The sequence below is a fragment of the Nonomuraea sp. B208 genome (assembly GCF_057536035.1).
The window spans coordinates 57,672-113,029 of the sequence record NZ_BAAJOU010000008.1 but is presented as its reverse complement, the minus strand read 5'-3'; the positions used below and the strand labels follow the sequence as shown (position 1 = coordinate 113,029).

Genomic DNA, 55,358 nt, shown 5'->3' with positions numbered 1-55,358 from the left:
CCGGCTGCCCGGCACGATCGTGGTCAGCGTCAGCCACCGCTCGACCGTCGACCGGCACCACGCCCAGGAGCTCCGGCTGCTCGGCGACGGCGAGTGGCACGTCACGCCGGTGAGCGCCGACGACGGCGACTCCCTCGGCCGGCCCTCCAGCCCGGCACACCCGTGATCACGCAGGGAGGAATGTCCGAAATCTGCAAGTGGTGAGGTCTGCTTCGGGAAAGACGGCGTCGGCCCCTCCGGGATTCACTTCCGGGAAACACGCCACGAAAGGGGCCGTTCACATGCCCGACATGCCCACCGGTGAGTTCTGGAAGGACCTCAGGCCGATCGAGAACTCCTTCCGGCCCGACGCCCTCCCCGAGGTCTACCTGTCCGACGTCGCCACCGACGACGACCGCTACTACGTGCCGTTCACCGACACCGTCGGCTCCCGGCCGCTGTGGATCAACGTCAAGGACAACAGCTGGGCCGACATCCTGCGGGCCAAGGAGGCGGGGCTGGTCAACCGGCACTACCACCCGCACGAGGTGTTCGCGTACACGATCTCCGGCAAGTGGGGCTACCTGGAGCGGCCCTGGACGGCCACCGCGGGCGACTTCGTCTACGAGGCCCCGGGCGAGGGCCACACGCTGGTCGCCTACGACAGCGGCGAGCCGATGAAGACGTTCTTCATCGTCAAGGGCCCGCTCATCTGGCTGGACGAGAACGGCGAGCCCGACGGGTTCTTCGACGTCCACGACTACATCAAGATGTGCCGCGAGCACTACGAGAAGGTCGGGATCGGCGCCGACTACGTCAACTCCCTGTTCCGCTGAGCCCCCGGCGCACACCCCCTAAGTGAGATCGTCATGACCGACACCACCGTCGCGGCCGGCTCCCGAGCGGCCGACCGGTACGAGAACCGCCTCCTCGTCATCCTCTTCCTGTCGTTCGGGTTCGTCTTCTTCGATCGTCAGGCGCTGTCGTTCCTGGCGCCGTACATGGACGCGGAGTTCGGCCTGTCCAACTCCCAGCTCGGCACGCTGTCCGGCGTGCTCGCGCTCACCTGGGCGCTGGCCGGCATGTTCGCCGGCCGCCTGTCGGACGCGCTCGGCCGGCGCAAGCCGATCCTGGTCGCGGCCGTGGTGCTGTTCTCGCTGTTCTCCGCCTCGTCCGGGCTGATGGGCGGCTTCGCCGGGCTGCTCGCGGCGCGGGCGCTCATGGGCACGGCCGAGGGCGCGGTGCTGCCGATGGCGCAGTCGCTCATGGTCGAGGCGTCGAGGGAGAGCCGCCGGGGCTTCAACATGGGCCTGCTCCAGGGCTCGTCGGCGGGGCTGCTCGGCGGCATCGTGGCGCCGCTGGTCGTGGTGTGGATCGCGGAGACCTGGAACTGGCGGGTCGCGTTCTACGTCACGATCATCCCCGGCCTGGTCGTCGCCGCGCTCATCTGGCGGTTCGTCCGCGAGAAGTCGCCGCGTACGCTCGCCGAGGCTCCTCAGGAGCAGCGGGCGGCGGCGGTCAAGGTGCCGCTGCGCGAGGTGCTCAGGCTGCGCAACATCGTCGTCTGCATGCTCATCGCCTGCTGCTACCTCACCTGGTTCGTCACCATCATCACCTTCACCCCGACGTACCTGACCGAGGTCAAGGGCTTCGACCCCGGCACCATGAGCGGCGTCATGACCTGCCTCGGCGTGGCGTGGGTGCTGTGGGGGTTCGCGACCCCGGCCATCTCCGACCGGATCGGGCGCAAGCCGGCGCTCATCGGGTTCACGGTGCTGGCGGTGTGCTGCCCGCTCGCCGTGGTCTACGTCGAGAGCCCCGTGCTGCTCGGCGCGATCATGGTGGTCACCTACACCGGGCTGGGCTGCTTCACGCTGTTCATGGCCACGATCCCGGCCGAGACGGTGCCGCGCGCGGCGCTGGCCACGGCGCTGGGCGTGATCATGGGCGTGGGCGAGCTGGCCGGCGGGTTCCTCGGGCCGATGGTCGCGGGCTGGGCCTCCGACCAGTGGGGGCTGCAGGCCGCGATGTTCATCGCGGCGGGCGGCGCCGTGGCCGTGGTGGCGCTCTGCTTCGCGCTGAAGGAGACCGCTCCCGCCGTGCTGCGCCGCCGCGCCGCCGCCGTGCCGGACGGGAGCGCGGCATGAGGGCGGCCGTCTGGCACGGGGCCGGGGACGTCCGCGTCGAGGACGTCCCGGTCCGGCCGCCCGGCCCCGGCGAGGTGACGATCGAGGTGGCCTACTGCGGGATCTGCGGCAGCGACCTGCACGAGTACGCCGACGGCCCGCACGCCGTCCCCGTCGGCGACCCGCACCCGGAGTCCGGCGTGGCCGCGCCGCTCGTCCTCGGCCACGAGTTCTGCGGGACCGTCAGCGAGACCGGCGACGGCGTCACCGGCCTCGCCCCCGGCGACCGGGTGGCGGTGGAGCCGCACTACCGGTGCGGACGCTGCCCGCGCTGCCGGGCGGGGGAGTACAACATCTGCCGGCACTTCGGGTTCGCCGGGCTCATGGGGCACGGCGGGCTGGCCGAGCGGGCCACCGTGCCGGCGTACATGCTGCACCGGCTGCCCGAGGAGGTCTCCCTGGAGCAGGCGGCGGTGTTCGAGCCGGCCGCCGTCGCCCTGCACGCGGTGCGCCGGGCCGCGATCCGGCCCGGCGAGAGCGTCGCCGTGCTCGGGCTCGGCCCGATCGGGTTGCTCGTCACCAGGTTCGCGGCCCGGAACGCGGCCCGTCACGGGGGCCGCGTGGTCGCCGCCGACCGGTCCGCGGCCCGCCGTGAGCTGGCCCTCCGCCTGGGCGCCTCCGCGACCGGCCCCGACCTCGCCGGCCTGGTGGGCGACGAGGGCGCGGACGTGACGTTCGAGGCGGTCGGCTCGCCGGACACCCTGCGGGCCTCCCTGGCGGCCACCCGGCGCGGCGGGCGGGTGATGTTCCTCGGGCTGACCGGCGCCGTCACGCTGGACGCCTTCGCCCTGGTGAACGACGAGCAGACGATCATGACCAGCGTGGGATACCGCGACGTCTATCCGGAGCTGATCCGGATGGTCGCCGAGGAGGGCGAGGACCTGAGCGCCGTCGTCACCTCCGTCATCCCCCTGGAACACGTGGTCAGGGACGGATTCGAGGCGCTGCTGCGCGGACCGGAGCAGGAGGTCAAGGTGCTGGTACGACCGGGGGAGCGGCCATGAGCGGGGAGTTCGCGGGCAGGCGGGCGTTCGTGACCGGCGGCACGTCCGGCATCGGCGCGGCCACGGCCGTGCTCCTCGCCGAGCTGGGCGCCGAGGTGACCGCGCTCGGCCTGCCGCCCGCCGACCCCGCCGACCTGCCGGACCACCCCCGCGTCCGCGTCGTCGAGCACGACGTCCTGGACCGGGCGGGGCTGGCCGATCTGCTGTCGGCGGGGGAGCCGCTGGCCGCCCTGGTCAACTGCGCGGGCGTCAGCCACGACCGTGAGGAGTACGACCTCGCGCGCTGGCAGCGGGTCATCGAGATCAACCTGACCGCGACCATGGTCGCCTGCCAGGCCGCCCGCCCGGCCCTGGCCGAGAACGGCGGCGCCGTCGTCAACGTCTCGTCCATGTTCGCCTTCTCCGGCAGCAGGGACCGGCCCGCCTACAGCGCCAGCAAGGGCGGCGTCTCGCAGCTCACGAAGTCGCTGGCGGCCGAGTACGCCGCCGACGGCATCAGGGTCAACGCCGTCGCGCCCGGTTTCGTGGTCACGCCGCTCGCGCGGGGCGTCCTCGACGACCCCGAGGCCAAGGCCCAGGTGCTGGCCCGCATCCCGGCCGGGCGGCTCGGCCGGCCGCGCGAGGTCGCCACGGTGGTGGCGTTCCTGTGCTCGGCGGCGGCGTCGTACGTCACCGGCGCGGTCGTCCCCGTCGACGGAGGCTACCTGGCCGGATGACGTTCGCCTAAGCTGAAGCCCCCCTGACATGCACGAACATCAGGAGGTCGCATGTCCGCCCTCTCCGTGATCTCCCAGGCCACCACCGAGCATCTCGAACCCGCCGAGCGCATCGGTTACTGGGAGGACTACAACCGCAAGGCGCTGGTCGGCCTGTCCTGCACCTCGTACTCGGAGCAGGGCCTGCTGGCCAGGCAGACCAACATCGAGCTGGGCGGGCTGCGGCTCGCCGACATCACCGGCAACGCCCACGCGATCGAGCGCAGCCCGCAGACCGTCAGGTCGGCGCCCAAGGACTCGGTGTTCGCGACCCTGCTGCTCAAGGGCGAGGCGGTGTTCCTGCACGAGAACGGCTGCCTCTCGGCCACGGCGGGCGAGCTCGTCGTCTACGACACGCGCCGGCCCTACCTGTTCGGGTTCTCCTCCTCGATGCGGCAGATCCTCGTGGACGTGCCGCGCGAGCTGTTCGCGCGGACGTGCGTGGGCGGCGGGCTGCCGGGGCCGATGCTGTTCGGGCGCGGCACGGCGCGGGAGGGCGCGCTCGTGGCCGCGCTCGGCTCCCTGCTCGGCGGGCTGACCGCGCTGCGCGGCGACCACGACCCCACGGGCGCCGAGCGGACCGTGCTCGACCTGCTCAGGCAGCTCGCCGAGGAGCGCACCGGCGGGCGGCCCCGGCCCGACTCCTACCGTTCGCAGCTCATCGTCGCCGAGGACTACATCGAACGCCACCTGCACGACCCCTGCCTCGGGGCCGCGCAGGTGGCGGGGGTCATGGGCATCTCCGTACGGCACCTGGCGCGCATCTTCGAGCCGACCGGGCGCACCCCGGCCCGGCACATCACGGAGCGGCGCCTGGCCAGGGCGCACCAGGAGCTCACCGGGCCCGGGGCGCGGGAGACGACGATCGCCGACGTCGCGCACCGGTGGGGGTTCTCCAGCCAGGCGCACTTCGCCCGGCTCTTCCGGTCCCGCTTCGGCCTCACCCCGAGCGAGGCCCGTGCGGAGGCGACCCGCTAGCCCAGCCCGCCCATGTCGATGATCTTCCACGGGGCGGCGTCCGACTGCCTGCCGAGGAGGAAGGTGTACGGGTAGTGCGGGTCGTCGTTCGGCGGCTCCTCGTTGCAGCGGCGGACGTCGACGGTCACGAAGACCCGCCGCACCTGCCGATAGCCGCCGGGCCCGTACGTGTCGGGAGCCGGCGCGCCGACCTCGGACACCCGCACGTCGATCCAGCTCCTGATCGGGTCACTCCAGTAGTCGTGGTAGCGCTGGTGGAAGAACGGCGCGGTCACGGCCCGGACCACCTCGGCGTCGCGTGCCCTGATGCCCGCCAGGTAGGCCCGGACCACGGCGTCGGCGGGCGCGCCGGCCGCCGGCGGGCTCACGGGCGGGCCCTTGACGACGGTGCACGCGGCGCAGCCGGTCGCGGCGACGGCGTTCGCCGCGAGCAGGGCGACGGCCAGGATGGCGGATGATCTTCGCCTCATGCGCCGTAGCCTCTCACGGAAGAGCGCCGGCCGGGGCGGGACGGCGTCGCGCCCCGGCCGGTCGCCTCACGAGGCGTAGGTCTCGAACTCGGCGACCTTCGGGGTGCCGGACGCGCCGGTGATCCTGAAGGTGATCTTGGTGAGCGAGGTCGCGGTGAAGGTGATCGTGCCCGCGCCGCTGCCCGACTTCAGCACCGCGCCGGTGCCGGCGTCGAGGAGCTGCCAGGAGCCGATGGCGCCCGAGGAGCCGGCCGCCTCACGGATGACGACCCTGGAGACCGTCGTGGCCGAGCCCCACTTGATCGAGATGTCGCCGGTCGAGCCGGACGGCGACCAGTACGTGCTCAGGTCGCCGTCGCGCACGTTGCCGTAGCTCGTGCCGCTCGCCTTGCTGGAGCCGTCGGAGCCGGCCCCGATGCTGAGGTTGGTCCCGCCGGGCGACGTGGTCGGGGTCGTCGTGGGGTTGGACGTCGGGGACGACGTGGGCGAGGACGTGGGTGAGGCCGTGGGGGACTGGGGCGTGCAGCTGCCGTTCGACACCTGCAGGCCCTTGCCGGCCCCCGCCGTCCGCCGCACGACGTCCGGCACGCAGCTCGCCGGGTCCAGGCCGTAGGAGTAGGGGACGCTGACGGAGGTGTTGGACTGCACGTTCGGCCCGGCCGGGTTGTTCTCGCTGCCGGGGCTCGACCAGGTCACGTTGTCGAAGATGTTGCCCGCGACCTGCCAGTAGCCGGCCTCGCTGGTGTAGAAGGTGCCGAGGACGTCCTTGGAGTCCTCGAAGTAGTTGTTCTCCACCTTGGCGCGGGCCCCGGCGCGGGAGTTGATGCCGGACTCGTGCAGGCTCACGTAGTGGTTGTTGTAGATGTGGGCGATGCCGCCGCGCAGCAGCGGGGTGCGGGAGTCAATGTTCTCGTACAGGTTGTGGTGGAAGGTGACGTAGCCGTTGGAGCGGTCGCTCTCGCTGGAGCCGATGAGCCCGCCGCGGCCGGAGTTGCGCAGGGTGCTGTACGACAGCGTCACGTACTGGACGTTGTCCTTCATGTCGAACAGGCCGTCGAAGCCCTCCGCCTCGCCGCCCGACGCCTCCAGCGTGACGTGGTCGACCCACACGTTGCGGACGTCGCTCTCCATGCCGATGGCGTCGCCGCCGTTGGAGGTGGGGGAGCCGGACTTCTTGACGTTCCTGACGGTCACGTTCTGGATGATGATGTTGCTGGCCTCGCGGATGTGGATGCCCAGCTGGTCGAAGACGGCACCGCCGCCGACCCCGACGATCGTGACGTTGCTGATCTGCTTGAGCTCGATCACGCCGGCGGCGGTGTTGCAGCTTCCGCCCGACACCTTGGCGGTGTTGCCGTGGTTGATGGTCCCCTCGACCTGGATGGTGATCGGGGTGCTGCTGCTGGCCCGGTTGCACAGGGCCTGGTGGATCGCGGTGCCCGTGGTGGCGCGCACCGTCTGCCCGCCCGCGCCGCCGGTGGTGCCGCCGTTGACGGCGGCGTAGCCGGTGACGGTGCCGGTCGCCGCCGACGCCTGGAGGCCCGGCAGGGCCGCGCCGACGGCGGCCGCGGCGGTCACCGCGGCCAGCGCGGCCGCGAGCCGTGCCACGACCGCCCGTCTCGTCCTCGGTCCACGGCCGGCCACGGCCCTCTCGAACTTGCTCATCACAGCCGAACTCCTTGCTGGTCCGGCAGGCCCGTCGGGCCTGCGTCCGGGTCCCCCCAGCGCGTGCGCATCGCCCCCACACGGTAGGAAAGCGCTTTCCTAGGTGTCAATGCGCCCTGAAACTTTCATCACGCTCCTCGCGTACGATCGGTGATGCAGCTGTGACCTGCGGAAACGCCTGTGATCGTCAACGGGCGAACAGGGCAAGGACCCCAACTCTGCTCATATGAGCAATCTTCGGCTCAAGTGTTGCACTGAGGTTAATTCACGACTTACGGTGCGTTACCTACGTCACATACGGAGGCCCCTATGAGTAAGTTTCGGCTGCTCACAATCCCTGCTCTCCTCCTGGTCACCGCGCTGAGCGCCTGCTCGGTGTCCTCGAACCCCGGCGGGTCCGCCGAAGCGGGCGACCAGAAGTCCGCCGGCCCCGTCGCCATCGGCTTCAGCCAGGCGACCCAGCAGTCCCCCTTCTACGTGCAGCTGCGCGAGGGGGCGGAGGCCGCCGCCAAGGAGGCGGGCGCCACGCTCTACTTCGCCGACGCGGGCGGCGACGTGACCAAGCAGAACAACGACATCCAGGACCTGATCACCCGCCAGGTCGACGTGCTGCTCGTCAACCCGGTCGACCCCCAGGGCGTGCAGCCGGGCATCGCCGCGGCCAAGGCGGCCGGCGTGCAGGTCGTGACCGTGGACCGGCCGGTCCCCGAAGGCGCGGTCGCCCACGTCGGGCGCGACAACAAGGCGATGGGCGCGCTCGTCGGCAAGCGCCTGAGCGAGGCGCTCGGCGACAAGGGCGGCAAGGTCATCGAGATCCGCGGCGACGCGGGCGGCGCGGTCGCGCGCGACCGCAGCGCCGGCTTCCACGAGGCCGTCGCGGGCAACGACAAGATCAAGATCGTCGAGGGCCCGTACTCGGACTACGTCCGCTCCAAGGCGGTCACCGCGATGCAGGACCTGCTCCAGGTGCACCCCGACGTCGCCGCCGTGTACGCGCACAACGACGACATGGCGCTCGGCGCGCTGCAGGTCCTCAAGGAGAACGGCAAGGACGACGTCCTGGTCTCCGGCGTCGACGGCCTCATGGAGGCGGTCAAGCAGATCCCGGACGGCCAGTACGTCGCCACCGCGCTCAACGACCCCATCTCCCTGGGCGCGAAGGCCATCGAGACCGTGCTCAAGGTCCAGAAGGGCGAGCAGGTCGAGGCCTCCATCGACGCGGGCACCGAGCTGATCGACAAGGCCAACGCGGCCGGGTTCGTCGGCGAGGGCGAGTTCGCCCAGGCATCCACGAAGTAGGGGTCCCGAGGCGCCCGCGACCCGGGCGCCCAGGACCCAGGCAATCGAAAGTAGGAAGGCGAGACGGTTGTTCCAGACGGCGGAAACCATGCAGGCGGCGGTGCTCCACGCCCCGGGCGACATCAGGGTCGAGCAGGTGCCCGTCCCCGAGCCCGGCCCGGACGAGGCGCTCGTGCGGGTGGCGGCCTGCGGGGTGTGCGGATCGGACATCGCACGCATGCTGCACCCGGGAGTGGCCTACCACTTCCCGATCATCTGCGGCCACGAGTTCTCGGGACACGTCGTCCGGCTCGGCGACCGTCTGGCCGCCAAGGGCCGGGTACGCGAGGGCGACCTCGTCACGGTCCCCCCGCTGATCCCCTGCAAGGTCTGTGAGCCGTGCAGCCAGGGCCACTTCAGCCTGTGCAAGAACTACGGCTACTTCGGCAGCCGCCGCGACGGCGCGTACGCCCAGTACGTCACCGTCCCCGACGAGAATCTCATGGTCCTGCCGGCCGACCTCGACCCCCGGGCCGCGGCCATGCTGGACCCGGCGGCGATCGCCCTGCACGCCCTCTGGCGGACGAAGATGCGCGGCGGCCGCCGGGTGGCGGTGGTGGGCGCGGGCCCGATCGGGCTGTTCGCCGTCCAGTGGGCGAGGCTCGCCGGCGCCTCCGACGTGCTGGTCGTCGAGCTGAACGAGCAGAAGGCCGCCATGGCGGTGGAGGCGGGCGCGACCCGCACCGCGACCGCCGCCGAGGCCGCCGACGAGGTGGCCGGCGACGGCTACGACATCGTGATCGAGTCGGCCGGCGTGCCCGCCACGGTGGACCAGGCGGTGGCGCTGACGGCCCGGCACGGCGAGGCGGTGTTCATCGGCATCCCGCACGACCCCGTGGTGCTGCCGAAGGCCACGTTCAGCTCGTTCCTGCGCCGCGAGGTGACCCTGCACGGCGCCTGGAACTCCTTCTCCGCGCCGTTCCCCGGCGAGGAGTGGCGGGTCGCGGCCCGCGCGCTGGCCTCGGGCGAGCTGGCGTGGAAGTTCATGATCACGCACGAGCTGGGGCTGGACGCCCTGCCCGAGACCATGGCGGCTCTCGGGGAACGTTCCATTTTCAGCTCCAAGGTTCTCTTCCTGCCGAACGAGGAGTGAGCATGGCTGGCTTCCTCGCCCTCGATCTGGGGACCGAAGGCGCCCGCGCGGCGGTCTACGGCGCAGACGGGGCGCTGCTGGGGTCGGGCGCCGAGCGGTACCCGACCCGCTTCCCCAGGCCGGGCTGGGCCGAACAGGACCCGGACGACTGGTGGCGGGCGAGCGTGTCCGCCGCCAGGCAGGCGCTCGCCGAGGCCGGCGGCCCGCGGATCGAGGGCGTCGCCGTGGCGACCACCGCCTCGACGGTGGCCGTGCTCGACGAGCGGGGCCGCCCGCTGCGCCCGGCGCTGCTGTGGATGGACGGCCGGGCCGGCGAGGAGTCGGAGCTGACCGCGCGGACCGGCCACCCGGTCCTCCGCTACGCGGGCGGCAGCGACGCCGTCGAGTGGCTGGTGCCCAAGGCGATGTGGCTGGCCAGGCACGAGCCGGAGACCTACCGGGCGGCCGCGCGGATCGTCGAGGCCGTCGACTACATGGTGTGGCGGCTCACCGGCCGCTGGGCCGGCTCGCGCATGAACGCGGTCTGCAAGAGCAACTACGACCCGCGCGGCGCCGGCTTCCCGCACGACCTGTACGAGCGGCTCGGCGTCGCCGACCTGGCCGCCAAGCTCCCCGACGAGATCGTGCCCGTCGGCGACCCCGTCGGGCCGCTCGCCGCGGCCGCCCGCGAGGAGCTGGGCGTCACCGGCCCGGCCACGGTGGTGTCCGGCGGGATCGACGCCCACCTGTCGCTGCTGGCGATCGGCGGCGGCCACGAGGGCCAGGTGTCGATCGTCTGCGGCACCTCCAATGCCTTCGTCACCGAGATCACCGAGCCGGTCTTCCCGCCCACGGTGTGGGGGCCGTACCCGGACGCGCTGCGCACCGGGCGCTGGCTGGTCGAGGGCGGGCAGGTGAGCGCCGGCTCGGTCCTCGCCTGGACCGGCGAGAAACTCATCGGCCGCCCGCGCGCCGAGATCGGCGGGCTCATCAAGGCGGCGGCGGAAGTGCCGCCGGTCGAGCACGGCCTGATCGTGCTCGACTACTTCATGGGCAACAGGACCCCGCTGCGTGACCCGCGGCTGAGGGGCGCGGTGCTGGGCCTCACCCTGGCCAGCACCCCCGAGCAGGTCTACCGGGCGGCCGTGGAGGGCGTCGCGTACGGCACCCGCCAGGTCATCGACTCCTTCACCGCCGGCGGCGTCCCCGTGGAGGAGATCTTCGTCTCGGGCGGCATCCAGCACAACGAGCTGTGGCTGCGGACCACCGCCGACGTGCTCGGCCGCCCGGTCCACCTGGTCACCGGCGACAACCTGACGCTGCGGGCCTGCTCGGTGCTGGCCGCCGCGGGCACCGGGCGGCACGCCTCCCTGGCGGAGGCGGCGGCCGCGTACGCGCCCAAGTGCCGCACCGTCGAACCGGACGCCGCGCACGCGCAGGCGTACCGGGCCGGCTACGCCGACTACCTGGAGGCCACGGCCGCGACGACGGGCATCTCCCACAAGCTGAGCGGAGCCCGCCATGAGCGATGACGAGCAGCTCTACCAGGTGGCCGTGCGCTACTACGAGGACGGCGAGACCCAGGAGCAGATCGCGCACGCCCTGCACCTGACCCGCTGGAAGGTGGGCCGGATGCTGGCCGAGGCGCGCGAGGCCGGCATCGTGCGCATCGAGGTGCTGCACCCGCGCTCCCGGGTGCGCTCGCTGGAGCAGGCGATCAAGGAGCGGTACGGGCTCCGCGACGCCGTCGTGGTCTCGGTGGACGGCGACCCCGAGCAGATCCGCGACCGGGTGGGCGCGGCCGGCGCCGACCACCTCATGGAGATGCGGCCCGCGCCCCGCCTGATCGGCGTGTCGTGGGGCCGCACCCTGGACCGGCTGGCCGAGGCGCTGACCCGCGGCTGGGCCAACGGCGTCCACGTGGTGCAGATCAACGGCGCGCTCAGCCGTTCGCGGCAGCCGACCAGCGCGCACAGCATGGCCAGCACGATCGCCCACCGCGGCGGCGGCACCGCCACGCTGCTGGCCGCGCCGGCGATCCTGCAGCAGCAGAGCACCCGCGCGGTCCTGGAGAGCGACCGGGCCGTCGCCGACGTGCTGGCCCTCGCCACCCGGGCCGACCTGTTCCTCTACAGCCCCGGCGGCATGGGCAGCGACTCGGTGCTGGTGGACTCCGGCCAGATCGACGCGGGCGACCTGGCCCGGCTCGCGCGGGCCGGCGCGGTGGGCGACGTGCTCGGCCGCTTCATCGACGCGCGCGGGCAGATCGTCGACCCCGACCTCGACGGCCGCACCCTCGGCCTGTCCCTGGACGTGCTGCGCTCGGCCACCACCTCGGTGGCGCTGGTCAGCGGCACGGCCAAGCGGGCGGTGTGCCGGGCGGTGGTGTCGAGCGGGCTGTGCGACGTGCTCATCACCGACGACCAGAACGCCCGACACCTGCTGGAGGCGGCATGACGGCCACCACGGAACGCCTGCGCATGACGGGGATCGTCAAACGGTTCCCCGGCACCGTCGCCCTCGACGGCGTCGAGCTGAGCGTGCGGCCCGGCGAGGTGCACTGCCTGCTCGGCGAGAACGGCGCGGGCAAGAGCACGCTCATGAAGATCCTCGCGGGGTCGTACCGGCCTGACGAGGGCACGATCCTGCTGGACGGGCAGCCGTACGCGCCGGCCACCCCGCACGCCGGGCTGGCGGCCGGCATCGCCGTGATCTACCAGGAGCTCGACCTGCTGCCCGACCTCACCGTGGCGCAGAACCTGCTGCTGGGCCGGGCGCCCGCGCTCGGCCCGTTCGTCCGGCGGGGGCAGCGCGCCAAGCTGGCCCGCGCGGCGCTCGACCGGGTGGGCGCGACCTTCCCGGTGACCGCCCGCGTCGGCGACCTGCCGATCGCCTCGCAGCAGCTCACCGCCATCGCCAAGGCGCTGACGGCCGACGCCCGCGTGATTGTCATGGACGAGCCGTCGGCGACGCTCGGCGAGAGCGAGCTGCTGGCCGTGTTCGAGGTCATCAGGTCGCTCACCGCCGAGGGCCGGTCGGTGATCTTCATCTCGCACCGCATGGACGAGGTCATGGAGATCGGCGACCGGGCCACGGTGCTGCGGGACGGCCGCGCGGTCGGCGTCTACGACCTGGCCTCGACCGGCCCGGACGAGCTCGTCGCCGCGATGATCGGCGAGGCCGGTGAGCTCGTGGGCGCCACCGACCGGCCCGCACCCCAGGGCGAGCCGCTGCTCCGCGTCGCACGGGCGCACGTGCCGGGGCTGCTCGACGTACGCGACCTCGACGTACGGCCCGGCGAGGTCGTCGGGCTGGCCGGGCTCGGCGGCGCGGGCCGCACCACCCTGCTGCGCGCCCTGTTCGGCGACCTCAAGGCCCAGGTGGACGCCCGGCTGGACGGCCGCCCGCTCAAGGCCACCAGCCCGGCCGCCGCCGTCCGCGCCGGCCTCGCCCTGGTGCCCGAGAGCCGCAAGGAACAGGGCCTCATGCTGGGCCTGTCCGTGAGCCGCAACGCCGCCATCGGCGCGCTCGGCAGGCCGCCGTGGCTGCTGCCCGGCAGGACCGGCCGCCGGCTGACCGCGCCGTCGCTCGCCGATCTCGGCGTCAAGGCGTCCGGCCCGGGCCAGCTCGTCGGCCAGCTCTCCGGCGGCAACCAGCAGAAGGTCGTGCTCGCCAAGTGGATCACCCGCGGCGGGATCAGGGTCCTGCTGCTGGACGAGCCCACCCGCGGCCTCGACGTCGGCGCCAAGGCCGACCTCTACCGCCAGGTGCGCCACCTGGCCGACCAGGGCGTGGCCGTCCTGCTCGCCAGCAGCGAGCTGAACGAGCTGACCGCCAACGCCGACCGGATCGAGGTCCTGTACGAGGGCCGCAACGTCGCGCACTTCGACCCCCGGGTCAGCCCCGAGAACGTCATCGCGCACACCGTCATCACAGGAGCCGCACCATGACAGCTTCCACCGTGGCCGACACCGCCACCCAGGAAGGCCGCCCCCGCGCCCGCCGTGGCGCCGACCTGATCGTCAAGTCCAACCTGCTGCTGGTCTTCCTCGGCCTGTGCGTGGTCGCCTCGCTGCTCGCGCCGCAGTTCCTGACCGGCCGCAACATCGCCAACCTGCTCCAGCAGTCCTCGCTCACCGGGATCGTGGCCATCGGCATGACCATGGTCGTGCTCACGGCCGGCATCGACCTGTCCGTGGGCAGCGTGGCCGCCTTCGGCGGCATGACGATCGCGCTGCTCATGGGGTCGGGCGTGCCCGTGCTGCCGGCCATCCTCATCAGCGTGGCGGCCGGCGCGGCGTTCGGCGCGTTCATGGGCGGGCTGTCGGCGTACCTGACGCTGCCGTCGTTCATGACGACGCTGGCGGGGCTGACGGCGGTGCGCGGGCTCACGTACCTGCTGACCGACGGCAAGCCCGCCGAGGCGGGCGGCTCGGAGGGGTTCCAGCTCCTCGGCGGCGGGTTCATCGGCTACGTGCCGATCGTCGGCGTCATCTTCGTGGTGATCACCGTGCTCGCCGCCGTGGTGCTGCGCGGCACCACCTTCGGCGAGTACGTCTACGCCGTCGGCAGCAACAAGGAGGCCGCCCGGCTGTCCGGCCTGCCCGTACGCGGCGTCATCACGACCGTGTTCGCCGTGTCGGGCGGCCTGGCCGCGCTGGCCGGCGTGCTGCTCACCTCCCGGCTGACCGTGGGCCAGCCCACCGCGTTCAACGGGCTGGAGCTGGACGCGATCGCGGCCGTCGTGCTCGGCGGCACGAACCTGTTCGGCGGCCGGGGCGGGGTGTTCGGCACGTTCGTCGCGGTGCTGCTGCTGTCGGTGCTGCGCAACCTGTGCAACCTGCTCGGCCTCGGCTCCTTCTTCCAGATGGTGGTGACCGGCCTCATCCTGCTGGTCGCCCTCGTACTCAACCTGCTCATCGAGAGGCGTGGCGCTCGTGCCTGACACCATCCCCGGCTCGTTGCGGGCCTATCTGCACGGACTGCCGGGCGTCGACGAGGTCGGCGTCCAGCGGCGGGCCGCCGGCCTGGCCACCCGGTCGATCAAGACCACGGCCAAGCGGCAGGCCATCGACCTCGCCATCCGCATGGTCGACCTCACCACGCTCGAAGGGTCCGACACCCCCGGCAAGGTACGCGCGCTGGCCGCCAAGGCCGTCCGCCCCGACCCGGCCGACCCGAGCGTGCCGTCGGTCGCCGCGCTCTGCGTCTACCCCGACATGATCCCGACGGCGGCGCGGGCGCTGGCCGGCACCAAGGTCGAGCTCGCCTCGGTCGCCACCGGCTTCCCCGCCGGGCGCACGTCGCTGGAGGTCAAGCTGAGCGACACGGCCTCCGCGGTCGCGGCGGGGGCGAGCGAGATCGACATGGTCATCGACCGTGGAGCGTTCCTGGCGGGCGACTACGCCAAGGTCTTCGACGAGATCGTCGCCGTCAAGGAGCAGTGCGGCGAGGCGCACCTGAAGGTCATCCTGGAGACCGGCGAGCTGGTCACCTACGACAACGTGCGCCGCGCGTCGTGGCTGGCGCTGCACGCCGGGGCCGACTTCATCAAGACCTCGACCGGCAAGGTCGCCCCCGCCGCCACCCTGCCGGTCACGCTGGTGATGCTGGAGGCCGTCCGCGACTACCGGGCCGCCACCGGCCGGCAGGCCGGCGTGAAGCCGGCCGGCGGCATCCGCACCACCAAGGACGCCATCCGCTACCTCGTGCTGGTCAAGGAGATCGCCGGGGACGACTGGCTGGACCCCGCGTGGTTCCGGCTGGGCGCCTCGACGCTGCTGAACGACCTGCTCATGCAGCGGACCAAGCTCGGCACCGGCCAGTACTCCGGGCCCGACTACTACACCATCGACTAGGGAGAGGCGTGGAGATCTTCGAGTACGCGCCCGCGCCGGAGTCACGAGCCATCGTGTCCATCCGGCCGTCGTACGACCTGTTCATCGACGGCGAGTTCGTCGCGGCCGAGAGCGACGCGCGCATCGTCACCGTCAACCCGGCCGACGAGGAGCCGCTGTCGGAGGTGGCCGCCGCCGGCGACGCCGACGTGGACCGCGCCTTCGCCGCCGCCCGCCGCGCCTTCGACCGGGTGTGGTCGGGGCTGCCGGGCGCCGAACGCGGCAAGTACCTGTTCCGCATCGCGCGCATCATCCAGGAACGCGCCCGCGAGCTGGCCGTGCTGGAGTCGCTCGACAACGGCAAACCGATCAAGGAGACCCGCGACGTCGACCTGCCGCTCGTCGCGCAGCACTTCTTCTACTACGCCGGCTGGGCCGACAAGCTCGCGCACACCGGCCTCGGCACCAGGCCGCTCGGCGTGGCCGCGCAGGTCATCCCGTGGAACTTCCCGCTGCTCATGCTCGCGTGGAAGGTCGCGCCCGCCCTCGCCGCCGGCAACACGGTCGTGCTCAAGCCGGCCGAGACCACGCCGCTGACGGCGCTCGCGTTCGCCGAGATCTGCCAGGAGGCCGGCCTGCCGCCCGGCGTCGTGAACATCGTGACCGGCGCCGGCGACACCGGCCGCGCCGTCGTCTCCCACCCCGAGGCCGACAAGGTGGCCTTCACCGGCTCGACCGAGGTGGGCCGGCAGATCGCCCGCGCCGTCGCGGGCACCCGCAAGCGGCTCACGCTGGAGCTCGGCGGCAAGGGCGCCAACATCGTCTACGACGACGCGGCCATCGACCAGGCCGTCGAGGGCATCGTGTCCGGCATCTTCTTCAACCAGGGCCACGTCTGCTGCGCCGGCTCGCGGCTGCTGGTGCAGGAGTCGATCGCCGAGGAGCTGCTGCCGCGGCTGCGCGCCCGCATCGAGCTGCTGCGCCTGGGCGACCCCCTGGACAAGAACACCGACATCGGGGCCATCAACTCGGCCGCGCAGCTCGCCAGGATCCGCGAGCTGGCCGCCGCCGGCGAGGCCGAGGGCGCCACGGGCTGGTCGCCGTCCTGCCCGCTGCCCGAGCGCGGCTACTGGTTCCGTCCCACCGTGTTCACCGGGGTCACGCAGGCGCACCGGATCGCCCGCGAGGAGATCTTCGGACCGGTCCTGTCGGTGCTCACCTTCCGCACGCCGGAGGAGGCCGTCGCCAAGGCGAACAACACGCCGTACGGGCTGTCGGCCGGCGTCTGGACGGAGAAGGGCTCCCTCATGCTCTGGACCGCGAGCCGGCTGCGCGCCGGCGTCGTGTGGTCCAACACCTTCAACGTGTTCGATCCCGCCAGTCCCTTCGGCGGCTACAAGGAGTCCGGGTACGGCCGCGAGGGCGGGCTGCTCGGCTTGGAGGCCTACCTTGGCTGAGACCCCGCCGCGCATCGCGGTGCGCAGGACGTACAAGCTCTATGTCGGCGGCGCGTTCCCGCGCTCGGAATCAGGGAGGTCCTACCCCGTGACGTCGGCGGACGGATCCCACCTCGCCAACGCCGCGCTGGCCTCGCGCAAGGACGTGCGCGACGCCGTGGTGGCGGCGCGCAAGGCGTTCCCCGGCTGGTCGGGCCGCACCGCCTACAACCGGGGCCAGATCCTCTACCGCGTCGCCGAGATGATGGAGGGGCGGCGCGAGCAGTTCGCCGCCGAGGTCGCCGCGGCCGACGGCGTGAGCGCGGCACGGGCCCAGGAGCTGGTGTCGGCCGCCGTGGACCGGTGGGTCTACTACGCCGGCTGGGCCGACAAGATCAGCCAGGTGGTGGGCGGCGCGAACCCGGTGGCGGGCCCGTTCTTCAACCTCTCCGAGCCGGAGCCGACCGGCGTCGTGGGCGTGCTCGCGCCCGCCGGCTCCTCGCTGCTCGGGCTGGTCTCCGTGCTCGCCCCGGTGATCACGTCGGGGAACACGGCGGTGCTGGTCGCCGACGAGCGCGCCCCGCTGCCCGCGGTCACGCTCGCCGAGGCGCTCGCCACCTCCGACCTGCCGGGCGGTGTGGCCAACATCCTGACCGGCCGCCTCGCCGAGCTGGCCCCGCCGCTCGCCGGGCACGCCGACGTGAACGCGCTGGACCTCGCGGGCGCGGGCGGCCTCGCGGGCGAGCTGGAGGAGCTGGCGGCGACCACGCTCAAGCGCGTCCTGCGGCCCGGGCCCGAGGACGACTGGACGGACGCCGACCCCGGGCTCGCCCGCGTCCGCCCCTTCCTGGAGATCAAGACCGTCTGGCACCCGATCGGCCGCTGACCTCACTCAACGCCACCCCCCGTGCCTCGGGGGGTGGCGGCGGGGGTCATGAGCGGTGGATCGCCTGGGACGGCACGGACGCGGCCGGGTGGACCGGGACCGGTGACGAGGCCAGGCGCCTCCGCCTCGGGCCTACGCGCCGTCCCGCCGGCGCACCATCTCCTCGATCCAGACGGGCGCGTACGGGGACGTGCACCCCGGCGAGACCGGGTAGTCCTTCAGCACCTCCAGGCGCTCGCCGATGCCGACGGCGCGGGCGCGGTGCTCGGGGTGCTCGATGCCGATCTGCGCCAGGCAGTGGTTCATCGCCCACTGCAGGCGGTCGGGCGCGCCCTTCATCTCGGCCTCGATGACGTCGAGCAGCCCCGCGAGGTCGAGACCGGCGGGCTTCTTCGCCACGCGCTCGGTGGTCAGCGCCCATCCGGCGCTCGCGACCACCGGGTCCGGGTCGGCGAGCCAGGCTTGCCGCAGCTCCTCGGCGTGCGGGCTCTTCTTCACCACGTAGTTGACGAGCCAGTCGTGCACCTTGGGCGCGCCCGCCTCGCGCACCATGGCGTCCAGCGCGTCGCGCTCGAACGCCTTGGGGCGGCAGATCAGCAGCGCCAGCAGCCGGGCCGCGGTGTCACCGGTCTCCCAGAGCCGGCGCGCGAGCTCCTGCTGCGTCTTCAGCCGCTTGGCGAGGGCACGCAACGCGCCGAGGTTGACGCCGTGATCGTCGCCGTGCCGCGCGTTGACCGCGCGGATCTTCGGGTCCTCCAGCGCGGCCAGCTCGGCCATCACCTCGGCCACCGTCACTTCGGCCACCGTCATGCCGGTCTCCTGTCGTTTCGGCGCGAAATCCCGGGCTGTTCACAACAAATGCGCGGTGGTTCTCGATGATGCCCCTCGCCGGGACCGGGGTGTCACGGCGAGGGCGCGGAAGCTGATACAGGAGTGGCCGGCAAATGCGGTCACTTCCTAATGCGCGGCCTCGTACTGCTTGATCAGCGTCGCGGCAATCCGGCCCCGCTCGCTCACGGGCAGGCCCTGCGCCTTGGCCCACTTGCGGATCTCCGTGGCCTTCTCCCTGCCCATCTCACGGGCCGAACCGGCGCCTCCGCGACGGCCGCGCTCCTTGCCCGCGCGGACGGCGCGCGCCTTGGTGATGAAGGGCGCCAGAGCCTTCTCCAATTTCTCTCTGTTCTCGCCGGACAGGTCGATCTCGTAGGCGGTGCCGTCGAGAGCGAACCGCGTGGTGCCCTCCGCTTCACTGCCGTCGAGGTCGTCGAGAAAAGATTCCACGATGCGCTTCGCCATAAGGTGCTCCAAACCCCGATGTTGCTTGCGGATACTGTAGTCCCCTTCAGAGACACACGCATCCTCACAAATGCCATGTCGCGAATAGTGGGCCGGGCTCGCGCGGCCCGCCGGACCGCGTCAAAGCGCGGGCCGCCCTTGTCCCTTGATCTTCCGAGTCGCGCGAGTCGCGGTCCGTCCGCCGCGTTGATCCGCCTTTCCCCGGCGTTCACGTACGGCCGGAGCCGCGGTCCGCCCGGGTCCGGAAGAACCGCCGTGACCAGGCGAAAGACGGGATCGGCCGGGCGTCTCCGCCCGCGCGGGCCCGGCGCCCGGGCAACACCTGTCCGGGGTATCAGGGAATACGGGCATGTCGCGGGCCGCCCACCCGTACGGATCCAGGAAGGCCGGCTGTTTCGGGCGTCGAGGCGCGCGGGCGGCAATCCCGTCCTGTTTCCGCCGAATCCGGAATTGAATCCGACTTCAAGACCCTCCTTGTCGTCCCTTCTTGTTCTCCCGGATCAGGAAGACCGCGGACGACACCAGCGCCCAGGCGCCCAGCACGAGGAACGGCGCCGGCCGTTGATGCCCGCCGAAGTAGACGGCGGTGTGCTGGGCGTTGACCGAGGCGCCGGGCGGCAGCCAGCGTCCGATCACGCCCAGCGGCGACGGCAGCAGCGGCCAGGACACCGCCCCGCCCGACGAGGGGTTGCCGAGCAGCACCATCAGCCCCCACGTGGGCACCATCGCCCAGCGCCCCACGAGCGTGCGGAACATCGAGAACACCATCCCGGACGCGAACATGGTCAGCGCCAGGATGAACCAGGACTCCGGCAGCGGCAGCCGGAGCGCGCCGAGCACCCAGTCGACGGCGGCCACGATGGCGAGCGCCCCCAGCGCCGCGTACGCCCCCGTGAAGGCGATGCGCTCCCACGGGGCGAGCTCGCCCGCGTTCGCGTTGAGCTGGACGGCCCCGACGAACCCGATGACCACGGCCGCGAGCGTGATGTAGAACAGCGCCAGCCCGCGCGGGTCGCCCCGCTGCAGCGGTTTCAGGTCCCGCACGGTCAGCCGCAGGCCGACCTGCCGGGCGACCTTGGGTGCGGCCTCGGTGAGCAGTTGCGCCACCGACGCGCCGGAGGCGCTCGACACGTAGAAGGTGGCGTCGTCCCCGCGCACCACGACGACGCCGAAGACCTGCTGCTCCTCGACCGCCTGCCGGGCCCGCTCGAAAGTGGGCTCGAAGGACAGCGCGAGCGAGGCGTTCAGCCGCTGTTCCAGGCCGGCGGCGAAGGCCTTGCCGCGTACGGTCTGGTGACTGATCCCCACCACCGCGACCGGCACGCGGTGCGGGGCGGGGGCGGCCATGGCGTAGGTGTAGGACCCGGCGAACAGCCCCGCCGCGGCGGCGACGATCAGCACGAGCACGGTCGCGGGGAGGAACGGTGATTCCCTGAAGTCCGCCCACCGCCGGCCCGTCCGGTCACGCATGCGCTCACGCTAAGCGCGCGACGGCCGCCGCCCGCCCGCCGACACGCCGTACCCTGCGCCTTTCAGATTTCCCGGCAAAACCAGTAGGGAATATTGACTTATCGGGAGCGTCGGCCTAGCGTCTGACGTATGAGGCAGGGTCTTCTCCTGACCAGGCGCTCCCACGTGGACTTCTGCCACGTCGCCAGCGCCCAGTGTCGCTGATCACGGTCGTCGGCGGGCCGGTACGAGCCCGCCCCGTCTTCATGTTCCCGGCGTGGCCGCCGCAGCCCACGCCGCCGATCCAGGTCAACGCCGCGCCTCCCGGACGAGCCCGGGAAAGGCGCGAGCATGCCGTTCGTCGTGAGGATCTCTCGTGATCAACTCTTCAGTCAGCTCCCCCCAGCCCCGCGTACGGACGGGGGTGGCGGCATGACCGCGGCCCCGTCCGAGCTCGCCGTCACCCCGGACCTGTTCCGCCGCGCCCTCGCCGTGCACGCCAGCGGCGTCGTCGTCATCACCGCCCAGCACGAAGGCCGGCCCTCCGGACTGACCGCCACCTCCTTCTCCTCCGTCAGCCTCGAACCGCCCCTCGTCTCCTTCTACGTGGACCGTTCCTCCACCACGTGGCCGTCGCTGCGCGCCGCCGACCACTTCGCCGTCAACGTGCTGGCGCACGACCAGGCCGAGCTGGCCTCCCGCTTCGCCAGCAGGGGCGTGGACCGCTTCGCCGAGCCCACCCGCTGGCGGCCGGGCCCCCTGGGCGCGCCGCTGCTCCAGGACGTCTCGGCGCACCTGGTGTGCCTGCCGTACGAGACCGCCGAGGTCGGCGACCACATCCTCGTCGTCGGGCTGGTCGTCGAGGCCGACCTGCGGGGCCCCGGCCGCCCGCTGCTCTACCACCAGGGCCGCTTCGGCCGTTTCCTGGCCCACCCCGAATCCTGACCTGGAGCCTCACCGTGACCACCATCAGCACCAGGCAGCCGGTGTACGCGAGCCCCGTCGACCACGTCGCCTACGGCCACTACGGCTCCGGCCGCCTGCACCTGTCCCCGGACTGGAACCGCCCCCTCTACCCCTTCCAGGGCCGCGTCACCGCCGACGGCTCCAGCGGCTTCCGCGCCGAGCCCGGCCGCTACCACCTCTACGCCGCCTGGGTCTGCCCGTACGCCCACCGCGCCGCGATCGTCCGCAAGCTCAAGGGCCTGGAGGACGTCGTCTCCCTGTCGTACGTGGACGACGAGCGCGACGGCCGCGGCTGGGCCTTCCGCGAACGGCGCGGCCCCGACCCGGTCAACGGCTTCACCCTGCTGGAGCAGGCGTACGACGCCACCGAGAAGGGGTACGGCGGCCACATCTCCGTCCCCGTCCTGTGGGACAGGGAGAGCGGCCGCATCGTCAGCAACCACTTCCCCGACATCACCCTCGACCTGGCCACCCAGTTCGAGCGGTGGGCCACATCCGAGATCGACCTCTACCCGGAGGCCCTGCGCCCCGAGATCAACACGCTGAACGCCTGGATCTACCACGACGTCAACGCCGGCGTCACCCGCGTGGCCCGCGCGGCCACCGAGGACGAGCGCGAGCGGGAGCGCCACCGCGTCGTGGCCGCGCTGGAACGCCTCGACGAGCGCCTGGCCGAGCACCGCTACCTCACCGGCGACCCGATCACCGAGGCCGATGTGCGGCTGTGGGTGACGCTGGCCAGGTTCGACGCCGAGCACAACCGCGGCCACCTGATCAGCGAGCGCGAACTGCCCGACTTCGAGCACCTGTGGCCGTACGCCCGCGACCTCTACCGGCTGCCCGCCTTCCGCGAGACGACCGAGGGCCTGCCCGCGTCCTGGGACACGCCGCCGGGGTGGCGGCGATGAGCCGCAGGCGCGTGCACCTGGCCGCGCACTTCCCCGGCGTCAACAACACCACCGTCTGGGCCGACCCCCGCTCCGGCAGCCAGATCGACTTCGCCTCCTTCGTCCACCTGGCGAAGACCGCCGAGCGCGGCACGTTCGACTTCTTCTTCCTGGCCGAAGGGCTGCGGCTGCGCGAACTCAAGGGCCGCATCCACGACCTCGACGTGGCCGGGCGGCCGGAGTCGCTCACCGTGCTCAGCGCGCTGGCCGCGGTGACCGGGCGGCTCGGCCTCGCCGGCACGGTCAACGCCACCTTCAACGAGCCGTACGAGCTGGCCCGCCGCCTGGCCACGCTCGACCACCTCAGCGACGGCCGGGCCGCCTGGAACGTGGTCACCACCTCCGACGCCTTCACCGGCGAGAACTTCCGCCGCGGCGGCTACCTCGACCGGGCCGACCGCTACCGGCGGGCCGCCGAGTTCGTCCGGCTCGCGGGCGAGCTGTGGGACTCCTGGGCGCCGGACGCGGTCACGGCGGACCGCGCGTCGGGCCGGTTCCTGCGCGACGCGGACGCCGTGGGCGAGGTGCGCTTCCACGGCGAGCACTTCGACGTCGAGGGCCGCTCCACCGTGCCGCGCTCCCCGCAGGGCCGGCCGGTGATCATCCAGGCGGGCGACTCGGACGAGGGCAGGGAGTTCGCGGCCGCCCACGCCGACGTGATCTTCACCCCGCACGGCTCGCTGGAGGACGGCCGCCGCTTCTACGCCGACGTCAAACGCCGCCTCTCCCGCTACGGCCGCCGGCCCGACCAGCTCAAGATCATGCCGGGCGCGACGTTCGCGCTGGGCGACACCGAGGAGGAGGCCGCCGCGAACGCCGCCGCCATCCGCCGCGCCCAGGTCGGGCCGCAGACCGCGATCGCGTTCCTGGAGCAGGTGTGGGGGCGGGACATGTCGGCGTACGACCCGGAGGGCCCGCTGCCGGACGTCGAGCCCGACCTGTCCGGGGGCGTCTCCCAGGGCCGGGTGGCGATCAAGGACCGCGCCGCCGTGGCCGCGAAGTGGCGGGCGCTCGCCGAGGAGAAGCACCTGTCGATCCGCGAGCTGGTCATCGAGGTCACCGGGCGGCAGACGTTCGTCGGCACGCCGGAGTCGGTGGCCCGGCAGATCGACGAGCACGTGCAGGCCGAGGCGGCCGACGGGTTCATCCTCGTGCCGCACCTGACACCCGGCGGCCTGGACGACTTCGTGGACCGGGTGGTGCCGATCCTGCGCGAACGCGGCGCGTTCCGTACCCACTACACCGGCTCCACCCTGCGCGAACACCTGGAGCTCACGTGACCACGCACCACGCCGCACTGCACCTCGCCGTGGCCCTGGACGGCGCCGGCTGGCACCCCGCCGCCTGGCGCGAGTCCGCGGCCGACGTCTTCTCCGCCCGCTACTGGGCGGGCCTGGTCGCCGAGGCCGAGCGCGGCCTGCTCGACTTCGTCACCATCGAGGACGCCCTCGGCCTCCAGTCCACCCTGACCGACGGCGCCGACGAGCGTACCGACCAGGTGCGCGGCCGGTTCGACGCGGTGCTGCTGGCCGCCCGGCTGGCCCCGCTCACCAGCCGCATCGGGCTGGTGCCCACCGCCACCACCACCCACACCGAGCCGTTCCACGTCGCCATCGGCATCGCCACGCTCGACCACGTCAGCGGGGGACGGGCCGGCTGGCGGCCGCAGGTCTCGGCCCGCTCCTTCGAGGCGCGGCACTTCGGCCGCCGCGCCTTCCCGCCCCTGGAGGAGGTGCTGAACCGGCCGGGCGGCGCGGACCTGTCCGCCCACCCGCACGTACGCGAGCTGTTCGCCGAGGCCGCCGACGCCGTGGAGGTGGCGCGGCGGCTCTGGGACAGCTGGGAGGACGACGCCGAGATCCGCGACGTCCCCACCGGCCGCTTCCTCGACCGCGACAAGCTCCACTACGCCGACTTCACCGGGCCGTTCTTCTCGGTCAAGGGCCCGTCGATCACGCCGCGCCCGCCGCAGGGACAGCCCGTGGTGACCGCGCTCGCCCACTCCCGGCTGCCCTACGAGTTCGCCGCCGCCTCGGCGGACGTGGTCTACGTGACGCCGCAATCCGCCGAGCACGCCCGCGAGGTCGTCGAGGAGGTCAGGGGGCTGTCGGCGGACCTCAGGATCTTCGCCGACCTGGTCGTCTTCCTGGGGGCGGACGCGGCCCGGCGCAAGGCGCGCCTCGACGAGCTGAACGGGGCCGAGCTCGTCTCCGACGCCGCGATCTTCACCGGCACCCCGGCCGAGCTGGCGGACGTGCTGCTGGAGTGGCGGCGCGCGGGCGTCGAGGGGTTCCGGCTGCGGCCGGGGGCGCTGCCGTACGACCTGGAGCAGATCGCCCGGGGGCTCACGGCCGAGCTGCGCGGGCGCGGGGCCTTCCGGCACGCCTACGAGGCCGCGACGCTGCGCGGGCTGCTCGGCCTGCCGCGTCCCGCCAACCGCTACGCGGAGGTGTCATGAAATTTCTGCTCATCACGCTGATCGTGCACAACGACGACCGCTCACCCACCGAACGCTTCCGCGAGGTCGTCGGCAACGCGGTCCTCGCCGAGGAGCTGGGCTTCGACGGGTTCGGGGTGGGGGAGCGGCACGAGCGGCCGTTCATCTCCTCCTCGCCGCCCGTCGTGCTCAGCCACATCGCGGCGCTGACGTCCAGGATCCGGCTGTTCACCGCGGTGACCACGCTGAGCCTGCTCGACCCGGTACGCGCCTACGAGGACTACGCCACGCTCGACCACCTGTCCGGCGGCCGGCTGGAGCTGATCATCGGCAAGGGCAACGGCGCCGCCCAGGCCGAGCTGTTCCACGTCACCGCCGAGAACCAGTGGGAGCGCAACCGGGAGGGCTACGAGCTGTTCCGCCGCCTGTGGCGGGAGGACAAGGTCACCTGGCAGGGCCGCTTCCGCCCCTCGCTCACCGAGGCCGAGACCTGGCCCCGCCCGCTGCAGCGGCCGATCAGGGTCTGGCACGGCAGCGCCACCAGCAAGGAGTCGGTCGACCTGGCCGCCAGGTACGGCGACCCGCTGTTCTCGGCCAACGTCACCCACCCCATCGACCCGTACGCCGAGCTGATCGACCACTACCGCGAACGCTGGGCCTTCTACGGCCACGACCCCGCCGACGCGTTGGTGGGGGCCGGCAGCGCCGGCTACTACGCGGCCCCCACCTCGCAGGAGGCCATCGCCACCTACCGGCCGGTCTTCGACGCCCGCGTCGAGTTCCAGCGGAAGCTGGGCCTGCCGGTGGTCTTCCCCACCCTGGAGGACGCCATCGAACGCAGCTCCATCCTGGTCGGCAGCCCGCAGCAGATCGTCGACAAGGTGCTGCGCTACCACAAGCGTTTCGGCCACGAGGTGATGCACCTGCACGCCGACGCCGACGGGCTCACCCAGGCGCAGCACCGGCGGGCGCTGGAGCTGTTCCAGGCCGAGATCGCGCCCGTGCTGCGCGCGGAGATCCCCAGCCGGCCGTTCCCCGCCGTCCCAGCCGCCGCTCCGGCCGCCGCTCCGTCCGCCGTCCCTGCCGCCGCTCCCGCCGCCGTTCCCGCGGCTCCGGTCGCCGTCTCCTCCGGGGGTGCCGCATGACGCTGTCCATTCTCGACCTCGCCCCCGTCGTGTCGGGCGGCACCGTCGCGCGGGCGCTGCGCGACACCCTCGACCTGGCCAGGCGCGCCGAAGGGTTCGGCTACCGCCGCTACTGGCTGGCCGAGCACCACTTCGCGCCCGGCGTGGCCAGCTCCGCCCCGGCCGTGCTCATCGCCCTCGTGGCCGCGGCCACCAGCACGATCCGCGTCGGGTCGGGGGCCGTGCAGCTCGGGCACCAGACGCCGCTGTCGGTGGTCGAGCAGTTCGGCCTCATCGACGCGCTGCACCCCGGCCGGATCGACCTCGGCATCGGCCGCTCCGGCCAGCGCCGCGCCGAACTCGCCGCCGAGGCGTCCGCCGGCCCGCCGCACGCCTCCGAGCCCGCCGCCGGCCCGCCACCGGAGCCGGGCGTCTCCGAGCCCGCCGCCGGCCCGCCGCCGGAGCCGGGCGTCTCCGAGCCCGCCGTCGGTTCGCTGCCGGAGCCGCGCGCCGCCGAGCCTGCCGCCGGCCCGCCACCGAAGCCGCCCGTCGGCGAGGTCGTGGACGGGCTGCTCATCCCGCCGCCGTTCGACTACTCCCGCCTGGCGCAGCACCCCCACCTCGCCCACGCCGCCACCCTGCTGCAGCAGCCGGGCGCGCGGACGCCGGACTTCGCCGACCAGATCGACGACGTGCTCGCCTTCCTGGCCGGCACCCACGAGGTGCGGGCCGTGCCGGGCGAGGGCGCCGACCTGGAGGTGTGGATCCTCGGCAGCAGCGGCGGGCAGAGCGCCCAGGTCGCGGGGGAGCGGGGGCTGCCGTTCGCGGCCAACTACCACGTCAGCCCCTCCAGCGTCCTGGAGGCCGTCACGGCCTACCGGGAGGCGTTCAAGCCCTCGGCCGCGCTGGCCGAGCCGTACGTCATGGTCTCCGCGGACGCGGTCGTCGCCGAGGACGAGGCCAGGGCGCGCGAGCTGGCCAAGGGCTACGACCTGTGGGTGCGCAGCATCAGGACCGGCGCGGGCGCGATCCCGTACCCGAGCGCGGCCGAGGCCGACGCCCACGTCTGGACCGACGAGGACCGCGCGCTCGTCCAGGACCGGCTCGACACCCGGTTCGTCGGCACGCCCGGCCAGGTGGCCGACGGGCTGCGGGTGCTGCGCCGGGTGACCGGGGCCGACGAGCTGCTCGTCACCACCATCACCCACGACCACGAGGACCGCGTGCGCTCGTACGAGCTGCTCGCCGACGCCTGGGACCGCCCGTGAGACGCCTCGCCCCCGCCGCCGCGTCCGCCGTCCTGCTGGCGGTCCTGGCCGGCTGCGGCGCGCCGGCCGCCGAGCAGGCCGCCCCCGCCACGCTCACCTGGGCCGTCGAGACGCAGCCCATCACGCTCAACCCGCAGCAGTGGTCGCAGAACAAGGCGAGGCTGCTGGTGTTCAACCAGTTCGACGCGCTCCTCGCCAAGGGCGAGGACGGCTCCTACCACCCCTGGCTGGCCACGTCGTGGACGGTGTCGGACGACGGGCTGACGTACACGCTCGACCTGCGCCAGGACGTCACCTTCCACGACGGCGCGGCGTTCGACGCCGCCTCCGTCAAGGCCAACCTCGACCAGTTCCTCGTGCCCGGCTACAACGCGGCCGTGGCCGCCATCCAGCTCAGGTCCTTCAAGGAGGCCGAGGTCGTCGCGCCGCACCGGCTCAGGATCACCCTCAAGGAGCCGGACGCGCTGTTCCTGGACTTCCTCGCCTCGCCGTACGCGGGGCAGATCTCGCCGAAGTCGCTCAAGAGCGCCAAGGACCTCAAGTTCGGCGGCCCCGACCTGGTCGGGACCGGGCCGTTCATCCTCGACAGGTACGTCCAGGGCCAGGAGATCCACTACCGCCGCAACCCCGCCTACCGCTGGCCGCCCGCCGGAGCCGCTCACCAGGGCCCCGCCCACCTGGCCGAGATCACCTACCGGTTCCTGCCCGAGGCCGCCGTGCGCGTCGGCGCGCTCACCTCCGGCCAGGTCCAGGCCATCGAGGGGGTGCCCGCCACCGAGGTCGCCCTGATCGAGAAGGACCCCTCCCTGGCGCTGCACACGTCGCTCAACTCCGGCACCGCCTACTCCTACTACTTCAACACCTCGCACCCGCCCTTCGACGACAAAAGGGTGCGCGAGGCGTTCCGCGAGGCCGTGGACGTGGACGCCGTGCTGCGCTCGGTCTACCGGGGCACCGCCACCAGGGCGTGGAGCGTCGTCGGCCGGCGCAGCCCCTTCTACGACGCCTCGCTGGAGAACTCCTTCGGCGGTGACGTCGCCAAGGCCAACGCCCTGCTCGACGCCGCCGGCTGGACCGGCCGCGACGCCGAGGGCTACCGCGTCAAGGACGGCAAGCGGCTCACCGTGCGCGAGATCGCCTCGGCCCCGTACGTACGCGACCGCAGGGACGTCCTCGCCCAGGCGATCCAGGCCCAGGTCAAGCAGAACGCGGGCATCGACTTTCAGGTGCGGATCGTCGACCAGGGCAGCGCGCAGAAGGCCCTGGAGGAGGACGCGTACGAGCTGTTCGGCAACTCCCGTGGCGACGCCGACGCCGGGGCCGCGCTCAACCTCATCCTGCCGGCGAAGGCCGCCATCAACCGCACCCACTTCTCCGACCCCCGGGTGGACAAGTGGCTGGCCGCCGCCTCGGCCACGTCCGAGCCGGCCGAGCGGAAGAAGCTGTACGCCCAGGTGCAGCGGGCCGCCGTGAAGGAGCACGCCGTGGTGTTCCCGATCTACGTCCCGGCCGACCAGATCGCGGCCGGCCGCAACGTGCAGGGGCTCGGCTTCGAGCCCGCCTCCGGCACGCCCGCGAGCGCGTACGACGTCCGGATCGGCACATGATCAGACGGCTCGGCGCGGGGCTCGCGGTGCTCTGGGCCGCCGCCACCGCCTCGTACGTCGCTCTGCTGCTCGCGCCGGGCGACACCGTGGACATCCTGGTCGGCGACGGCCCCGACACGCCCGAGATCAGGGCCAGGATCGTCACCGAGTGGGGGCTCGACCGGCCCGAGATCGTCCAGTACCTGTCCTACCTGTGGCGGCTGCTGCACGGCGACCTCGGCCGCTCCTACCAGGCGCAGCGCGGCGTCGGCGAGATCCTGGCCGGCCAGGTGGGGCCCACCGCGCAGCTCACCCTCGCCGCGGCGGGCACCGGGGTGCTGCTGGCCGGGGTCATCGCGCTCGCCACGGCGGGCCGGGGCAGGTGGGCGCGCGGCGCGGCCTCGGCCGCCGAGCTGGTGGCGGTGTCGGTGCCGCCGTTCCTCATCGGGATCGTGCTGCTGGCGGTGTTCTCCTTCACGCTCGGCTGGTTCCCGGTCTCGGGGGCGCAGGGGCCGCGGGCGCTGGTGCTGCCGGCGCTCGCGCTCGGCCTGCCCATCGCCGGCGTGCTCGGCCAGGTGCTGCGCGGCGGGCTGGAGCAGGCGCTGGAGCAGCCCTTCGCGGTCACGGCCAGGGCGCGCGGCCTCACCGAGCGCGCCCTGGTCGCCCGGCACGCCCTGCGGCACGCGCTCATCCCGGCCGTGACGCTGGCCGGCTGGTTCACCGGCACGCTGCTGGGCGGCGCGGTGATCACCGAGATCCTGTTCGGGAGGCCGGGGCTCGGCCAGGTGGCCATGCAGGCGGTGACCGGCCGCGACATGCCCGTCGTGATGGCCGTGGTGCTGCTGTCGGCCGTCGTGTACGTGACCATCAGCACCCTGCTCGACCTGGCCTACCGGGCCATCGACCCGAGGATCCGGGCATGAGCGCGCCCTCGGGAGGTCCGGCCATGAGCGCGCCCCGGGGAGGTCCGGGCATGAGCGCCCTCGCCCGGGACGGACACCTGGAGGTCCGGCCATGAGCGCGATCACCCGGACCGCGCCGCCCCTGCGGATCCCGCCCGCCGCGGTGCTCCTGCCGGTGGCGTTCCTGGCCCTGCTGGCCGTGGCCGTGGCCGCGCCAGGCCTGCTCACCGCGGCCGACCCGCTGGCCGCCGACCCGCTGGCCGCGCTCGCCCCGCCCGGCGGCGCCCACTGGCTCGGCACCGACCACCTCGGCCGCGACGTGCTGGCCAGGGTCGTCCACGGCGCCCGCCACTCCATCAGCATCGGCGTGGCCGCCACCGGGCTCGCCGTCACCGGCGGCGTGCTGCTCGGCCTGGCGGCCGGGCTGTCGCCGCGATGGCTGGAGGAGACGCTGACCCGCGCGTTCGACGTGCTGTCCACGCTGCCGGAGCTGCTGCTCGCGCTGCTCGTCGTGGCGATCACCGGCCCCGGCACGGGCAACGTCATCCTGGCCATCGCCGTCGCCCAGATCCCCACCTACGCCCGCGTGATCCGCGCCCAGACCTTCGTCGTCCGCCGCTCCGGCTACGTCGAGCAGGCCGTCACCTTCGGCCGCCCCCGTGCCGCGATCATCGCGGGGCACGTGCTGCCCAACGTGCTCGGCCCCATCCCCGTGCTGGCCACGATCGGGCTCGGCACGGCGATCATCGCGGGCTCCGGGCTCAGCTTCCTCGGCATGGGGCCGCAGCCGCCCGCCGCCGAGTGGGGCGCGATGCTCTCGGAAGCCCGCAACTATCTGCGGGTCGCCTGGTGGGAGGCGGTCTTCCCCGGCCTCGCGATCACGCTCACCGTCGTCTGCCTGACCGTCGCAGGGCGCCGCCTGCAGCGCCGTTTCGAAGGGAGAACCCCATGACGTCACCGCTGGTGGACGTACGGGACCTGCGAGTGGGCTTCGGCCCGGCCGAGGTCGTCCGCGGCGTCTCCCTGGCCGTGGAGCCGGGCGAGTGCGTGGCGATCGTCGGCGAGTCCGGCTCCGGCAAGAGCGTCACCGCCCGCGCCCTGCTCGGCCTGGCCGGGCCGGGCTCCGCCGTGCGCGCGGCGTCGTTCCGCGTCGCCGGGCGCGACGCGCTCGCCTTCACCCCGGCCGACTGGCGGCGGCTGCGCGGCGGGTTCGCCGGGCTCGTCCTCCAGGACGCGCTGACCTCCCTCGACCCGCTGCGCACCGCGGCGGCCGAGATCGCCGAGGTGCTCGCCGTCCACGACGTCGTGCCCCGCGCCCGCCGCGCGGCCCGGGTGCTGGAGCTGCTCGACGCCGTGGGCGTGCCCGAGCCCGCGCTGCGCGCCGGGCAGCGCCCCCACCAGCTCTCCGGCGGGCTGCGGCAGCGCGTGCTCATCGCCTCGGCCATCGCCGCCGACCCGGCCCTGATCATCGCCGACGAGCCCACCACCGCGCTCGACGTCACCGTGCAGGCCCAGATCCTGCGCCTGCTCGCCGAGCGCAAGGCCGCCGGCACGGCGCTGCTGCTGATCAGCCACGACCTGGCCGTGGTCGCCGCCGTCGCCGACCGCATCCTCGTCATGAAGGACGGCCTCGTCGTGGAGGAGGGCCCGGCCCGGCAGGTGCTGGCCGCGCCCGCGCACGACTACACCAGGAAGCTGCTGGCCGCCGTGCCCTCCGCGGCCTCGCGCGGCACCCGGCTCACCACCGGCACGCCGCGCACCCGCCCGGCCCCGAACCCGTCCGCTCAGGTCCTCGCCGGGACCGCGCTCAGCCACTCCTACGACCGGCGCCCCGCCGTGGCCGAGGTCTCCTTCACCCTCCACGAGGGGGAGACGCTCGGCGTCGTCGGCGAGTCAGGCTCGGGGAAGAGCACCCTGGCCCGCCTCGCCCTCGCCCTCCTCGAACCCGCGCACGGCCGCGTCGCCCTGCACCGGCGGCAGTGGAGCCACCTGCCGGAACGCGCCCGCCGCCCCCTCCGGCACCGCGTCCAGCTCATCTCCCAGAACCCGCTCGACTCCTTCGACCCCCGCCACACCGTCGGCAGGCTCGTCGCCGAGCCGCTGCGCCTGCCCGCGAAGGAACGCCGCGAACGGGTGCTCGACATCCTGGAGCGCGTCGGCCTGCCGCCGGGGACGGCCGACCGCCATCCGCGCGAGCTGTCCGGCGGCCAGCGCCAGCGCGTCGCCATCGCCCGCGCCCTCGGGCCGCGCCCCGACGTGCTGGTGTGCGACGAGCCGGTCTCCGCGCTGGACGTCTCCGTCCAGGCCCAGGTCCTCGACCTGCTCGCCGACCTCCAGGCCGAGTACGGCACCGCGATGGTGTTCATCTCGCACGACCTGGGCGTGGTGCACCACGTCGCGGACCGGGTGCTGGTCATGAAGGACGGCCGGGTGGTGGAGGAGGGGGACGTCGAGGACGTCTTCACCCGGCCGCGCCACCCGTACACGCGGGCCCTGGTCGCGGCGGTGCCCCGGCTGGGGGTGCCGGCGGCATGAGCGGCCCTCGCACTCGACGGGCGGGGTTGTCGTCACCGGCCGTTCCGGCGAAGGTGGCCGCTCGTCCCTTTCCCCGCCCGCGGGTCCCGCACGTGCAGGCCGAAACCCTGGCGACCCGGCACTTCCAGGCCCTCCTTCAGGCGCAGTGACGGGATCTCGTAGTCACCGGAGCTCCTGCTGGTGCTGTCCGCGGCGCACGGAAGCCCCACCGAGGACGGGCTGCGCCTGCTGGGCGCGCTCGGTGGGGCCGGCCATCCCCCAGTAAATCCCGCAGTAAATCCCCCGGTGAAGGGCCTGCCGGCCGGGCGAAGCTGAACGCGGCTCAGACGCCGGGGAAGAGGAACCGCGCCGCGTCGTCGAGAGCCTCGCCCGCCTCGTCGACGAGCGCCGTCTGGTGCTGGAAGACGTGCGGCAGGACGCCCCAGACCCGCAGCGTCACGTCCACGTCGGCCGCGGCCGCGCGGGCGGCGAGGCGGACCGCGTCATCCAGCAGGAGCTCGTTCGAGCCCGCCTGGATGAGCAGGGGCGGCAGGCCGGTGAGGTCCGCCAGCGCGGGGCTGGCCGTCGGCGCGGACGGGTCCTGCTCTCCCAGGTAGTGCGTGCGATACCCCTCCAGGTCGGACCGGACGAAGATCGGGTCGATCCCGAGCTTGGTCTCGATGCTCGCGCCGCTGAGCGTCAGATCGGTCCAGGGGGAGAACGTCACGACCGCCGCGGGCATGGGCAGCCCCTCCTCGCGCGCCGCCAGCAGCGTCGCGATCGCGAGCCCGCCGCCCGCGGAGTCGCCGGCCAGGGCGACGTGCGCCGGGCTCTCGACCTGTCCGAGCAGCTCGCGGTAGGCCGCCAGCCCGTCCTCGACCGCCGCGGGGAACGGGTGCTCGGGGGCGAGCCGGTAGTCGGGCGAGACCAGCCGGGTACGGGCCCGGCGCGCGAGCTCACCTGCCAGGGCGAGATGCGTACGCGGGGAGCCGACCACGTACCCGCCGCCGTGCAGGTAGAGCACCACGGTCCCGGCGGCCGCGTCCGCGGGCTCGAACTCCAGCGCGGGACGCCCCCCGAGGGTGACGTCGCGGACGGCGACGCCCTCCGGCGCCGGCGCCTGGAACAGCTGGTCGAAACCGGCCCGTGCCTCCGCGACCGTGGCGTCCGGGCTCTTGGGCGCGTTGCGGAGCAGGGCGTCCAGGGCTTGCCGCTGGTGACGGCTCATGAGCGACCTCCAGGTCACGTCGGATAGATTCCTTGGAATGCACCTCGCAACAAGATTCCAGGGAATCTTGTTCCCGCGATCGGAGAGGGAGTTTTGATGGCCGGAGAGTTGTTCGTGGACCTCGTCCGCGTCGAGACCCGGCTCTGGAACGCCGTGGACGCCCGGCTGCGGGACGAGCACGGCATCCGGCTGGGCCAGTACGACCTGCTGACGGTGATCGCCGGCCGTCCCGGCTGCCGGGTGCTCGACCTCGTGCACGAGGTCGCCATCACGGTCGGCGCGGCGAGCAAGGCGGTGGACCGGCTGGTGGCGGCCGGCTTGTGCCGCCGCGTCGCGAACCCGGCCGACGGCCGCTCGTCCTTCCTCGAACTCACGCCCTCCGGGGTGCGGGCCCTGAGCGGGGCGCGGCTGACGTACGAGGAGGAGATCGCGCGCTGGACCTCCGGCCTGCTGCCGTCCGGCACCCTGGAGGAGCTGGCGAACGGCCTGCGCACGATCCGGGCCGCACTGGAAGCCGAACAGAGGCCCTGATCCGGGCGGGGCGCGGCCCGTACGGCAGGATCGAGCGAAAGCGCGTGAGGAGCGTTCACATGGTCAAGGCACGGATCTTTCTCGTCCTCGGCGTCCTGCTGGCCCTGACCGGGCTCGTGTGGACCCTGCAAGGGCTGGGCATCGTCGGCGGCAGCGTGATGAGCGGCGTCACGACCTGGGCGATCATCGGCCCGATCGTCCTCGTGGTGGCCCTGGTGCTCGTCTTCCTCGGCGTGCGCGGGCTCACCGGCCGCGACCGCTGAGCCCTGCCCCCGTCAATCGGTGCAGGAGGCGGAGACCGTGACGTCGTAGACGTACCAGCTGCTGTCGGGCGCCGCCCACACCAGGGCCGACGTGGTGGCCCAGCCCGTGCAGGACCCGCCCGCCGCGAGGATCGCGGCGCGGGCCGCCTGGGAGCCGGCCTGGACGGCGGCCGACGGGGTGGATCCGCCCGCCTGGCGGGTCGCGCTGCGCGGCACCGGATAGCTCGGCTGCGGGGGCTGGGTGACGCAGGTGCCGGACGCGGTGGCCTGGTAGACGTACGCCGACCCGTCCGGCGCCGTGTAGACGAGGCTGGACGAGACGGACACACTCGGGCACACCTCGCCCGCCTGGGCGGCCTGCCGGTTCAGCTCGGCCCGGGCGTTGGCCTCGGCGTCGGCGGCTCCGGCGGCCCGGGTGGCGCCCGAGCCGGTGGACGTGGCGGTGCGATAAGTGTCGGCGTACGCCGGGATGGCCACGGCGGCCGACAGCAGGAGGGCCACGGGCAGGACGGTACGTCGGAGGAAGGCCATGGGGTCCCTCTCGCGAGCCGGGGGAGCGGGGATCGTCACGATAGGTCCGTTCGCGGGCCCGGCACCAGCGCCGGTCCCTGGACGGCCTCGTCCGGGCACGTCACACCTGAAAATTTCACCCCGTGTCAGGCCGGGCCGGTGGCGAAGTGGGCCAGGACCATCTCGGTCAGGGCGGCGACGTCGGTGTCCACCATCGGCTCGCCGGTCATGCCCATCCGGTGCAGCAGGGCTCCGACGACGACGTCGATGAAGAACAGGACCCGGCTCTCGGGCTCGCCGAGCGCGTCCTGGAGCGCCCGCCGGTAGGGGTCCTGCAGCCGCGTGGCCAGGACCTCGCGCAGGCCCGGGTCGCTGACGGCGTCGCTGAACACGCCCGCGAACGCGTCGCCCACCCCCGGTTCGCCGATCTTCGCCGCGATCCAGCCGATGGCCGAGGACATCAGTCCGGCCCGGTCGGCGCCCGCCAGCGGCACCGGGCCGAACGCGTCCAGGAGACAGTCCACGATCAGCTCGCCCTTGGACGGCCAGCGGCGGTAGATCGTCGTCTTGGCCACGCCGGCCGCGGCGGCGATGCGCTCGACGGTGGCGCGGGCGTAGCCGAGCTCGTGGACCGTGCGCAGCGTCGCGGCGAAGACCACGTCGTGGAGTCCGGCGCGGGGCCGACCGGGCGGCCGGGTGGTGGAGGCCATGCTCCATACGTTACCGTTTGCGCTACCTTGAGTATCGAAACCTCAAGTATCGAAACTGGCGAAAGGAAAGTCATGAGTGAGGTCACCGCGCAGCGTCCGCCGGAGCCGGACTGGGACACCATCACCGACGAGGAGCTGATCGCCTACCGCGACGCGGAGAACCGCGTACGGGCGTCCCCCCCCCGGCTAGCGCGATCACCGGCGACCCGGAACCGGGCGCCTCGATCGACTGGCGGCAGGTGTCCCTGCCCGGCCGCGACCTCCCGGTGCGCGTCCACCGTCCAGAAGGCGGCGGCGCGGACCTGCCGCTCGTGCTGCACGTGCACGGCGGCGGCTTCGTCGGCACGGCGGTGCAGAGCGACTGGGTGAACAGCCACCTCGCCGTACGGTTGCCCGCGGTCGTCGTCTCGGTCGAGCACCGCCTCCTCGCCCCGGAAACCCCGCTGGCGGCGGCGGTAGACGACGGCTGGGGCGTCCTGCGGCACGTGGCGGAGCACGCCGCGCAGTGGGGTGTGGACCCGGCGCGGGCGGCCGTCTTCGGCGAGAGCTGCGGAGGGCTGATCAGCGCCCTGGCGGCGATCCGGGCCAGGGAGGCCGGCCTCGGCCTGCGGGCGCAGGTGCTGGTCAACACCGCGGCCGACGTGACGGGGACGATGTTCGACCACCCCTCGACCGTCCGGCACGCCGACAGCCCGGCACTCTCCATGCCCCAGTTGCGGCTCTTCCGGCGGCTCGCCGTGCCGCCGGGGACCGACGCCCGCGCGCTCTCGCCGCTGCACGCGGACGAACTGGGCGGGCTGGCCCCGGCGCTCGTCGTGGTGCCGACCGAGGACCCGGTGGCCGATCACGGTCGCCGCTACGCCGAACGGCTGCGGGCGGCCGGGACGCCCGCGCGGCTCACCGAGTACACCGGCGCGGGGCACGCGTTCCTCAGCATGCCGGGCCTCGCGCCCCAGGCCGAGGCGGCGCGAGCGGAGATCCTGGACTTCCTCGCCGCCCACCTCTGATCAGGGGACGGTCAGAACCGCACGGCGCGCACTTCCGTCACGGTGAAGTCGTCGACGACGCTCCGGTTCGCGATGAGGAACCCGATCAGCCCCGCCACCGCCTCCACCGCCTGGGCCGCCCGGGCCTGGCCGCTCAGCAGGAACACCAGGGGCGTCGAGGGCTGGTCGAGCAGGAAGTGGCGGCCGTGACGGTGCACGTCGTGCAGAACCTTGATCGGGATCGGCTTCGGCGAGGTGAACCACGCCACGGCGTCCCACAGCGGCAGCGCCGGGTCGGCCTCGGTCGCGGCGCGGTAGCAGGTCACACAGCCCTGGCCGACGTGCTGCCCGTGGGGGCAGGTCCAGTGGGCGGCCTCGGGGCCGGACCGGTCGCGGGCGCCGAAGACGGCGCTTTCGACTATGCGACGGCGTGTGGGGTGACCTGGTGCCTCGCTGATGGTGCGTCCTCCGGATGGTCGGACGGTCGGCCGAGGATCGTCACAGCTTCACGAGCTTGGCGTTCGGCGCGGGAACGCGGTAGGTCGCGGTGCCGAAGTCAATGAGAACGGCGACGTCCTGCTCGACCGCGAGGACCCGGCCGAGGCCGTACTTGTCGTGGCTGACACGGTCGCCGACCGTGTATTCCTCGACCGGCGGAGCCGGGATTTCCGGGGTGTTGAAGGGGCTGCCGGGCGGCCGCCGCCGGACTGTGGGCGCAGTACGTCTCATTTGAACAAGTATGCGCCCATCCTGCGGGTAAAGCGAGCCAGCTGGGAAAATGCGCCGCATGTCGCCGCGGTGATCCGGCTGGCGATCCGGGCGTGGCGAGCCGCCGGCGCCCGCGTCGGGCGCGGGCGCCGGCGGCGAAAAGCGCCGGGGTCAGGCGGTGACGATGTTCTCCGCCTGCAGGCCCTTCTGGCCCTGGACGACGTCGAAGGAAACCTTCTGGCCCTCGACCAGCTCACGGTAGCCGCCGTTGGAGACGATGCTGGAGTAGTGAGCGAAGACGTCGGCGCCGCCGCCGTCCTGCGCGATGAAGCCGAAGCCCTTTTCCGAGTTGAACCACTTGACGGTACCGGTGGCCATGTCGATCTCCTTCTGACAGTGCCGTTTACTGAGAATTCACACCTCGTGAATCTCGTGCCGCCGCAATGAACCCCCCGGGGAAACCGGCCAACAAAAAACGCGCCCGAAGATCACTCTGTCAGGCGCGCATAAGTCCTATGGGTACCATAACTGCAACCCGTCCAGGCTAACACACTCGTCCCACCTGCTCACGCACCGGCACGCCGGTACGCGTCGAGCACCAGGCCGTGGAAGTGGTGCACGGCGTGCTCCGACAGGCCGGACCCGTCCGGGTCGTACACGATCTTCCCCTGGGTGAAGGCGGGGGTGCGCATGCCGCGCTGGACGCTCTCCACCAGGGCGATGTCCTCCACCTGGAGGACCTCGTCGATGTAGCGGATGCTGTCCAGCTCCGCCTCGTCCGGCTCGGCGGTCTCCAGGTAGAAGTCCCAGGTCTCGCGGGTGCGCTCGGGCCCGTCGGGGATGATCTGCAGCACCATGAAGTTCCCGCGTCCGGGGTAGCGCAGCAGGCAGGTGTTGGGCCACAGCCACCAGACCGCGTGCTCGGTGACCGTCGCGCCCGAGACGTCGTAGGCGGAGTTCGCGGCCGTGCCGGCGTCGGCCATGTGACTGGAGTAGATCCCGTACGTGGTGACCTTGTAGGTGCTCATGTCCACCAGGGACACGAAGTCCTTGTGCGCCACGTGGCAGTGGTAGCACTCCAGGAAGTTGTCGACGACGTTCTTCCAGTTGGAGGCGATGTCGTAGGTGAGCCGGCGGGCGAGGGTCAGCCCGGCCACGTCGGGAGCGCGGGCCAGGACGTCCGCCTCCAGCCCGGCCGCCTGCTCCGCCAGTGGCGCCGCCGCCGGGTCGAGGTTGACGTAGACCATGCCGGCGAACTCGGCCACCTGGATCCGGTCCAGGCACACCCCGGAGGGGTCGAAGCCCGGCATGCCGCCGGTGTTGCGCGCCCGCCGCAGCCGGCCGGTCAGGTCGAAGGTCCAGGCGTGGTATGGGCACACGATGCTGCGCCGCACCCCCGAGCCCGACAGCAGCTCGTGCGCCCGGTGCTTGCACACGTTGTAGAACGCCCGCAACGTGCCGGTCTCGTCGCGGACGGCCGCGATCGGCATGCCGGCCACCGTGGCCGTCACGTAGCCGCCCGGCTCGCGCAGCTTCTCCCCGTGGCACAGCCACTGCCAGGTGCGCGCGAAGATCTCCCGCTGGTCGACGGCGAACCAGGCGGGATCGGTGTAGGCGTCGGCGTGCAGGGACATCGACAGCGCGGGATCGGGGTCGTATCCGGCGGCGATGCGCGCGAAGTCGGGGGATGTGTCCGGGCTCACCGGGCCTCCAGATGCGGCACGTGCGCAGGGCACCGAGACTAATGATCGGGACGGCGGCGGATCAATACCCGCCTTCCGCCGCACCTCGACATAACCCCGCTGACCTGCGGTTTCGGGTGAATTTCGATCGGGTCGGCGGGGTTCGGGGTAGGACGGCGTTGTCCCGATGGTAGGGAGATCGAGATGAGAACCGAGCGGGGGAAGATGCGCGATTCGGCCACGCGGCCGGCAAAGGAGAGACGGGGGCCCCGTGCTGGGGCCTCGGATCAGGGCGGGCGCGGATGGTGAGGCCGGCCGGGACGACCCGGCGCCCGGCCGCGCGGCAGGCCGGTCTGGCGCCGGCCCCCGACGCGGGGATGGAGCGGTTCGCCCGGCTCGCGGCCAGCGTCATGGGCGTGCCCGTGGCGATGGTGGCGCTGGCGGAGGCGGACCGGCTGACGCTGCCCGGCCTGGTCGGGCTCAAGGAGCGGCGGGACGCCCTGCGCCGGCTGCCGCTGTCGCGTTCGCTGTCCGGCCGGGTGACGGCGACCGGCGAGCCACTGGTCGTGACCGACGTGCGGGCCGACGTTCGCTTCGCCGGGCAGCCGCCGGTCGCCGAGCGGCAATGGGGCCTGGCCGCCTACGCCGGGATGCCGCTGACCGCCGCCGGCCAGGTGCTGGGCGTGTTGTGCGCGGCCGGCCCCGCCGCGCGGGCATGGACCGACGCGCAGCTGGCGGACCTGACCGACCTGGCCGCCGCCTGCTCGGCGGAGCTGCGGTCGCGGGCCGCCGCCAGGAGCGCGCTGCTGGCGCAGCAGGACGCCGAGCGGGACCACCGCGTCGCGGAGCAGGCCAGGCTGGCGGCCGAGCAGGCGGGCGTGCGCGCCCAGGCCGGATGGGACGCCGCCGAGCTGCTGCTGCGCGCCTCGCAGGAGCTGGCGGGCGCGGCCACGCTGGACGACGTGCAGCACCTGCTGCGCAACCTGGTCAGCGACCCGCTCAAGCCCGTGCGTACGAGCCTCATTCTGCTTCAGGACGGCCGGCTGCGCCCGATGCCGGACACGGGGACGGAGCCGGTGCCGCCCGGCGCCCGGCCCGCGCTCTCCTGCGCGCTGGACGAGAACCATCCGGTGGCCCACGCGGCGCGGGAGCGGCGGCTGGTCTCCGCCGGCGACCCCGGCGAGCTGGCCCGCGCGTACGGCGAGGGCGTCGCGGGCGCGTTCGCCCTGCTGGACGTCCGCGCGCTGGTGTGCGTGCCGCTGGCGCACGCCGGCGAGGTGCACGGGGTGCTGCTGATCGGCTGGGGCGAGCCGCACCACGCGGGCCCCTCGGAACGGGCGGTGCTCACCGCGATCGCCGGCTACGTCAGCCAGGCGGTGCAGCGGGCCAGCGTGCTGGACGAGCGGGTCAGCGTGGCCCGCCAGCTGCAGAGCGCGATGCTGACCGACCTGCCGGCCGCCCCCGGCCTGGACCTCGCCGCGCTCTACCTGGCCGCGGCGACCGACGACCTCGTGGGCGGCGACTGGTACGACGCCTTCCCGCTGCCCGGCCAGACCCCGGCGGCCCCCGCCCTGACCATCGCGGTCGGGGACATCACCGGCCACGACATGCAGGCCGCCACCGTCATGGGGCAGACCCGCGCCATGCTGCGCCAGGCCGTGCTCGACCATCCGGGGCTCGGGCCCGCGGCCGCCGTCACCGCGCTCCAGCAGGCCTGCGGGGTGCTGGACCTGCACCTGAGTGGAACGCTCCTCCTCGGTCACCTGGCCCCGGCCGCCAGGTCCGGGAGCTGGAGCTTCACCTGGACCAACGCGGGGCATCCGCCGCCGCTGCTGGCGCGTCCCGGCGCGCCGGCCGAGTGCCTGGAGGAGCACGGCGTCCTGCTGTTCCCCGGCCTGGACCCCGGCCCGCGCCACGACCACCAGCGCTTCCTCAAGCCGGGCGCCGTCCTGCTGCTCTACACCGACGGGCTCGTGGACCGGCCGGGCACCACCATCGACGAGGCGACGGCCGAGGTCATCGCCGTGCTGGGCGCCTGCAGGGACCGGCCGCTGCCCGACCTGCTGAACGCCGTGGCCGCGGTGGCCGGGGACCACCCGGACGACGACATCGCGCTGCTCGCCATCCGGGTGCCGCCCGGGTAGGCGGGTCAGGCGGTTCGCAGCCAGTCGAGCGTGAAGCGGGCGAAGACGATGCCGCCGGTGTCGCCGATCTCGTAGAGCACGCCGGCCTGGCCGTCGGCGAGCACGGCCATGGTGGAGTAGCCGGCCGTGCCGGTCCTGATCAGCGCCCTGGTCGGCCAGGTGGCGCCGTCGTCGGTGGACAGGCGTACGGTCAGGTCGCTGCGTGCGCTCGGGTGGGCGTTGCCGCTGTAGAGGGCCGTCGCGGTGCGGACGGGCGCGCCGTTCGAGCCGCGCTGCGCGGGCGTGAGGTAGGACAGCTCGTCGGCGTTGCACAGCGGGTCGTTGAGCACCGCGCTGGCCGTGGCCGCGCCGAACGTCACCCCGCCGTCGGTGGAGGTGGCGAGATAGCGGGAGCGGACGGAGTTGTGCCGCATGTTCTGGGTGACGGCGCCGGTCGAGCGCTCGACGGCCTTGCTCTCGTTCACGCCGCCGGCCGCGGAGGAGCCGCGCCGCCAGGTGACGCCGTGGTCGTCGCTGTAGATGTTCGCCGCGTGGCTGGTGCCGGCGGAGTCACGGTAGACGATGGGCTGCACGAGCCGGCCGGTGCTGGTCTGGACGCCGTGCCCGGAGGAGGCGAAGAGCTGCTGCCAGCTCGGGTCCTTGACGGACGGGTTGAGCTCCACGGGCGCGCTCCACGTCACGCCGTGGTCGGTGCTCTTGACGTACTGGATGTGCAGGCTGTCGCGGTCGCCGGCGGCGTTGGAGCCGGAGCCGGCGGACCAGAAGCTGATGCCGGGCCGGGGCGAGTAGGTGTAGAAGACGTAGGCGGTCCCGGTCGCCCGGTCGACCAGCACGCTGGGGTCGCCGACGCCCTCCGACGTGGTGGCCGCGTGGTGGATGACGCGCGGCGCCTGCCAGGTCAGGCCGCCGTCGGTGCTGCGCATCAGCACGATCTGGATGTTGTTGGTGCCGCCGCCGAGGTCGTAGGAGCCGTCCACGCGGGCGTCGGCGACGGCGAGGATCGTGCCGTCGCCGGTGACCGCCATGCCGGGGATGCGCACCGACTTCACGGTGCCGGCGTACGTGCCGTCCGGGCCGTTGAGCCCGCTGATCGTGGTGCTGGTGCGCAGCAGCGTGGTCGTGTTGAGCTGCGGCGTGCCGGCGGCCAGGCCGCAGCGGGCGGTGCCGGAGCGGGTGGTGTCGAATCCGTCGGTGACGGTCCGCAGCGAGTAGGGCGTCCCCGCGGGCACCGTCCAGTAGAGCAGCGCGTTGCCGCCCGCGGCGATGGTGCGCGTCCACGGCGAGCCGCTGCGGCCCGGCCAGGTGACCGTGAACGTCCGCTGCGCGCCGGTGCGGTTCTCCAGGACGAGCTGGAGGCGGCTGTCGGTGCAGTCGAACCCGGCGGTCGCCGAGATGCCGGAGGCGTCCGCGGCGGCGGGCGCGGGGGAGAGGGCGGCCGTGGCCGCGAGGAACAGGACGAGGGCTAAGAGGCCGCGCAGCATGATCGCTCCTTGGTCGAGGGGGTGGAAGAGCAACCGAGCGTCAGACGTCAGACGTCCCGTACGCTAGATCGCCGGCGGCGACCCGTCAACGGCCCCCTCCGGCCCGAGGGTCAGAGCCCGCGGTTCTCCTTCAGGTGCCGCCGCACGGGGGCGTAGTGGGCGGCGACCGCGTCGGTGAACCCGTCGAGGTCGCGGGCGAACAGCGCCTCGACGATCGCGTGGTGGGCCGCCACCGTCTCGCGCACCGACGCGGGCGTGGTGTGCAGCGCCGGCGCCACGATCGCGTGCACGTCCCAGAAGGCGGCGGTGAGCTGGGTGACCAGCTCGTTGCCGAGCGGCTTCATGAGCAGCAGGTGGAACTCCCTGTCCTGCTCGATGAACGTCTTGCCGGCCCGCGCCCGCTCGTCCATCTGGTCGGCGAGCCGCCCCAGCTCCAGGTGCAGGTCCTGGTCGAGCGCGGTGGTGATGGCGGCCGCCAGCCCTTGCTCCAGCGTCTGGCGCACCTCGACCAGCTCGGCCAGCACCCGGAAGTCGTCGTCGCGGCTGAGCAGGCCGCGGAAGGTGAGGCTCTCGACCAGGGCGGCCAGCGACAGCGTGCCGACGTAGGTGCCGTAACCGTGCCTGACCTCGACGATGTCGAGCGCGGTGAGGATCCGGATCGCCTCGCGCACGCTGGACCGGCTCGCGCCGACCGCCGCGCACAGCTCCGCCTCGGTGGGCAGGGCGTCGCCGGGGCCGAGGCGGTTCTGCAGGATGTACTGCTTGATGCGCTCCGCCACCTCGCGCGGGCGTAGTTGCGCACTGCGAGCGGGTCGCGAGATGGGGTCGATCACGGCCAACATCTTGCCCTTTCGTTCATAAGTCGTCTACATTCGCGCAGACCGACGTTAGACGTCAGACATCGTATGCCCATGCGCCTCGGCGTGACATCCAGAACCCGCACCACCACCCGAGAGGGGACGCCATGCCCAACCCCCAAGCGTCCGTCAACCGCCGCGACTTCCTGCGGTTCGTGGGGGCCGTGAGCGCCGCCACCGCTTTCACGGGCTCGCTCGCCGCCTGCTCTGGCCCCGCCTCCACCGGCAGCGCGGCCCCCGCCGCCGGCGCCGACACGATCGAGGCGGGCATCTCGTACGCGCTGTCGACCGGGTTCGACCCGATGACCTCCTCCGGCGCCACCCCCGTCGCCGCCAACATGCACGTCTTCGAGGCGTTGTTCGACCTCGACCCGGTCACCCGCGAGTCGTACGCGGCCCTCGCGGCCGGCGAGCCGCAGCAGGTGGACGACACCACCGTCAGGATCGCCCTGCGCGACGGCGCCACCTTCCACGACGGCTCGCCGGTCACGGCCGCCGACGTGGCCTTCAGCTTCGCCCGCGTGCTGGACCCGGCCAACGCCTCCCTCATGGTGCAGTTCATCCCGTTCGTGTCGCAGGTCACCGCCGTGGACGACAAGACCGTGGAGATCAAGCTCAAGCACGCCTTCCCGCTGCTGAAGGAGCGGCTGGCGGTCGTCAAGGTCGTGCCGAAGGCGCTCGTGGAGAAGGACAAGGCCGGCTTCGACGCCAAGCCGGTGGGCTCAGGACCGTACCGCGTGCTTGAGGCCACCAAGGAGGACAAGATCGTCTTCGAGCGGTGGGACAAGTACAACGGCCCGCGGCCCGCGAAGGTCAAGAGCATGACCTGGCGGCTGCTGTCCGACCCGTCGGCGCGGGTGACCGCGCTGGAGTCGGGGCGCGTCGCCGCCATCGAGGACGTCCCCTACCTCGACGCCGAGAAGGTGGGCCAGAAGCACAAGATGGAGTCGGTCCAGTCCTTCGGCCTGCTCTTCCTCATGTTCAACTGCTCCCGCAAGCCCTTCGACGACAAGCGGGTGCGCCAGGCGCTGCACTACGCCATCGACAAGGACAAGGTCATCCGGACCGGCATGCTCGGCAACGGCGCCGCCGCCACCGGCTACGTCCAGGAGACGCACCCCGCCTACGCCCGCGCCGCCACCGTCTACGGCTACGACCCCGACAAGGCCAAGGCCCTGCTCAAGGAGGCCGGCGTCGACAAGCTCGACATCACCATGGTCACCACGGACGCCGGCTGGGTGAAGGACATCGTCCCCATCATCAAGGAGTCCTGGGACGCCGTCGGCGTCTCCACCACCCTCGACATCGGCCAGTCCGGCGGCCAGTACACCAACAAGATCGACCCCGGCGAGTTCGAGGTCCTGGTCGCGCCCGGCGACCCCTCGGTGTTCGGCAACGACATGGACCTGCTGCTGCGCTGGTTCTACGACGGCATCTGGCCCACCAAGCGCTACCGCTGGGACGGCACCGCCGAGGCGAAGAAGATGCTGGAGCTGCTCGACGCCGCGGTCCAGACCGACGACGCCGCCGAGCAGAAGAAGCTGTGGGCCCAGGCGGTGGACCTGGCCGCCGAGGAGGCGCCGCTCTACCCGATCCTGCACCGCAAGCTGCCGACCGCCTGGGACGACAAGGTACTGTCCGGCTTCAAGCCCATCCCCACGACGGGCCTGTCCTTCCTCGACGTCGCGCGCGTCTGACCCCCGCTCCGACAAGAAAGCACCATGTTCGCATTCCTCCGGATGACCGCGAGACGGCTGGTGACGCTGCCGCCCATGCTGCTGGGCGTCACCCTGCTGGTCTTCGTGGTCCTCCAGTTCTCGCCCAACGACCCGGCCTACAACGCGCTGGGCGAAGGCGCGAGCCCAGAGGCGCGTGCCGCCTACCGGGCCGAGCACGGCCTGGACGACCCGCTTCCGGTGCGCTACGTGCGCTTCCTGGGGCAGCTCGTCCAGGGCGACCTGGGCTACACCGCCCCGCCGGCCGCCCCTGTGGTGGACCGGGTCGTCACGGCCTTCCCCCTCACCATGCAGCTCACCGCCCTCGGCCTGGTGCTCGCCGTCGCCGGCGCCCTGGCCTTCGGCGTCGTCGGCGCGCTGTACCGGGACCGGTGGCCGGACCAGCTCACCCGCGTGCTGTCCGTCGCCGGGGTGGCGGTGCCGTCGTTCTGGCTGGGCATCCTGCTCATCCAGGAGTTCGCGCTCGGCCTCGACGTCTTCCCGACCGGCGGCTACGTCAACCCGGCCGACTCCCCGGCGGGCTGGCTGCGGTCGCTCACGCTGCCCGCGGTGGCGATCGCCGTGCCCGTCGCGGCCTCGCTGTCGCGCCTGGTGCGCACCTCGATGGTGGAGGAACTCGACAAGGACTACGTACGGACGGCGACCGGCAACGGCCTGCCCCGCGCCGTCGTCGTCCGCGGGGCGCTGCGCAACGCGCTCATCACCCCGCTGACCGTGCTCGGCCTGCGGGTCGGCTACCTGCTGAGCGGCGCCGTCGTCATCGAGACGATCTTCGACCTGCCGGGCATGGGCAAGCTCATCCTCGAAGGCGTCACCAACGGCGACGTGGCGCTGGTGCAGGGCGCGGTGCTGACGATCGCGCTGGCGTTCCTCGTCGTCAACCTGGTGGTGGACCTGCTCTACCTCGTCGTCAACCCGCGGATCAGGGTGGTGTGAGACATGCTCAGAGCAGGACTGACCGCCCGGCTGTCCCGGGCCGGGATCGGCTTCCGCCGCCTCTCGCCGGTCGCCGCCGTCTCCCTGGCCGTGCTGGTCGCCGTCGCGCTGTTCGCGGTGCTCGCGCCGCTGTTCGCCGGCGACCCGCTCGCCACCGGCACGCCCGCCGCCCCGCCGGGCGGCGACCACTGGCTCGGCACCGACCGGGCCGGGCGCGACGTGTTCGCCAGGATCGCGCACGGCGCCCGCTCCTCGCTGCTCATCGGCCTCGGCGCCACCGCGCTCGCCGTGCTGGCCGGCGCGGTGCTGGGCAGCCTCGCGGCCACCTCGCGCAAGGCCGTCAACGAGGGCATCATGCGCGTCCTGGACGTGATCATGGCCTTCCCCGGCATCGCGCTCGCCGCGGTGCTCGTCGCGGTGTTCGGCCGCCACCTGCCCGTCCTCATCATGACGATCGCCTTCCTGTACGTGCCGCAGCTCACCCGCGTCGTACGCGCCAACGTCCTCGCCCAGTACGGCGAGGACTACGTCGCCGCGGAGCAGGTGCTCGGCGCGCCCCGCAGGCACATCCTGATCAGGCACGTCGCCGTCAACTGCGCCGCGCCGATCATGGTCTTCGCCACCGTCCTCGTGGCCGACGCGATCATCTTCGAGGCCAGCCTGTCCTTCATCGGCGCGGGCATCCAGGACCCGGCGCCGAGCTGGGGCAACGTCCTCGCCTACGGCCGGCAGATCGTGCTGTCCGGCGGCTGGTGGGCCACGTTCTTCCCCGGCCTGGCGATCCTCGTCACCGTGCTCGCGCTCAACCTGCTGGCCGAGGGGCTGACCGACGCCTGGGCCGCGCCGCGCTCGGCCCGCCGCACGGCGGCCGTCCGCGCCGAGGAGGAGAGCGCGCCGCGGACCGCCCCCGCGCAGGCCGCCGAGGTGGACGACGCGCTCGCCCGGCTCGCCGACCGGGTGCGCGAACGGGCGCCGCGCGTCCCGCCGCTGCCGCCCGGGGCCGCGCCCCTGCTGTCGGTCGAGGACCTCACGATCCGCTTCCCGCAGCGCTACGGCGACGTCCCCGTCGTCCAGGGGCTCTCCTTCGACGTCCGCGTCGGCGAGACGCTGGGCCTGGTGGGGGAGTCCGGCTGCGGCAAGAGCCTGACCAGCTTGGCGATCATGGGGCTGCTGCCGCGCGGCGCCGAGACCAGCGGCCGCATCCTGTACGAGGGCCGCGACATCCTCGACCTGCCGCCCCGCGAGCGGCGGGCCATCTCCGGCCCGGAGATCGCCATGGTCTACCAGGACGCCATGTCGTCGCTGAACCCGTCCGTCCTCGTCGGCACCCAGCTGCGCCAGCTCACCAGGCGGGGCGGCACCCGTACGCCGGAGGAGCTGCTCGAACTCGTCGGCCTCGACCCGCGCCGCACCCCGAGCAGCTACCCCCACGAGCTGTCCGGCGGCCAGCGCCAGCGGGTGCTCATCGCGATGGCGCTGTCCCGCAGCCCGCGCCTGCTGGTCGCCGACGAGCCGACCACCGCGCTCGACGTGACCGTGCAGGCCCAGGTGGTCGAGCTGCTGATCCGGCTGCGCGAGGAGCTCGGCTTCGCCATGGTGCTGGTCTCCCACGACCTCGGCCTGGTCGGGCAGCTCGTGCACCGCGTCGCCGTCATGTACGCGGGCCAGCTCGCCGAGGTCGGCGCCACCGGCTCGCTGCTGTCCGGCGCCCGCCACCACTACGCCCGCGGCCTGCTCGGCTCGGTGCTCACCCTGGAGGCGGGGGCGAAGCGGCTGCACCAGGTGGCCGGCATGGTGCCCGCCCCGCAGGACTTCGGGCCCGGCTGCCGCTTCGCCAACCGGTGCCCGGCGGCCGACGCGCTCTGCCGCGCCGAGACGCCGCCGCTGGCCGGCGATCCGCGCGAGCACGCGCGGGCCTGCTTCCACCCCGGAGGGGGACAGTCGTGACCGAACCCGTCGTCAGCCTCGAACACGTGCACGTCGTGCACACCGCGCGCAGCGGCGGGCTGATCCACCGCGACAAGGTGCACGCGCTCAGCGACGCCACCGTGTCCGTACGCCGCGGCGAGATCCTCGGCGTGGTCGGCGAGTCGGGGTGCGGCAAGTCCACCCTGGCCAAGGTGGTGGTCGGCCTCCAGGCCCCCACCTCCGGAACGGTGCGCTTCCGCGGCGAGGACCTGTGGACGCTGCCGGCCAGACGCCGCCGCCGCGAGGCCGGCGCCGCGGTCGCCATGGTGTTCCAGGACGCCTCCACCGCGCTGAACCCCCGCCTGCCCGTCCGCCGCATCCTGCGCGACCCGCTCGACGTGCACCGCAGGGGGACGCCCCGCCAGCGCGAGGAGCGGGTACGCGACCTGCTCGACCTCGTCGGGCTGCCCGGCCACGTCGCCGCGGCGCTCCCCGGGCAGCTGTCCGGCGGGCAGCGCCAGCGGGTCGCCGTCGCGCGCGCCCTGACCCTCGAACCCGACGTGATCGTCGCCGACGAGCCCACCAGCGCGCTCGACGTCTCCGTCCGCGCCCAGGTGCTCAACCTGCTGCTCGACCTGCGGACAGAGCTCGGGCTGGGGCTGGTGTTCATCTCCCACGACATCCAGACGGTGCGCTACCTGGCCGACCGGATCGCGGTGATGTACCTCGGCCGGGTCGTCGAGGAGGGCCCGACCGCCGAGGTGGCCGGGCACGCCCGCCACCCCTACACCCGGGCCCTGTTCTCCGCCACGCCCAGCCTGCTCGACGACGGCGAGCGGATCGTCCTCACCGGCCCGGTCCCGTCGGCCACCCACCCGCCGTCCGGATGTCCCTTCCGCACCCGCTGCTGGAAGGCCACCGACGCGTGCGCCGCCGAGTTCCCTTCCGCGACGCACGCCGAAGCCGACCCCGCGCACTCCTGGCACTGCCTCCACCCCGAAACCCCTGTAAGGAGCGTCCTTTGAGTCCCCGCACACCCCGCTTCCGCGGCGTCGTCCCCCCGATCGTCACGCCACTGACGACGGAGGGCGAGGTCGACGCGGCATCGCTGGAGCGGCTGGTCGAGTTCCTGATCGAGGCGGGTGTCGACGCGCTGTTCGCGCTCGGCAGCTCCGGCGAGAGCGCCTTCCTCACCGACTCCCGCCGGGACAGGGCGCTGGAGGTCGTGATCCGGACGGCGGCGGGCCGGGTGCCCGTGCTCGCCGGCTGCATCGAGACCACCACCCCCCGCGTGATCGAACGGGCCGAGATCGCCGCCAAGCTCGGCGCGGACGCCGTCGTGGTGACCCCGCCGTTCTACGCCCGCGTCCACCCCGTCGAGGTCGACCGGCACTTCCGCGCCGTCAAGGCGGCCGTCGAGGTGCCGCTCCTCGCCTACGACGTGCCGGTGTCGGTGCACACCAAGCTCACCGTCGAGCAGACCCTGGCGCTGGCCGCCGACGGCGTCATCGACGGCCTCAAGGACTCCAGCGGCGACGACGTCGGCTTCCGCCAGGTCGTCCTGGGCGCGTCCGGGATGCCGGGCTTCTCGGCGCTGACCGGGCACGAGGTCGTGGTCGACGCGATGATGCTGGCCGGAGCCGACGGCGCCGTGCCCGGCCTCGCCAACGTCGACCCGCACGGCTACGTACGGCTGCTGCGGGCCTGCGCCGAGGCCCGCTGGGCGGACGCCAGGGCCGAGCAGGACCGCCTGGCCCGGCTGTTCCGCATCGTCGAGGCCGCTTCCCCGGACAGCGCGGGCGGCAGCACGCGGGGCGTCGGCGCGTTCAAGACCGCGCTCGCCCTGCGGAAGGTCATCGACCGGGCCGCCGTCGCCGCGCCGATGCGCGAGCTGACCGCCGAGGAGACCCGGACCGTGGCCGCCCGGCTGGAGGAGGCCGGGCTGCTGTGAGTCTCGTCGTCGGCCTCGACATCGGCGGGACGAAGACCGCCGCCGGCCTGGTCGATCCCTCCGGCGAGCTGCTGGAGACCGCGACCAGGCCCACCCCCGGCGCCGAGGGCCGCGAGGCGATCCTCGCCACGGCCGCCGGTCTCGTCCGCTCCCTCCTCCGGGAGGGCGTGACCGCCGTCGGCGTCGGCAGCGCGGGCGTCATCGACCCCGTACGCGGGGTGGTCGTCTCCGCCACCAGCGCGCTCGCCGGCTGGGCCGGCACCGACCTGCGCGGCGAGCTGTCGCGCAGGCTGGGCCTGCCGGTGGCCGTCGACAACGACGTGCACGCGCACGCCCTCGGCGAGCTGTGGCGCGGCGCCGCCGCCGGCCACGCCGACGTCCTGCTCGTCGCCGTCGGCACCGGCGTCGGGGCCTCGTTGGTCCTCGGCGGGCGGGTCCGGCACGGGGCGCACGCGGTGGCCGGTCACGCGGGGCACGTCCCCGTGGCGGCGGCGGCCGGGCTGCCGTGCCCGTGCGGCGGCCAGGGGCACGTGGAGGCGGTCGCGTCCGGGCCCGCGCTGCTCGGCGCGTACCGCCGCCGGGCCGGGACGGAGACCGCCGGCGGCCTCGCCGAGGTCGCCCGGCTGGCCGCTGCGGGCGATCCGGTGGCGGCCGAGGTCCTGGCCACCGGCGCGACCGCGCTCGGCCAGGCGATCGGCGGGCTGATGAACGTCCTCGACCCCGAGATCGTGATCATCGGCGGGGGCGTCGCCGGATGCGGCGAGCCCTGGTGGGGGCCGCTGCGCGCGGCAGTCGCCGCCGAGACGCTGCCCGCCCTCCGGGACGTCCCGGTCCGGCCCGCCGCCCTCTCCGCAACCGCCGCCCTCCTCGGCGCCGCCCGCCTGGCCCTGACCACGGACTTCGGCGGGCCAGCGCCAGAATGACCCCACCGCCGCCCTCTCCGGGCTGCCCGCCTGGGCCTGATCACGGGCGGTGGCGGGCCAGGGCCAGAATGACCTCTCAGGACAGACCGATGACCCCCATCGCCGCCCTCCGCGGGGCTGCCCGTCTGGGCCTGCCTGCGGGCGGTGGCGGGTCGGGGGCCGAATGACCTATCAGGAAGGACCGATGACTCCCACTGCCGCTCATCCCGTGCTGGAGGCGATCCGGGGCCGGCTCGTGGTCTCGTGCCAGGCCTACCCCGGTGAGCCGATGCGCGACCCCGACACCATGCGCCGCGTCGCCGAGGCCGTCGCGGCGGGCGGCGCCGCCGGGATCCGCGCCCAGGGCGTCGAGGACCTCCGGCGGATCCGGGCCGCCCTGGACCTGCCGCTCATCGGCCTGTGGAAGGACGGCGACGGCGACGTCTACATCACCCCGACCCTGGAGCACGCCCTGGCCGTCGCCGAGGCGGGCGCCGACGTCGTGGCCGTGGACGGCACCGGCCGCCCGCGGCCCGACGGCCGCGGTCTCGCCGAGACCGTGACGGCCGTCCACGAGCGGACCGGCCGGCTCGTCATGGCCGACGTGTCCACGTACGAGGAGGGCGTCGCCGCCGCCGAGGCCGGCGCGGACGTCGTCGGGACCACCCTGGCCGGCTACACGCCCTACTCCCGCAAGACCGACGGCCCCGATCTCGACCTGCTCGCCAGGCTCGCCGCCGACCTGCCCGTCCCGGTGGTCGCCGAGGGCCGCGTCCACACGGTGGAGCAGGCCGGGGCGGCGATCGAGGTGGGCGCGTACGCGGTCGTCGTCGGCACCGCCATCACCCACCCCACGACGATCACCCGCTGGTTCGCCGAGCGCGTCACGAGCACCGCGCCCCGCCCCTGACCGGCCGGGCCTACGCCGTGCGGCTCAGGACGTGAGCCGGCCGGGAGAGGCTGCCAGCGGCGGCTCACTCACGGCACGGACGCTTCTCGGCGTCCGTGCCGCGGTCAGCCACAGGCCGGTGAACACGGCGCAGGCCAGCGTCACGGCGCCCGCCGCGAGGAAGGCGCTGTTGAGTGCCGACTCGAAGGAGGCGCCGCCGGACTCCCGCGTGTGGACGATCGCCCCGAGCACCGCCACGCCGAGCACCGCGCCGATCTGCCGGGTGGTGCTGCTGACGCCCGAGGCGAGGCCCCCCTCCTGCGGGCTGACCGCCTGGACGGCGGCCCCGGTCAGCGGCGACATGGCGAGTGCGAACCCGATGCCGACGACCGCCAGCCGCCACCACACGTTCCCGTAGCCGGTGTCTGCGTGGACGAGGCCCAGCGCCAGCAGCCCCAGCCCGGCCAGCGCCAGGCCGATGCTGACGACGACGCGGAAGCCGTACCTGGCCGCGAACCGGCCCGCGAACGGGCTGACGATCACCATGGCCAGCGTGGCGGGCAGGGTCCGCAGCCCGGCGACCAGGATCGACGTGCCCTGGACGTGGACGAAGAACTGGGAGAAGAAGAACGACGAGCCCATCAGCGCGAACCCGACCACGACCATCGCCGTGTTGGACGCCGTGAACAGCCGCTCACGAAACAGCCGCAGTGGCAGCATCGGCGTCGGCACCCGGCCCTCGACCACGACGAACGCGGCCAGGAGCGCCAGCCCGGCGGCGAAGCTGCCCAGGATCACCGGCGAGGTCCACCCTCGGGAACCGCCCTCGATCAGGCCGTAGGTCACGGCGCCCACGCCGGCGACGGACAGGACCGTGCCGGGGACGTCGATCGGCGGCGCGCCCGGGTTGCGGGACTCGCTCAGCACGCGCAGCCCGGCCACCAGCAGGACCGCCCCGATGGGCACGTTGACCAGGAAGATGGCGGGCCAGCCGAAGGACTCCACCAGGATCCCGCCCGCCAGCGGCCCGGCGGCCAGGCCGATGCCGCTGAACCCGGCCCACAACCCGATCGCCCTGACGCGCTCCTTCGGTGCGGGGTACGCGGCGACGAGCAGCGCCAGCGAGGCGGGGCTCAGCGCCGCGGCGCCGACGCCCTGCAGCACCCGCCCGGCGATGAGCCAGCCGATCGAGGGCGCGAGCGAGCACACCACCGACGCGGCCGTGAACACCACCAGCCCGGCCAGGAAGACCCGCCTGCGGCCGAACCGGTCGGCGAAGACGCCGCCCGGCAGCAGCAGCATGGCCACCAGCAGCACGTAGGCGTCGACGATCCACTGCAGGCCGGTCAGCCCGGTGTGGAGCCGCTGCTCCATGTCGGGCAGGGCGGCGCCGACGATCGTGTTGTCGAGCAGCACCATGAACTGACCTGCGCAGGTCAGCGTGAGCAACGCTTTCACGCACATCCCTTCTAAAAGCAGTGATTAACTGCGTTTAGAAGGGACCTTAACACAGTTCCCGACTGCGTTAAGGTGGGGTATGGATGAGCAGAAGCGGGCCAGACGGCCCGGCGGGCGCAGCGCCCGGGTCCGCGCGGCGGTGCACCAGGCCGTGACCGAGCTGGTCGGCGAGCGCGGCTACGGAAACTTCACCATCGGCGACATCGCGGCCCGCGCGGGCGTGGCCGACACCAGCCTCTACCGCCGGTGGGGCAACCTCCAGGCCCTGCTCGGCGACGTACTGCTGGCCCGGCTCAACACGCAGGCGCCGATGCCCGACACCGGCAACCTGGCCGACGACCTGCGCACCTACGCCGCCAACGTGGTCCGTGAGGTCACCGGGCCCGACGGGCTGGCGCTGGTGCGGCTCGCCGTCGCGCTCTCGGGAGAGGGGCAGCAGGGCCTTCAGGCGCGCGACGAGCTCCTGGCCGAGCGCGCCAGGCAGATGCAGGTCCTGCTCGACCGCGCCCGCGACCGCGGCGAGGACCCGCCCGACGCGCTGGAGGTGCTGGACCATCTCCTGGCGCCGATCTACATACGCGTCCTGTTCGGCGCGGGCCCGCTCACCCCCGACTACCTCGACCGGCTGGTCGACCGGTTGCTCGCCTGATCCGGTGTCCGGCGGGTGGAGGATGGATCGGCGGCCGCCGCGGCGGCGGATTTCGTCCGCCTCGTGGATGCCAGGGCTGGCGGGATGATTCTGCCGCTGCTGCGGTGGCCGGCGGGTATTCAGGCTTGAATGTGCGGAAGGTAGGGTGAGGGCTTGTGACGACGTTCCGGATCAGCGAGGCCGCGGCGCTGCTCGGGGTCAGCTCCGACACCGTACGCCGGTGGGTGGACGCGGGCCGGCTGACCGCCGAGCGGGACGAGCACGGCCACCGGCAGGTGAACGGCGTCGACCTGGCCGCCTTCGCCCGCGCCCAGGTCGAGGAGGTGGACGGCGGCCGTTCGTCGGCGCGCAACCGTTTTCGCGGGATCGTCACCGACGTGATCCGCGACGCGGTGATGGCGCAGGTGGAGATCGCCGCGGGCCCGTTCCGCGTGGTGTCGCTGATGAGCCGTCAGGCCGCCGACGAGCTGGGTCTGGAGCCGGGGGTGGTGGCGGTCGCCGTGATCAAGTCCACCAACGTCGTCGTGGAGATCCCCGGTCACGAGCGCGTGTCCGGTCACGTGTGAGGAGCTCCCCTTGGTGTTCAGGCGTCTTTCCCGATGGGCGATCGCCCTGCCCGTCGCGCTCGCGCTGGCGGGCCTGTCCGGTTGCGGCTCGGGCGAGCCGGCCGCGACCTCCGCTTCAGGCTCGGCCCCGGCCGCAGGTGGCGGGGCGAAGGAGGTGACGGTGTTCGCCGCGGCGTCGCTGACCGGGACGTTCACCGAGCTCGGCAAGACCTTCGAGGCCGCGCATCCGGGCACGACGGTGAGGTTCAACTTCGGCTCCAGCGCGACGCTGGCCCAGCAGATCGTCCAGGGGGCGCCCGCCGACGTGTTCGCCGCGGCGAGCCCGGCCACGATGAAGACCGTCACCGACGCGTCGCTGGCGGCCTCGCCGGTCACGTTCGTCCGCAACAAGCTGCAGATCGCCGTGCCGAAGGACAACCCCGCCAAGGTGGACGAGCTGAAGGACCTCACCGACGCCAAGGTGAAGGTGGCGCTCTGCGCCGAGCAGGTGCCGTGCGGCGCGGCGGCGGTCAAGGCGCTGGACGCGGCCGGCCTGAAGGTCACCCCGGTCACCCTGGAGCAGGACGTCAAGGCCACCCTCACCAAGGTCGAGCTGGGTGAGGTGGACGCGGCGCTGGTCTACAGGACGGACGTGATCGCCTCGGCGGGCAAGGTGACCGGCATCGAGTTCCCCGAGGCGGACCAGGCGATCAACGACTACCCGATCGCCACGCTGGCCAAGGCCCCCGCCGGCGATCTGGCCGGGCAGTTCGTGGACCTCGTGCTGTCGCAGCAGGGCAAGGACGTGCTGACCAGGGCCGGCTTCGAGGCTCCCTGACCGCCCATGAACCTCTCGCCACAGGAGCATGCCGACCTGACAGGGTCCGGCGGCCGGCGGGCCGCGGGCCGTGGGATCGCCGGGCGGCTGCCGTGGATGCTGGTGCTGCCCGCCGTCGCGGGCCTGGTCTTCCTGGTGTTGCCGCTGGCCGGGCTGCTGATCCGGGCTCCCTGGCCGACGCTGCTGGAGCGGCTGGCCGAGCCGCACGTGCTGGAGGCGCTGCGGCTGTCGCTGGTGTGCGCCACCGTCGCCACCGCCTTCTGCCTGCTGCTCGGGGTGCCGCTCGCCTGGCTGCTGGCCCGGGTGGAGTTCCCCGGGCGGCGGCTGGTGCGGGCGCTGGTCACCGTGCCG

At 73.3% G+C, this 55,358-nt stretch carries 55 protein-coding genes (2 of these 55 cut by a window edge); 40 read left to right on the top strand and 15 right to left on the bottom strand.

From position 1 onward, the window contains the following. The 6 genes from AC27IY_RS04100 to AC27IY_RS04075 form a co-directional block, all read left to right on the top strand. Positions 1-166: the 3' end of an ABC transporter ATP-binding protein/permease gene (locus tag AC27IY_RS04100; protein WP_487177158.1), read on the top strand. It extends 1,781 nt beyond the left edge of the window; 166 of the gene's 1,947 nt are visible here — the last part of the coding sequence; its start codon lies beyond the left edge, outside the window; the stop codon is at positions 164-166. Positions 167-281: 115 nt separating this feature from the next. Next, positions 282-815, top strand: coding sequence for a 2,4'-dihydroxyacetophenone dioxygenase family protein (locus AC27IY_RS04095; RefSeq protein ID WP_344206335.1), 534 nt, complete (start codon positions 282-284; stop codon positions 813-815). Between the two features lie 33 nt (positions 816-848). Beyond that, positions 849-2,126 (top strand): MFS transporter, encoded by a 1,278-nt coding sequence (locus AC27IY_RS04090; RefSeq protein WP_487177157.1) that lies wholly within the window; start codon positions 849-851, stop codon positions 2,124-2,126. After that, positions 2,123-3,169 (top strand): 2,3-butanediol dehydrogenase, encoded by a 1,047-nt coding sequence (locus AC27IY_RS04085; protein ID WP_487177156.1) that lies wholly within the window; start codon positions 2,123-2,125, stop codon positions 3,167-3,169. The genes AC27IY_RS04090 and AC27IY_RS04085 overlap by 4 nt, the downstream gene beginning before the upstream one ends. Next, positions 3,166-3,885: an SDR family NAD(P)-dependent oxidoreductase gene (locus AC27IY_RS04080; protein WP_344206339.1), complete on the top strand. Its 720-nt coding sequence runs from the start codon at positions 3,166-3,168 to the stop codon at positions 3,883-3,885. The genes AC27IY_RS04085 and AC27IY_RS04080 overlap by 4 nt, the downstream gene beginning before the upstream one ends. Positions 3,886-3,936: 51 nt before the next feature. After that, on the top strand, positions 3,937-4,902 hold the full coding sequence (locus AC27IY_RS04075) for a helix-turn-helix domain-containing protein (protein ID WP_487177155.1): 966 nt from the start codon (positions 3,937-3,939) through the stop codon (positions 4,900-4,902). On the opposite strand, the gene AC27IY_RS04070 is transcribed toward AC27IY_RS04075, so the two are convergent. Together AC27IY_RS04070 and AC27IY_RS04065 are read right to left on the bottom strand one after the other, a co-directional pair. Then, on the bottom strand, positions 4,899-5,372 hold the full coding sequence (locus tag AC27IY_RS04070; RefSeq protein ID WP_487177154.1) for a hypothetical protein: 474 nt from the start codon (positions 5,370-5,372) through the stop codon (positions 4,899-4,901). The genes AC27IY_RS04075 and AC27IY_RS04070 overlap by 4 nt on opposite strands. A 66-nt stretch (positions 5,373-5,438) precedes the next feature. Continuing rightward, positions 5,439-7,037, bottom strand: coding sequence for a pectate lyase family protein (locus AC27IY_RS04065; RefSeq protein WP_487177153.1), 1,599 nt, complete (start codon positions 7,035-7,037; stop codon positions 5,439-5,441). 309 nt (positions 7,038-7,346) lie between these two features. Here AC27IY_RS04065 and AC27IY_RS04060 point away from each other — a divergent pair, with 309 nt between their 5' ends. The 9 genes from AC27IY_RS04060 to AC27IY_RS04020 all read left to right on the top strand — a co-directional run bounded on the left by AC27IY_RS04060 (position 7,347) and on the right by AC27IY_RS04020 (position 17,606). Beyond that, on the top strand, positions 7,347-8,336 hold the full coding sequence (locus AC27IY_RS04060; protein WP_423471548.1) for a substrate-binding domain-containing protein: 990 nt from the start codon (positions 7,347-7,349) through the stop codon (positions 8,334-8,336). Between the two features lie 67 nt (positions 8,337-8,403). Further along, positions 8,404-9,468, top strand: coding sequence for a galactitol-1-phosphate 5-dehydrogenase (locus tag AC27IY_RS04055; protein ID WP_344206345.1), 1,065 nt, complete (start codon positions 8,404-8,406; stop codon positions 9,466-9,468). Positions 9,469-9,470: 2 nt separating this feature from the next. Further along, positions 9,471-10,979 carry an FGGY-family carbohydrate kinase gene (locus tag AC27IY_RS04050; protein ID WP_449957716.1) on the top strand — a complete coding sequence of 503 codons (1,509 nt, stop codon included), beginning with the start codon at positions 9,471-9,473 and terminating at the stop codon, positions 10,977-10,979. Further along, on the top strand, positions 10,969-11,904 hold the full coding sequence (locus AC27IY_RS04045) for a sugar-binding transcriptional regulator (protein ID WP_344206347.1): 936 nt from the start codon (positions 10,969-10,971) through the stop codon (positions 11,902-11,904). Before AC27IY_RS04050 ends, AC27IY_RS04045 begins: the two co-directional genes overlap by 11 nt. After that, complete coding sequence (locus AC27IY_RS04040; RefSeq protein WP_344206348.1) at positions 11,901-13,397, top strand: sugar ABC transporter ATP-binding protein; 1,497 nt, start codon at positions 11,901-11,903, stop codon at positions 13,395-13,397. The genes AC27IY_RS04045 and AC27IY_RS04040 overlap by 4 nt, the downstream gene beginning before the upstream one ends. Then, positions 13,394-14,392: an ABC transporter permease gene (locus tag AC27IY_RS04035; protein ID WP_344206349.1), complete on the top strand. Its 999-nt coding sequence runs from the start codon at positions 13,394-13,396 to the stop codon at positions 14,390-14,392. Before AC27IY_RS04040 ends, AC27IY_RS04035 begins: the two co-directional genes overlap by 4 nt. Further along, entirely contained in the window at positions 14,385-15,305 is a 921-nt protein-coding gene (gene deoC, locus AC27IY_RS04030; protein ID WP_364455921.1) for a deoxyribose-phosphate aldolase, read from the top strand. The genes AC27IY_RS04035 and deoC overlap by 8 nt, the downstream gene beginning before the upstream one ends. 14 nt (positions 15,306-15,319) lie before the next feature. Further along, positions 15,320-16,741, top strand: a complete 1,422-nt coding sequence (locus AC27IY_RS04025; RefSeq protein ID WP_364456650.1) for an aldehyde dehydrogenase family protein — start codon at positions 15,320-15,322, stop codon at positions 16,739-16,741. After that, on the top strand, positions 16,734-17,606 hold the full coding sequence (locus tag AC27IY_RS04020; RefSeq protein WP_371250408.1) for an aldehyde dehydrogenase family protein: 873 nt from the start codon (positions 16,734-16,736) through the stop codon (positions 17,604-17,606). Before AC27IY_RS04025 ends, AC27IY_RS04020 begins: the two co-directional genes overlap by 8 nt. Before the next feature lie 132 nt (positions 17,607-17,738). On the opposite strand, the gene AC27IY_RS04015 is transcribed toward AC27IY_RS04020, so the two are convergent. The 3 genes from AC27IY_RS04015 to AC27IY_RS04005 form a co-directional block, all read right to left on the bottom strand. Then, positions 17,739-18,416: a DNA alkylation repair protein gene (locus AC27IY_RS04015; RefSeq protein ID WP_487177152.1), complete on the bottom strand. Its 678-nt coding sequence runs from the start codon at positions 18,414-18,416 to the stop codon at positions 17,739-17,741. 147 nt (positions 18,417-18,563) lie between these two features. Further along, complete coding sequence (locus AC27IY_RS04010; protein ID WP_344206354.1) at positions 18,564-18,902, bottom strand: histone-like nucleoid-structuring protein Lsr2; 339 nt, start codon at positions 18,900-18,902, stop codon at positions 18,564-18,566. Positions 18,903-19,364: 462 nt separating this feature from the next. Next, positions 19,365-20,372: an ABC transporter permease gene (locus AC27IY_RS04005; RefSeq protein WP_487177151.1), complete on the bottom strand. Its 1,008-nt coding sequence runs from the start codon at positions 20,370-20,372 to the stop codon at positions 19,365-19,367. Positions 20,373-20,783: 411 nt separating this feature from the next. Here AC27IY_RS04005 and AC27IY_RS04000 point away from each other — a divergent pair, with 411 nt between their 5' ends. The 10 genes from AC27IY_RS04000 to AC27IY_RS03955 all read left to right on the top strand — a co-directional run bounded on the left by AC27IY_RS04000 (position 20,784) and on the right by AC27IY_RS03955 (position 32,116). Continuing rightward, a complete protein-coding gene (locus AC27IY_RS04000) occupies positions 20,784-21,296 on the top strand; it encodes a flavin reductase family protein (RefSeq protein WP_344206356.1) in 513 nt (170 codons plus the stop codon). Positions 21,297-21,310: 14 nt separating this feature from the next. Continuing rightward, positions 21,311-22,225: a glutathione S-transferase C-terminal domain-containing protein gene (locus tag AC27IY_RS03995; RefSeq protein ID WP_487177150.1), complete on the top strand. Its 915-nt coding sequence runs from the start codon at positions 21,311-21,313 to the stop codon at positions 22,223-22,225. Then, positions 22,222-23,544 (top strand): NtaA/DmoA family FMN-dependent monooxygenase, encoded by a 1,323-nt coding sequence (locus AC27IY_RS03990; protein WP_487177149.1) that lies wholly within the window; start codon positions 22,222-22,224, stop codon positions 23,542-23,544. The genes AC27IY_RS03995 and AC27IY_RS03990 overlap by 4 nt, the downstream gene beginning before the upstream one ends. Continuing rightward, complete coding sequence (locus AC27IY_RS03985) at positions 23,541-24,722, top strand: LLM class flavin-dependent oxidoreductase (protein WP_487177148.1); 1,182 nt, start codon at positions 23,541-23,543, stop codon at positions 24,720-24,722. Before AC27IY_RS03990 ends, AC27IY_RS03985 begins: the two co-directional genes overlap by 4 nt. Beyond that, on the top strand, positions 24,719-25,846 hold the full coding sequence (locus AC27IY_RS03980) for an LLM class flavin-dependent oxidoreductase (RefSeq protein ID WP_487177147.1): 1,128 nt from the start codon (positions 24,719-24,721) through the stop codon (positions 25,844-25,846). The genes AC27IY_RS03985 and AC27IY_RS03980 overlap by 4 nt, the downstream gene beginning before the upstream one ends. Continuing rightward, positions 25,843-27,093, top strand: coding sequence for an MsnO8 family LLM class oxidoreductase (locus AC27IY_RS03975; RefSeq protein ID WP_487177146.1), 1,251 nt, complete (start codon positions 25,843-25,845; stop codon positions 27,091-27,093). The genes AC27IY_RS03980 and AC27IY_RS03975 overlap by 4 nt, the downstream gene beginning before the upstream one ends. After that, the gene (locus tag AC27IY_RS03970; RefSeq protein ID WP_487177145.1) at positions 27,090-28,700 is read left to right on the top strand and encodes an ABC transporter substrate-binding protein; all 1,611 of its coding nucleotides are present in this window, start codon (positions 27,090-27,092) and stop codon (positions 28,698-28,700) included. Before AC27IY_RS03975 ends, AC27IY_RS03970 begins: the two co-directional genes overlap by 4 nt. Then, positions 28,697-29,602, top strand: a complete 906-nt coding sequence (locus AC27IY_RS03965) for an ABC transporter permease (RefSeq protein ID WP_423471529.1) — start codon at positions 28,697-28,699, stop codon at positions 29,600-29,602. Before AC27IY_RS03970 ends, AC27IY_RS03965 begins: the two co-directional genes overlap by 4 nt. A gap of 91 nt (positions 29,603-29,693) precedes the next feature. After that, positions 29,694-30,533, top strand: a complete 840-nt coding sequence (locus tag AC27IY_RS03960) for an ABC transporter permease (RefSeq protein WP_423471527.1) — start codon at positions 29,694-29,696, stop codon at positions 30,531-30,533. Beyond that, positions 30,530-32,116: a dipeptide ABC transporter ATP-binding protein gene (locus tag AC27IY_RS03955; RefSeq protein ID WP_487177144.1), complete on the top strand. Its 1,587-nt coding sequence runs from the start codon at positions 30,530-30,532 to the stop codon at positions 32,114-32,116. The genes AC27IY_RS03960 and AC27IY_RS03955 overlap by 4 nt, the downstream gene beginning before the upstream one ends. A 322-nt stretch (positions 32,117-32,438) precedes the next feature. On the opposite strand, the gene AC27IY_RS03950 is transcribed toward AC27IY_RS03955, so the two are convergent. Then, positions 32,439-33,323, bottom strand: a complete 885-nt coding sequence (locus AC27IY_RS03950; RefSeq protein ID WP_487177143.1) for an alpha/beta hydrolase — start codon at positions 33,321-33,323, stop codon at positions 32,439-32,441. Positions 33,324-33,419: 96 nt separating this feature from the next. Here AC27IY_RS03950 and AC27IY_RS03945 point away from each other — a divergent pair, with 96 nt between their 5' ends. Continuing rightward, positions 33,420-33,854: a MarR family winged helix-turn-helix transcriptional regulator gene (locus AC27IY_RS03945; protein ID WP_423471519.1), complete on the top strand. Its 435-nt coding sequence runs from the start codon at positions 33,420-33,422 to the stop codon at positions 33,852-33,854. Between the two features lie 59 nt (positions 33,855-33,913). After that, positions 33,914-34,117, top strand: a complete 204-nt coding sequence (locus AC27IY_RS03940) for a hypothetical protein (RefSeq protein WP_364455885.1) — start codon at positions 33,914-33,916, stop codon at positions 34,115-34,117. Between the two features lie 12 nt (positions 34,118-34,129). Here the strand turns inward: AC27IY_RS03940 and AC27IY_RS03935 are convergent, their stop codons facing one another. Together AC27IY_RS03935 and AC27IY_RS03930 are read right to left on the bottom strand one after the other, a co-directional pair. Further along, positions 34,130-34,648 (bottom strand): hypothetical protein, encoded by a 519-nt coding sequence (locus AC27IY_RS03935; RefSeq protein ID WP_487177142.1) that lies wholly within the window; start codon positions 34,646-34,648, stop codon positions 34,130-34,132. 125 nt (positions 34,649-34,773) lie between these two features. Next, complete coding sequence (locus AC27IY_RS03930; protein WP_487177141.1) at positions 34,774-35,337, bottom strand: TetR/AcrR family transcriptional regulator; 564 nt, start codon at positions 35,335-35,337, stop codon at positions 34,774-34,776. A 239-nt stretch (positions 35,338-35,576) separates the two neighbouring features. On the opposite strand from AC27IY_RS03930, the gene AC27IY_RS03925 reads away from it, so the two are divergent. Beyond that, on the top strand, positions 35,577-36,344 hold the full coding sequence (locus tag AC27IY_RS03925; protein WP_487177140.1) for an alpha/beta hydrolase: 768 nt from the start codon (positions 35,577-35,579) through the stop codon (positions 36,342-36,344). An 11-nt stretch (positions 36,345-36,355) separates the two neighbouring features. Here AC27IY_RS03925 and AC27IY_RS03920 read toward each other — a convergent pair whose 3' ends face one another. From AC27IY_RS03920 to AC27IY_RS03905, 4 genes are all read right to left on the bottom strand, one after another. Continuing rightward, entirely contained in the window at positions 36,356-36,649 is a 294-nt protein-coding gene (locus AC27IY_RS03920; protein WP_344206377.1) for a hypothetical protein, read from the bottom strand. A gap of 172 nt (positions 36,650-36,821) precedes the next feature. Continuing rightward, positions 36,822-37,052, bottom strand: coding sequence for a hypothetical protein (locus AC27IY_RS03915; protein ID WP_344206378.1), 231 nt, complete (start codon positions 37,050-37,052; stop codon positions 36,822-36,824). Positions 37,053-37,202: 150 nt separating this feature from the next. Next, positions 37,203-37,409, bottom strand: coding sequence for a cold-shock protein (locus AC27IY_RS03910; RefSeq protein WP_091085183.1), 207 nt, complete (start codon positions 37,407-37,409; stop codon positions 37,203-37,205). Between the two features lie 188 nt (positions 37,410-37,597). Next, positions 37,598-38,734 (bottom strand): aromatic ring-hydroxylating oxygenase subunit alpha, encoded by a 1,137-nt coding sequence (locus AC27IY_RS03905; RefSeq protein ID WP_487177139.1) that lies wholly within the window; start codon positions 38,732-38,734, stop codon positions 37,598-37,600. 281 nt (positions 38,735-39,015) lie between these two features. Here AC27IY_RS03905 and AC27IY_RS03900 point away from each other — a divergent pair, with 281 nt between their 5' ends. Then, positions 39,016-40,857: a SpoIIE family protein phosphatase gene (locus tag AC27IY_RS03900; RefSeq protein ID WP_487177138.1), complete on the top strand. Its 1,842-nt coding sequence runs from the start codon at positions 39,016-39,018 to the stop codon at positions 40,855-40,857. Positions 40,858-40,862: 5 nt separating this feature from the next. On the opposite strand, the gene AC27IY_RS03895 is transcribed toward AC27IY_RS03900, so the two are convergent. Together AC27IY_RS03895 and AC27IY_RS03890 are read right to left on the bottom strand one after the other, a co-directional pair. Next, positions 40,863-42,338, bottom strand: coding sequence for a sialidase family protein (locus AC27IY_RS03895; protein WP_487177137.1), 1,476 nt, complete (start codon positions 42,336-42,338; stop codon positions 40,863-40,865). A 110-nt stretch (positions 42,339-42,448) separates the two neighbouring features. Then, complete coding sequence (locus AC27IY_RS03890) at positions 42,449-43,171, bottom strand: FadR/GntR family transcriptional regulator (RefSeq protein ID WP_344206382.1); 723 nt, start codon at positions 43,169-43,171, stop codon at positions 42,449-42,451. 131 nt (positions 43,172-43,302) lie between these two features. Here AC27IY_RS03890 and AC27IY_RS03885 point away from each other — a divergent pair, with 131 nt between their 5' ends. From AC27IY_RS03885 to AC27IY_RS03855, 7 genes are all read left to right on the top strand, one after another. After that, entirely contained in the window at positions 43,303-44,892 is a 1,590-nt protein-coding gene (locus tag AC27IY_RS03885; protein WP_423471505.1) for an ABC transporter substrate-binding protein, read from the top strand. Positions 44,893-44,916: 24 nt separating this feature from the next. After that, positions 44,917-45,867, top strand: a complete 951-nt coding sequence (locus AC27IY_RS03880; RefSeq protein ID WP_364455867.1) for an ABC transporter permease — start codon at positions 44,917-44,919, stop codon at positions 45,865-45,867. Between the two features lie 3 nt (positions 45,868-45,870). Continuing rightward, positions 45,871-47,814, top strand: a complete 1,944-nt coding sequence (locus tag AC27IY_RS03875) for a dipeptide/oligopeptide/nickel ABC transporter permease/ATP-binding protein (protein ID WP_487177136.1) — start codon at positions 45,871-45,873, stop codon at positions 47,812-47,814. After that, complete coding sequence (locus AC27IY_RS03870; protein WP_423471501.1) at positions 47,811-48,800, top strand: oligopeptide/dipeptide ABC transporter ATP-binding protein; 990 nt, start codon at positions 47,811-47,813, stop codon at positions 48,798-48,800. The genes AC27IY_RS03875 and AC27IY_RS03870 overlap by 4 nt, the downstream gene beginning before the upstream one ends. After that, a complete protein-coding gene (locus AC27IY_RS03865) occupies positions 48,797-49,726 on the top strand; it encodes a dihydrodipicolinate synthase family protein (RefSeq protein WP_487177135.1) in 930 nt (309 codons plus the stop codon). The genes AC27IY_RS03870 and AC27IY_RS03865 overlap by 4 nt, the downstream gene beginning before the upstream one ends. Continuing rightward, positions 49,723-50,649, top strand: a complete 927-nt coding sequence (locus AC27IY_RS03860) for an ROK family protein (RefSeq protein WP_487177134.1) — start codon at positions 49,723-49,725, stop codon at positions 50,647-50,649. Before AC27IY_RS03865 ends, AC27IY_RS03860 begins: the two co-directional genes overlap by 4 nt. A gap of 184 nt (positions 50,650-50,833) precedes the next feature. After that, a complete protein-coding gene (locus AC27IY_RS03855) occupies positions 50,834-51,538 on the top strand; it encodes an N-acetylmannosamine-6-phosphate 2-epimerase (protein WP_487177133.1) in 705 nt (234 codons plus the stop codon). Positions 51,539-51,562: 24 nt separating this feature from the next. Here the strand turns inward: AC27IY_RS03855 and AC27IY_RS03850 are convergent, their stop codons facing one another. Beyond that, the gene (locus AC27IY_RS03850) at positions 51,563-52,975 is read right to left on the bottom strand and encodes an MFS transporter (protein ID WP_487177132.1); all 1,413 of its coding nucleotides are present in this window, start codon (positions 52,973-52,975) and stop codon (positions 51,563-51,565) included. A gap of 79 nt (positions 52,976-53,054) precedes the next feature. On the opposite strand from AC27IY_RS03850, the gene AC27IY_RS03845 reads away from it, so the two are divergent. The 4 genes from AC27IY_RS03845 to AC27IY_RS03830 all read left to right on the top strand — a co-directional run. Next, entirely contained in the window at positions 53,055-53,624 is a 570-nt protein-coding gene (locus tag AC27IY_RS03845; protein ID WP_449957770.1) for a TetR/AcrR family transcriptional regulator, read from the top strand. 155 nt (positions 53,625-53,779) lie between these two features. Then, the gene (locus AC27IY_RS03840) at positions 53,780-54,190 is read left to right on the top strand and encodes a TOBE domain-containing protein (protein WP_449957772.1); all 411 of its coding nucleotides are present in this window, start codon (positions 53,780-53,782) and stop codon (positions 54,188-54,190) included. 13 nt (positions 54,191-54,203) lie between these two features. Further along, a complete protein-coding gene (gene modA, locus AC27IY_RS03835; protein WP_487177131.1) occupies positions 54,204-55,007 on the top strand; it encodes a molybdate ABC transporter substrate-binding protein in 804 nt (267 codons plus the stop codon). A 96-nt stretch (positions 55,008-55,103) separates the two neighbouring features. Further along, positions 55,104-55,358: the beginning of an ABC transporter permease gene (locus tag AC27IY_RS03830; RefSeq protein ID WP_487177168.1), read on the top strand. It continues 507 nt past the right edge of the window; only the first 255 of its 762 coding nucleotides appear in the window; it begins with the start codon at positions 55,104-55,106; its stop codon lies beyond the right edge, outside the window.

Excerpts from the sequence above, each read along its gene's own strand:
- AC27IY_RS03990 (WP_487177149.1), top strand. The coding sequence starts at position 22,222 with ATGAGCCGCAGGCGCGTGCACCTGGCCGCGCACTTCCCCGGCGTCAAC.
- AC27IY_RS04015 (WP_487177152.1), bottom strand. The coding sequence starts at position 18,416 with ATGACGGTGGCCGAAGTGACGGTGGCCGAGGTGATGGCCGAGCTGGCC.
- AC27IY_RS04040 (WP_344206348.1), top strand. The coding sequence starts at position 11,901 with ATGACGGCCACCACGGAACGCCTGCGCATGACGGGGATCGTCAAACGG.
- AC27IY_RS04035 (WP_344206349.1), top strand. The coding sequence starts at position 13,394 with ATGACAGCTTCCACCGTGGCCGACACCGCCACCCAGGAAGGCCGCCCC.
- AC27IY_RS03965 (WP_423471529.1), top strand. The coding sequence starts at position 28,697 with ATGATCAGACGGCTCGGCGCGGGGCTCGCGGTGCTCTGGGCCGCCGCC.
- AC27IY_RS04075 (WP_487177155.1), top strand. The coding sequence starts at position 3,937 with ATGTCCGCCCTCTCCGTGATCTCCCAGGCCACCACCGAGCATCTCGAA.
- AC27IY_RS03900 (WP_487177138.1), top strand. The coding sequence starts at position 39,016 with ATGGTGAGGCCGGCCGGGACGACCCGGCGCCCGGCCGCGCGGCAGGCC.
- AC27IY_RS04005 (WP_487177151.1), bottom strand. The coding sequence starts at position 20,372 with ATGCGTGACCGGACGGGCCGGCGGTGGGCGGACTTCAGGGAATCACCG.
- AC27IY_RS04060 (WP_423471548.1), top strand. The coding sequence starts at position 7,347 with ATGAGTAAGTTTCGGCTGCTCACAATCCCTGCTCTCCTCCTGGTCACC.
- AC27IY_RS04070 (WP_487177154.1), bottom strand. The coding sequence starts at position 5,372 with ATGAGGCGAAGATCATCCGCCATCCTGGCCGTCGCCCTGCTCGCGGCG.
- AC27IY_RS03915 (WP_344206378.1), bottom strand. The coding sequence starts at position 37,052 with ATGAGACGTACTGCGCCCACAGTCCGGCGGCGGCCGCCCGGCAGCCCC.
- AC27IY_RS03950 (WP_487177143.1), bottom strand. The coding sequence starts at position 33,323 with ATGAGCCGTCACCAGCGGCAAGCCCTGGACGCCCTGCTCCGCAACGCG.
- AC27IY_RS03880 (WP_364455867.1), top strand. The coding sequence starts at position 44,917 with ATGTTCGCATTCCTCCGGATGACCGCGAGACGGCTGGTGACGCTGCCG.
- AC27IY_RS04050 (WP_449957716.1), top strand. The coding sequence starts at position 9,471 with ATGGCTGGCTTCCTCGCCCTCGATCTGGGGACCGAAGGCGCCCGCGCG.
- AC27IY_RS03955 (WP_487177144.1), top strand. The coding sequence starts at position 30,530 with ATGACGTCACCGCTGGTGGACGTACGGGACCTGCGAGTGGGCTTCGGC.
- AC27IY_RS04045 (WP_344206347.1), top strand. The coding sequence starts at position 10,969 with ATGAGCGATGACGAGCAGCTCTACCAGGTGGCCGTGCGCTACTACGAG.
- AC27IY_RS03940 (WP_364455885.1), top strand. The coding sequence starts at position 33,914 with ATGGTCAAGGCACGGATCTTTCTCGTCCTCGGCGTCCTGCTGGCCCTG.
- AC27IY_RS04000 (WP_344206356.1), top strand. The coding sequence starts at position 20,784 with ATGACCGCGGCCCCGTCCGAGCTCGCCGTCACCCCGGACCTGTTCCGC.
- AC27IY_RS03845 (WP_449957770.1), top strand. The coding sequence starts at position 53,055 with ATGGATGAGCAGAAGCGGGCCAGACGGCCCGGCGGGCGCAGCGCCCGG.
- AC27IY_RS03975 (WP_487177146.1), top strand. The coding sequence starts at position 25,843 with ATGACGCTGTCCATTCTCGACCTCGCCCCCGTCGTGTCGGGCGGCACC.
- AC27IY_RS04010 (WP_344206354.1), bottom strand. The coding sequence starts at position 18,902 with ATGGCGAAGCGCATCGTGGAATCTTTTCTCGACGACCTCGACGGCAGT.
- AC27IY_RS04065 (WP_487177153.1), bottom strand. The coding sequence starts at position 7,037 with ATGAGCAAGTTCGAGAGGGCCGTGGCCGGCCGTGGACCGAGGACGAGA.
- AC27IY_RS04085 (WP_487177156.1), top strand. The coding sequence starts at position 2,123 with ATGAGGGCGGCCGTCTGGCACGGGGCCGGGGACGTCCGCGTCGAGGAC.
- AC27IY_RS04080 (WP_344206339.1), top strand. The coding sequence starts at position 3,166 with ATGAGCGGGGAGTTCGCGGGCAGGCGGGCGTTCGTGACCGGCGGCACG.
- AC27IY_RS03960 (WP_423471527.1), top strand. The coding sequence starts at position 29,694 with ATGAGCGCGATCACCCGGACCGCGCCGCCCCTGCGGATCCCGCCCGCC.
- AC27IY_RS03855 (WP_487177133.1), top strand. The coding sequence starts at position 50,834 with ATGACTCCCACTGCCGCTCATCCCGTGCTGGAGGCGATCCGGGGCCGG.
- AC27IY_RS04095 (WP_344206335.1), top strand. The coding sequence starts at position 282 with ATGCCCGACATGCCCACCGGTGAGTTCTGGAAGGACCTCAGGCCGATC.
- AC27IY_RS03980 (WP_487177147.1), top strand. The coding sequence starts at position 24,719 with ATGAAATTTCTGCTCATCACGCTGATCGTGCACAACGACGACCGCTCA.
- AC27IY_RS03885 (WP_423471505.1), top strand. The coding sequence starts at position 43,303 with ATGCCCAACCCCCAAGCGTCCGTCAACCGCCGCGACTTCCTGCGGTTC.
- AC27IY_RS03910 (WP_091085183.1), bottom strand. The coding sequence starts at position 37,409 with ATGGCCACCGGTACCGTCAAGTGGTTCAACTCGGAAAAGGGCTTCGGC.
- AC27IY_RS03945 (WP_423471519.1), top strand. The coding sequence starts at position 33,420 with ATGGCCGGAGAGTTGTTCGTGGACCTCGTCCGCGTCGAGACCCGGCTC.
- AC27IY_RS03875 (WP_487177136.1), top strand. The coding sequence starts at position 45,871 with ATGCTCAGAGCAGGACTGACCGCCCGGCTGTCCCGGGCCGGGATCGGC.
- AC27IY_RS03935 (WP_487177142.1), bottom strand. The coding sequence starts at position 34,648 with ATGGCCTTCCTCCGACGTACCGTCCTGCCCGTGGCCCTCCTGCTGTCG.
- AC27IY_RS03930 (WP_487177141.1), bottom strand. The coding sequence starts at position 35,337 with ATGGCCTCCACCACCCGGCCGCCCGGTCGGCCCCGCGCCGGACTCCAC.
- AC27IY_RS03895 (WP_487177137.1), bottom strand. The coding sequence starts at position 42,338 with ATGCTGCGCGGCCTCTTAGCCCTCGTCCTGTTCCTCGCGGCCACGGCC.
- AC27IY_RS04090 (WP_487177157.1), top strand. The coding sequence starts at position 849 with ATGACCGACACCACCGTCGCGGCCGGCTCCCGAGCGGCCGACCGGTAC.